This is a genomic window from Nocardia sp. NPDC101769 (assembly GCF_044766925.1).
In the GTDB taxonomy this organism is placed as follows: domain Bacteria; phylum Actinomycetota; class Actinomycetes; order Mycobacteriales; family Mycobacteriaceae; genus Nocardia.
On record NZ_JBIWMX010000023.1, the window covers coordinates 113,978 to 157,973 of the forward strand.

Here is a 43,996-nt window from a genome sequence, read left to right on the forward strand (position 1 = left end):
CAGTGGCAGCCGCGGCAAGGATACACATGATTGCCTCCGGCGCGGGCCCGAAACGCGTGGCAAATGTCGTGTTGTTCCGCAACGGCAACGTCGCTACCAGCGCCGCAGGTTCGAATTGCGGCGTCTGCTGCCGGATCACGCCGTCGGCGGTGATCATGGCGCTGACACCGGTGGTCACCGAGACCACCACTGCGCGCCCGTGTTCCACCGCCCGCACCCGTGACATGGCCAGCTGCTGATAGGTCATCTCGCTGCGGCCGAAGGTGGCGTTGTTGGACGGGACCGCGAGCAGCTGCGCGCCGGCGCGCACGGATTCCTCGAAGGCGCGGTCGAAGACCACCTCGTAGCAGGTGGCCACGCCGATGGCGACCGGGGCGCCGCCGGTGAACGGCTGCGCGTGCACCACGCCGTCGCCCTTTCCGGGGACGAAATAGCCTGCGCGGTCCGCGTATTCGGAGAAGTGCCGGAAGAAGTTGCGGTACGGGAGGTATTCGCCGAAGGGCTGGATGATCTTCTTGTCGTGCCGATCCCCCGGTCCGGCGTCGGCGTTCCAGACGATGACCGAGTTGGTGGTGGTGCGGTCGTCGTTGACGAGCACCGCGCCGACCAGGATGGGGGCCTTCACATCCTTGGACGCCTGCGAGATCTCCTGGGCCGCATCGGCGTTGCGCAGGGGATCGATATCGGAGGAGTTCTCCGGCCAGATCACCACGTCCGGCTGCGGGGCCCGGCCGGCGGCGATGTCGCGGGCAAGTTCCTCGGTGCGCTTGACGTGATTGTCGAGAACCGCGCGACGCTGGGCATTGAAGTCCAGGCCCAGGCGCGGCACGCTGCCCTGGATGGCGGCGACCGTGATCGGCCGGTTGCCGTCCTCCGGGCCGGGCAGCGCGATCCGGAGGATCACTCCGGTGAGGGGAACTATAGCCACAAGCATTGCCGCAGCAACAATCCGGTTCCATGATGTGGGACGGATAGCCCCCGATCTGGGAGAATCCGAGGTGGCCGCGACCGCCTCCCCACTATTCTCCGCACCCGCGGTGAGGCGGCGCAGCAAACTCAGCGCGAGCCATGCCAGCCCGGCGCCGGTGAGTGCCACCGCGAAGCTCACCAGCGGCGCGCCACCCACCATCGCGAAGGGCAGATACCACCCGTCGGCCTGACCGAAAGCCAGTTTCCCCCAGGGGAACCCACCGAACGGGAAGCTGGCCCGCGCCCACTCGGTCAGCGACCACACGGTTGCCACCCACAGCGGCCAGCCGGGCAGCGTCGCCACCCACCGCGTCAGCAGCCCGAACAATCCGACATACACGGCACACACGGTCGACAGGGCGATCCACGGCACCGGACCGACGTAGATCCCGGTCCACGGCAGCAGCGGCAGGAAGAACGCCAGTCCGGCCATGAACCCGAACCCGAATCCCCCACGCGCCCGGCAGGTTCCGCGTACGGCGAGGGTCAGCACGGCGATCCCGACCGGAGCCAGGTACCACAGCGTCCGGGGCGGGAAGCTCGCGTACAGCAGCAATCCCGCCACGACCGCAGACAGCAACCGCGTCAGCCGCGGCCACGTCGTCGCTACTGCGATCGCTCGCGCCGCCACCCCCGGCCGAGACTCCGGCGCGGACGCGAACCCGGCGCGTGCGACCGCCGAAATGCGCTCGCCTTCATCGCCTTCCGATGTCGCGTCGACGGCGCGATCTCCGTCACGCTCGGCCCCTGAAGTCGCCACGGGATCCTGGTCCTCGTCGGATATGCCGGTCCGAGAGACCGTGTCCGCATGGCCGGCGGCCGATGGTCCCGAGCCGGTAGTTGCTTCGGGGCCGGGACCGCCGGTCTCGGGGGCTCCGGGATCCGGCGTGGCCGGTCCGGTGGAATGCTGTGCGGCGGTGCGGTTCTCGGAGTCGGGCTCAGGCTTCATGAATGGTGACTCCGCGGTGCACGGTGCGCAGGCAGCGCGGCAGGGTGGCGTCCGGGGTGAGGGGCGGGAGGCCGGGGACGCGGGAACGGGGGTCGGTGGACCAGCGCTGCACGGTGTCCGCGGCGGCCGCGACGACGAGCTCGCGGGCGTCCCAGATGGCATAGGAGGCAGGGGCTCCCGGGACGAGGGTGCCGGCGACGCCGTCGCGGACGCCGCCGGCGCGCCAGGCGCCGCGCGTGGCCGCGGCGAAGGCGGCCCGCGGAGAGATCTGATGGCCCGGGGTGTGGTGGTTGACCGCGGCGCGGATGGCCTCCCACGGGTTCAGGGCGATGACCGGCGCGTCGGAGCCGATGGCGAGGGAGATACCCGCGGCGGCCATGGCGGCGAACGGGTTGAGGGTGGCGGCGCGCTCGGCGCCGAGGCGGGTGGCGTACATGCCGCGCGGGCCGCCCCAGGCGGCGTCGAATCCCGGTTGGACGCTGGCGATCACGCCCCAGGCGGCGAGCTTCTCGATCTGGTCGGCGGTCATCATCTCCGCGTGTTCGAGGCGGTGCCCTCGGGAGGCGACGGCCGGGCCGCCGAGCTCGCCCACGACCCGCTCGAATCCGGCGACGACCGCGTCCATGGCGGCGTCGCCGATGACGTGGAAGCCGGTCTGGATGCCGGCCTCGGTGCACGCGAACACGTGCGCGGCGATGGCCTCGGTGTCGAGGTAGGCGGTGCCGGTGGTGTCGCGGTCGGCATAGGGTTCGCGCAGCCACGCGGTGTGCGAGCCGAGCGCCCCGTCCACGAACAGATCGCCGCCGAGGGCGTGCACGCCGAGTTCCTTGACCAGCGTGCGGGCTTCGTCGGCGGTGCGCACGGCCTGCCCCCAGTAGGCGCGCACCTCGACGCCGTGCCCGAATTCGAGGAGTTCTCGCACGTCGTCGGCGCCGGAGATCTCGGGTCCCGCGCATTCGTGCACGGCCACAACACCATTGGCGGCCGCCGCGTCCAGCGCGACCTGCCGGGCGGCGTTCCGCTGTGCCCGGTTCAGCGCGCCCAGCGCGGCCCCGCGCACGCGATGGTGGGCGTCCGCGCGCAGCGGCTCACCGCGGGTGAACCCGATCGCCTCGGTAATGCCGGGTACCGCGGCCAGCAGTGCGGTGGAGGCCACCGCCGAATGTGCGTCCACGCGAGCCAGGTACACCGGGCGTCCCGGCGCGGCGGCGTCGATCTCCTCGCGTGCCGGCGGCCGTCCGTCGGCCCAGGTGGTCTCGTCCCAGCCCTCGCCGAGGATTACCCCGTCCGGGTGCGCGGCGGCGAACTCCCGCACCAGTTGCAGGCATTCGCTCAGCGAACGGGCCTGTGCCAGATCGAGTCCCGTGAGCTTCAGCCCCAGCGCGGTCACGTGCACGTGCGGGTCCACGAACCCGGGCGCCACGAACGCCCCGTCCAGCTCGATGATCTCGGCGTCCGGATGCAATGCCCGCCCCGGCTTGTCCAACCCCACCCACACCACGGTCCCGTCACTGACGGCCATGGCCGTCGCGTCAGGATTGCTCGAACTGTAGACACGACCGCCGACAAGCAACTGGGTACTCACGGGTCTCCAGTCTGCCCGACGCGCCTGCCGCGCCGACAACCGCACTGCACACCGGAGCTCCTATTCCGGTAGCACCTTGGTGTTACCTTGGTGGCATGAAGATCTCCGTCTCACTTCCCGATGATCGTGTGACCGAGCTGATCAAGCAACAGCCGAACGTATCGGATTTCCTCTATCGTGCCGCTCGCCGCATGCTCGTGGCCGAGGAACTGGCGGCACTGACGCCCGACACCGAGGCCGACGTGTTTGCGGAAGCGTCCGAAGCGGCGTCATCCGAGGCCTGGGCCGCCGATGAGTGACATCCCCGGCATCCAGGGTGAGATCTGGAAGCTGAGCGGTGTCCGCGACATCGTGCATACGGTCGTCGTACTCGACTCGGTGCCGCACGTCGTCCGGGGCGGCCTCATCGCGGTGGCGATGGTGATACCCACCCGCGAGGTCCCCAATCCCCGTGCGCTGCTGACCGTTCCGATCGCAGGCACCGATCAGGCTGTGGCCGTTTTCCGGCTCGGCACGTTCAGCGCGTCCTTGTTCCTCGAGAAGATCGGGATGCTCGATCCAGCAACGCTCGAGAATGTGCGAATGGCGCTGCGAGCTCGTTTCGACCTCTAGCCGCTGGTCGCCGGAGGGCCCCCACGACTCCTGCTCGAGAATGTCATCACCCCGGTGCGCGATCGGCTCCGAGGCCGGGACGCACCGGGGTGAGGGAGAGCGGTGTGGGTCAGCGGGGGTCGATCATCTTGTACCCGTTGCCCTGGCCGTCGTCGTAGTACTCGGTCACGACGGTGGCGTCGATGACCTCGCCGTCGGGGTCGATGACGACTTTGCGGTAGCCGTAGGGGCCGACCGCGGTGGCGACGCGGCTCAGGCGGCGGGCGGCGAAGGCGGCCACGACCGGGCGGAACAGGAAGCGGGTGACGGGCAGCAGGGCGAGCAGACCCAGGGCGGTGGTGAGCAGGCCGGGCACGAACATGAGGACCGCGCCGACCGCGACCAGGGCGCCGTCGGCGACGGCGGTGCTGGGTTCGAGTTCACCGCGGGCCGCGCGGCGGAAGCTCTGGAACACGCGCCGGCCCTGCGAGCGCACCAGCACCAGACCCACGGCCGAGCCCGCCAGCAGCAGCAGGATGGTCGGGAACACGCCGATGAAGTGGCCGACCACGACGAGGGTGGCGATCTCGGCGACGAACCAGGCGAGGAACAAGAGGGCAGGCATCGGGCGATCCTTTCGATCGATCTACCCGTGCAACGCGCGACGGCGCGGATTTTCTCCCGGATGCGTCGCCGGTCACACCCGCTAGGCGCTGCCCGGCCGCACCAGCCCGGTCTCGTAGGCCAGCACCACGGCCTGAACCCGGTCGCGCAGTCCGAGTTTGGTGAGCACCCGGCCGACATGGGTCTTCACCGTGGCCTCGGACAGGAACAGCGCACCGGCGATCTCGGCGTTGGAGCGTCCGGCGGCGATGTGTTCGAGGACCTCGCGTTCGCGGGCGGTGAGCACGTCGAGGACGCGGGGATCGCGCCCGGCGGCCGGGTCCTCGGCGATGAGGCGGTCCAGCAGCCGCTTGGTCACCTTGGGCGAGACCACCGCATCCCCCGCGGCGACACTGCGAATCGCGGAGATCAGATCCTCCGGCGGCGTGTCCTTGAGCAGGAAGCCGCTGGCCCCGGCGCGCAGCGCGCCCAGCGCGTGCTCGTCGAGATCGAAGGTGGTCATCACCAGAACCCGGCTCCCGCACCCCGATTCGATGATCCGCGCCGTCGCGGTCACCCCGTCGGTCACCGGCATCCGCACATCCATCAGCACGACATCGGGCCGCAGCTCCCCCGCCCGCGCGATGGCGGTGGCCCCGTTGTCCGCCTCCCCCACCACCTCGAGGTCGGGGTGCGCACCGAGCACCATCCGCAGTCCGGCCCGCATGAGCTCCTGGTCATCGACAACGAGAACGGTGATCGGCACCCCCACAACCTATCCGGCCGCCCGGTGCGGTGGTGTGCGCGGGCCGGGGCCGATCGCGGCACGCTCAGGTCGTCGCAGGTGGGAGGCGATCAGTCGGGGACGTCACGGTCCAGGGGGATGGTGGCGCGGACGGTCCAGCCGCCGTGGGGGTTTCGGCCCGCGGTGAGAGTGCCGCCGAGGACGGCGATGCGTTCGCGCATGCCGACCAGGCCGAGGCCGCTGCCGGGAATGCGGGCCGGGGGCGGGAGGGCGATGAGTGTGGTTGGGGCGCTGGAGGATCCGCAGCCACCGGGACTGGTCGCGGGCTCGGCGGGGGCACCCCCGGAGTCGGTGATGTCGAGCAGGACGTCGGCGGCGCGGCGGGTGACGCGGACGTCGGCGTGCGGGTCGGGGCCGGCGTGGCGGAGGGTGTTGGTGAGCGATTCCTGGACGATGCGGTGAATGCCGAGACTGACCTCGGGGGTGACGGTGTCGAGTTCGCCGCTGAGTTCGAGGGAGACGTCCAGGCCCGCGCTGCGCATCATGTCGACGACCTTGGCGATGCCGGCGGTGCCGTGCTGCGGAAGTTGTTCGGGCGCATGCTCGGTGCGCAGCAGTTCGACGGTGCGGCGCAGTTCGCGCAGGGCGTCGCGACCGGTGCCGGCGATGGTGGCGAGCGCCTGTTCGGCGGTGTCCGGGTCGTGACGCAGGGCGTAGCGGGCGCCGTCTGCCTGCACGATGATGACGCTGACCGCATGCGCGACCACGTCGTGCAGCTCGCGGGCGATGCGGGTGCGTTCGGCGGCGACCGCATCGTGTGCCCGGCGTTCGCGGTCGTAGTCGGCGACCGCGAGGCGGGCGGCGACCTCGGCGTCGTAGGCGTGGCGGGCGCCGACGAATTCGGCCAGCGCCCAGCACAGCGCGTAATAGAGGGCGGTGAAGGCGATGTCGGTGCCCGACGGTTTGCCGATGGTGGCCGCCGAGATGAGGCTGTCGAGCAGCAGGATGCCGAGGTAGAGCAGACCTTGGCGGCGGCCGACGTACGCGACCAGGGTGTAGAGCATGATGCCCAGCCCGAGCAGCGCCGGATGCACGGACGTGTCGCCGACCGCCCCGTGCACCAGTGAGGTCGCGATGGACAGCAGCACCACCGCGAGCGCCGCGGCGCGGGTGTGGGTGCGGCGGAACACGATCGGCAGCGGCAGCAGCACGCTGAAGACCAGGTAGGTCGGCTTGTGATGACTGTTGCTCAGGGCGAGCACATCGATGGTGAGCAGCAGCAGCGCCACCACGGAATCGGTGATCAGCGGCTTGCCGCGCAGCCACAAACTGAACCGGCGCACCCGTCCACCCTACGGTCGTGCCCGCGGGCGGCCTCGGGTCGGCTCGCATCCGGCACTCAACCGTTTGATCTTGCTCCGGGGTTTCTGGTTGGGTCGCCCTGTGAGCCTTGCGGATTGGGCGGTCTTGCTGACCGCGGCGACGGCGGCCGGATGGGTCGATGCGGTGGTCGGCGGCGGGGGCCTGATCGTGCTGCCCACCCTGTTCGTGGTGCTGCCCGGCCTGGCCCCGCAGACGGCCCTGGGCACCAACAAGATCGCCGCGTTCTCCGGCACCAGCGCCGCTGTCCTCACCTTCGCCCGCCGGGTTCCGATGCGCTGGAAGGTCCTGATCCCGGGCGCGGTCATCGCCGCGATCGCGGCCGCGTGCGGTTCCGCGGCGGTGGCGCTGATCGACAGGAAGTACTTCGTCCCGATCGTGATGGTCGTGCTCGTCGGCGTGGCGATCTTCGTGACGCTACGCCCCTCGGTGGGCGTCACCATGGCCACCCATCCGCCGACCCGCCGCAAGACGATCCTGGTGATCGCCCTGGCCGCGGGCCTGATCGGGCTCTACGACGGCATTCTCGGCCCCGGCACCGGGACCTTCCTGATCATCACCTTCGCCACCCTGCTCGGCACCGAGTTCGTGCGCGCCGCCGCCATGGCGAAGGTCATCAACTGCGGATCCAACCTGGGCTCGCTGATCTTCCTGGCGAGCACCGGGCACGTGCTGTGGGCGCTGGGCCTGTCCATGGCGGTGGCGAATGTGGCCGGGTCCGTGGTCGGCTCGCGCATGGCGCTGGCCAAGGGCGCGGGCTTCGTCCGCGCCGTCCTGCTGGTGGTGGTGGTCGCCATGGTGATCCGCCTGGGCTGGCAGCAGTTCGGCGGCTGACCCCGGACCCGCAACGTCAGACGCGGGCGTCCTCGGCGGGCCGGTGGCCGCCCGGCAGCGAGCGGGGGCTGCCGCCGTCGAAGGCGGAGCGCTGCAAGGACTCCGGGCCGAGCCGGTGCACGGTGGCCACCGGCCGGAAGGCGTCGGGGTCCTGGCGTAGTGGCCCGTCGGACAGCAATGCGGTCTGCTCCCCTGGCAATTCGCGCGACGCGGCGGTCTCGGGCTGGGTCAGCCACGGCGCCAGCACCTTCGAGGTGGTCTCCTGGATCTTGCGCTGCAGCGCTTCGCCGTCCTCGAGGTCGGGCCGCTGGAACAGCACGGTGAGCGCGCCCGAGACGGCTCCGACCACCGCGCCCACCAGCGCGGCCGCGCCGACGTCGTCGAGTTCGTCGGGGAAGGCGGCGCGCAGCTGGCGCGCGATCTCCTGCTGGGAGGCGAGCTGCGCGTAGGCGGCGCGACCCGATACGGCGGGCACGGTGCGCGAAACCTGCGCGCGCAGGACGGCGATGCGCGCGGCGAGGGTGTCGCCGAGGTGGTCGCCGGGATTGTCACCGGCGGCCCGCAGGGCGCGCAGCAGCACCTCGACGGGGCGTTCCCCGGCACGGCGGGTGGCGATGGCGCGCACGGCGGCCTGCACCCGTTCGTCCGGCTCGGGGAACAGCAGTTCCTCCTTGCTGGCGAAGTAGTTGAAGAACGTCCGGGTGCCGACTTCGGCGGCGGCCGCGATATCGGCGACGGTGGTCGCCTCATAACCTCGGCTCTCGAACTGTTCGACGGCGGCTTCGAGCAGGGCTCGGCGGGTGCGTTCCCGTTTGCGATCGCGGAGTGCGGATGGCGGCACGCGGGCAGACAGTACGGCATCCGGTCAGCAAAACGTGGCATGTCCAGCTGTCGTGCGCGGCGTTTCAGGCTGTGCTGGTTCACACTTCGTGCATCGTTGCAGCGTATGCAGTTTTGCGGCGACTGAATTCGGTTCGAGGTGAGTCATTTCTTGAATGCCCGGCGTGTCGGCCTCTAGCGTGGTGCGGGTGAGCATCGCTACCAAGGTCGTGGACGAGCAGTTCCGCGCGCTGCCGCTGTCCGCGCTGGCCGACGCCGCGCTCGGCGCCGCCCGCGCGGCCGGCGCCGAGTACGCCGACCTGCGCGTGCATCGACTCGTGCAGCAGTCCATCCGATTGCGCGACGGACGCGTCGAATCGGTGTCCGACAGCACCGACCTCGGGTTCGCGGTACGCGTGATCGTCGACGGCACCTGGGGTTTCGCCTCGCACGCCGACCTCACCACCGGCACCGCCGCCGAGGTGGCGCGCCGCGCGGTCACCGTGGCACAGACCCTGCGCGCACTCAATCGCGAGCGCGTCGAGCTGGCCCCGGAGCCGCGCTACGACGGCGTGGAGTACGTCTCCGCGTACGAGGTGGACCCCTTCGAGGTGGCGACGCCGGAGAAAGTGGCGCTGCTGCTGGACTATTCGGACCGCCTGAAGGCCGCCGACGGCGTGGATCACGTGACGGCATCGGTGTTGCAGGTCAAGGAGCAGACCTTCTACGCCGACAGCTTCGGCTCCCGCATCACCCAGCAGCGGGTCCGGCTGCATCCGCAGTTCGAGGCCATCACCGTCGACCCGTCGGCGGGCGTGTTCGAGACCATGCGCACCCTCGCCGCCCCGGCCGGGCGCGGCTGGGAGTACGTGACCGGCGCGGACGGAACCTGGGACTGGGCGGGCGAACTCGCGCGGATGCCGGAGTGGCTGGCCGAGAAGGTGAAGGCCCCGACCGTGCAGGCCGGTCCCACCGACCTGGTCGTCGACCCGACCAACCTGTGGCTGACCATCCACGAGTCCATCGGCCACGCCACCGAGTACGACCGCGCCATCGGCTACGAATCCGCCTACGCGGGCACCTCTTTCGCCACCCCCGACCTGCTGGGCACACTGCAGTACGGCACCCCGATCATGCATGTGACCGGCGACCGCACCCAGCAGCATGGCCTGGCCACGGTCGGCTGGGACGACGAGGGCGTCGCCGGGCAGCGCTGGGACCTGGTGCGCGACGGCGTGCTCGTCGGCTATCAGCTCGATCGCGCGTTCGCGCCCCGCCTGGGTCTCGAGCGCTCCAACGGATGCTCCTACGCCGATTCCGCGCATCACGTGCCGATCCAGCGCATGGCCAATGTGTCGCTGCAACCCGATCCGGACCGCGACACCAGCACTGCCGAGCTCATCTCCCGGGTGGAGAACGGCATCTACGTCGTCGGCGACAAGTCGTGGTCGATCGATATGCAGCGCTACAACTTCCAGTTCACCGGTCAGCGTTTCTTCCGCATCCGCAACGGCGAACTGGCCGGGCAGCTGCGCGATGTCGCCTACCAGGCCACCACCACCGACTTCTGGGGTTCGATGGAGGCGGTCGGCGGATCCTCGACCTGGGCGCTGGGCGGGGCGTTCAACTGCGGTAAGGCGCAACCCGGTCAGGTGGCGGCGGTCTCGCACGGCTGCCCCTCGGTCCTGGTGCGCGGCATCAATATTCTCAATACCCGCGCCGAAGCCGGACAGTAGGAAAGGACCGACACGGTGAGTGTGCTCCCCGCCCCCGAGGTCGTCGACCGCGCGCTGCGGGCCTCCCGCGCGGACGAGGCCATGGTGATCGTCACAGACGCCCAGGAGGCGTCGCTGCGCTGGGCCGGAAATTCCATGACCACCAACGGTTCCTCGGTCTCGCGGGACTGGGCGGTCGTCTCGGTGTTCCGTGACGGCCCGAATACCGCCCGGGTCGGCAGCGTGAGCTCCACCAGCGTGGATCCCGCCGACATCGACGCCGTGGTCCGCGCCAGCGAAGCCGCTGCCCGCACCGCCGAACCCGCGCGCGACGCCATGCCTTTGCTGCACCCTGACGCCGTCGACGCCGATACCCTCGACAAGCTGCTCGACTGGGACGGCGACCCGGCCACCACCGACATCGGCGTCTTCACCACGCTGGCAACCGATCTCGCCGCCGGCTTCGACGGCGCCGACCGTCTCTACGGTTTCGCCCACCACCAGATGCACTCCACCTGGCTGGGCACCTCCACCGGTCTGCGGCGGCGCTGGGTGCAGCCCACCGGTTCGGTGGAGATCAATGGCAAGCGGGGCGCGGGCGCGGAGCTGGCCAGCGCCTGGGTCGGCACCGGCACCACTGATTTCGCCGACGTCGACACCCCCGGCCTGCTCGCCGAGCTGGCGCGCCGCCTGGACTGGAGCAAGCGCCGCGTCGACCTGCCCGCGGGCCGCTACGAGACACTGCTGCCACCCTCGGCGGTCGCCGACCTGATGATCTACATGGCCTGGACCATGGAGGGCCGCGGCGCGCACGAGGGCCACACCGCGTTCTCGCGGGCGGGCGGCACCCGAATCGGAGAGCGGCTGACCGGGATTCCGCTCACCCTGTTCTCGGATCCGAGCGCGGCAGGGCTGGAGTACCGGCCGTTCGTGGCGACGCCGTCGTCGTCGGAGTCGCTGTCGGTGTTCGACAACGGCCTGACCGCGCCGCGCACCGACTGGATCCGCGAGGGCGTCATCGAGTCGCTGGTCTACCCGCGCGCCACGGCCGCCGAATTCGACGCGCCCGTCACGGTGCCGGGTGAGAACCTGCTCATGACCGGCGGCGGCGAAGCCACCCTTGCGGACATGATCGCGCGCACCGAACGCGGTCTGCTGCTGACCTGCCTGTGGTACATCCGCGAGGTCGATCCGGCCACACTGCTACTCACCGGCCTCACCCGCGACGGCGTCTACCTGGTCGAGAACGGCGAGGTCACCGCGGCGGTCAACAACTTCCGCTTCAACGAGAGCCCGCTGGACCTGCTGCGCCGGGTCAGCGAGGCGGGCCGCACCGAGATCACCCTGCCGCGCGAATGGAAGGACTGGTTCACCCGGACGGCCATGCCGCCCTTGCGAATCCCGGACTTCCACATGTCCTCGGTGAGCCAGGCGACCTAGGGCGAGGAATTTCTCGCGCGGTTACGACGATCCGCCGCCCCCGACTCCGACCTCTTCACAGAGACGGCGAACACCGCCGCTTCGTTCCCAGAGAAGGAGTAGCGCAATGAGCAAGGTAGTCACCGGCGCGAGCATGTCCCTCGACGGATACATCGCGGGCCCCGCCGAGACCGGCTTCGAGCACCTGTTCGCCTGGTACCGGAGCGGCGAGGTGCCGATCCCGAGCACGCACCCGGAGATCCCGTTCACCCTGACCCCCGAGGACGCCGCCTACCTGCGGGCCTGGCTCGACGGCGTGGGCGTGTACATCGTCGGCAAGCGGCTGTTCACGCTCACCGACGGCTGGGGTGGCGTGCATCCGGCCGACAAGCCGATCGTGGTGGTCACCCACACGGTTCCCGAGGATTGGATCGCTCGGCACCCCGATGCGCCGTTCACCTTCGTCACCGGCGGCGTGAAGGAGGCCGTGGATGTCGCGCGCGGCATCGCCGGCGCGAAAATGGTGGGCGTCAGCGGCGGCAATGTCGCCCGCCAGTGCCTCGAACAGGGTCTGCTGGACGAGATCTGGGTCGATATCGTGCCGGTGCTGCTCGGCGGGGGCGTCCCACTGCTGGGTGAACTCTCGAACACGCCGGTACTGCTGGAGGATCCCGAGATCGTCGCCGGCACCCGCGTCACCCACCTCCGGTACCGCCTGGCCTGAGGCGCTGACCTCCGCCTGCGCGAGGCGTGGTTGCGCTGTCGGCGAACCGGTTGTCGTGATGGTCGTTTCGCGCGCATCCTGGGGTTGAGGCAACGTAATCATGTAATCGGGATGGTGGTCGTCGTGGACGACGAAGCTGCCCTCTCGTCGATGGACGAGAACGCGAACTCAGCGGCATCGACCCCGCAGCCCGGCTTCGGAACCCCCGACGCCGCGGCACTGGACTCCTACTCGCGCACGGTGATCGCGGTCGCCAAATCGGTGACACCGCACGTCGCCAGCGTGCAGACCCGCCGCGGCGGGGGCTCGGCGGTGGTCTTCACCGACGACGGGTTCCTGCTCACCAACGCGCACGTGGTGGGTGAGGCGGCCGAGGGCACCGTGGTGTTCGCCGACGGGCTGGAATCGAGATTCGATGTGGTGGGCGTGGATCCGCTCTCGGACCTGGCGGTGCTACGCGCCCGCGGGGGCGCGCCGACCGCGGTGCCGCTCGGCGACGCCGACACCCTGGTGGTCGGCCAGCTGGTGGTCGCCGTCGGCAGCCCGCTCGGACTGGCCGGATCGGTGACGGCGGGCGTGGTGAGCGCGCTGGGCCGGTCGGTGCCGGTGGGCAATCGCCGCGCCGCCCGGGTGATCGAGGACGTGATCCAGACCGACGCCGCCCTCAATCCCGGCAATTCCGGTGGGGCGCTGTCGGATTCGGCGGGCCGAGTGGTGGGGATCAATACCGCGGTCGCCGGAATCGGCCTGGGCCTGGCCATTCCGATCAATGCCACCACCCGCCGCATCATCAGCACCCTGCTCACCGAGGGCCGGGTCCGGCGCGCCTACCTGGGCGTGGTCGGGGTGCCCGCGCCGCTGCCCACCGCTGTGGCCGCCCGCACCGGGCAGGACGCGGGGCTGCGCATCGTCGAGGTGGTGCGCGGCGGCCCGGCCGAGCGCGCCGGACTGCGGCGCGGGGATCTGATGCTCAGCATCGCGCGCACCGAAATCCGTGACGCACAGGGGATTCAACGGCAGCTGTTCGCCGACGCCATCGGCCGTTCGCTGCCGGTGACGGTGCTGCGCAACGGCGCGATGGTGGATGTCATCGCGGTGCCCGTGGAACTGACCGCCGACTGAATCGGCGGCCCGGTGTCAGAATGCCGGGCGCTGCCCGTGTCAGAATGCCGGGCGCTGCCCGGAGTCAGGAGGCCGAGCGCTGGTCCGCGTCGCCCGGCTGCCAGATTTCGGCGAGCTCGTCGAGCGGAATGCCCAGTGCGCGGCTCAGGGCCACCACGGTCCCGAACGCCGGAGTGGGCAGCCGGCCCGATTCGATCTTGCGCAGCGTCTCCGGCGAAATACCCGCGCTCGCGGCCACCTCCAGCAGCTCCCGGCGGCCACGGGCGGCACGCAGCGCGGCGCCCAGGCGGCGACCGGCTTCGAGCTGGGCGGGTGTGAGGGGCAGTCGGACCATGCCCGCCACCCTACGGTTGGTATTTAAATACCGCAACCCGCTATGGTCGGTATAAAAATACCGAAACGAGGAGGTTGTCATGGTGGAACTCAAGAGCCCGGCCGAGATCGAACGCATGCGGGTGACCGGGCAGTTCGTGGCCGGGGTGCTGAGTGAACTGCGGGAGAAGGCGCAGATCGGGGTGAATCTGCTCGAACTGGAAGCCGTGGTGCGCGACCGGATCCGTGAGCGCGGCGCGGTCTCCTGCTACTGGGACTACTCCCCCTCGTTCGGGCGCGGCCCGTTCCGCAACACCGTCTGCCTCTCGGTCAATGATGCGGTGCTGCACGGACTTCCGTTCGACTACGCCCTGCGCGACGGCGACGTGCTGAGCATGGATCTGGCGGTGAGTATCGACGGCTGGGTCGCCGACTCCGCGGTCACCATCATCGTCGGCACCCCCGATCCGGAGGACGCGCGCCTGGTCCGTGCCACCGAGCAGGCCCTCGACGCGGCCATCGCGGCGGCGCGGCCCGGCAACACCATCGGCGACCTGTCCGCGGCCATCGCACAGGTCGCCCGCGCCGGCGGCTACCCGATCAACACCGAATTCGGCGGTCACGGCCTGGGCCGCACCATGCACGAGGACCCCCACGTGCCCAACGACGGCCGCGCCGGGCGCGGCTTCCGGCTGCGCCCCGGCCTCACCCTCGCCGTCGAGCCCTGGTTCGCGCGCGGCACCGACCGCATCGTCACCGATCGAGACGGCTGGACCCTGCGCTCGGCCGACGGTTCGCGCACCGCGCACTCCGAGCACACGATCGCCATCACCGATGCGGGCGCGCAGGTCCTCACCCGAGCGGCGTGACCGGTCCGGCCTGGGCGCGGAAACCCGGACGGCACGTCGGGTTTCCGCGCCCGGCCGCGTGACGGGGATCGACGTCCGGGCTGCGCGGATGCCCGCCGGATCCCGGCGTCACGGTCTCGGGGCCGCGAGGGCGCCGCTCATCACGGATGTCCGCCTGCCGATCGACACCGATCCCTTCCATGGCCGCGGGCTGTGCGCTGTGCGCTCGACCACGTCGCTGTGATCGAGCTGACGTCTCGCCGAAACTAAGCGAGCGCTCAGTCTACATATGATCGGAGCCACGTCAGCTCCCCGTTCCCCCACCGGCCGGGCAGCCCTCGCGCCCGGCCGGTGATCGGGTGAAACACTCTCTGGGAGATACTCATTCGATGGGTAACGACGACATCGCGCCGATCACCGGGGACGGCACCCGCGACACCGCCGCCGATGGCACTCGCGACACCGCCGCCGATGGCACTCGCGACACCGCCGCCGACCGCACTCGCGACACCGCCGCGGTGGCGCATCTGGAGCTCACCCAGCGGCGCTTCCCCGAGGGCCAGCGCCGGATCTTCCTGGCCGCCATCGACGCCTTCGCCGAACGCGGCTTCCACGCCACCACCACCCGCGACATCGCCGCCCGCGCCGGGCTCAGCCCCGCCGGCCTGTATGTGCACTTCGGCTCCAAAGAGGAAGTGCTCTACCGCATCTCGCTGTCGTCCATGCGCCTGACCCACCAGGTCGCGGTGGCCGCGTCCGCCGATTCCGGCGGTGCCGCCGACCATCTCAGCGCCGTGGTGCGCGATCTCACCGTCTGGCATGCCGAGCACGCCGCCTCGGTGCGCGTGGTCCTGCATCACATGACCGATCTCACCCCCGAGCACCGGTCCGAGGTCGTCGACATCCAGGTCGCCATTCACCGCCTGGTCCGCGATCTCGTGAGCCGGGGTCTCGCCGACGGCACTTTCGACGTCTCCGACACCAATGCCGTCACGCTGGCGCTGATGTCGCTGTGCGTGGACACCGCGCGCTGGTACCAGAAGGACTACCGCCGCTCCCCCGGGGAGATCGGCGCCGACTACGCGATGCTGGCGCTGCGGATGGTCGGGGCGAATCCCGCCTAGCGCGTCCGACCGCCCCCGGGTAGGCCATCCACCACCAGATCGACTGCGCCGCTGAGATATTCGGGCGTCAGGGGCTCACCGCGCAGCAGCAGCCGGAACCAGATCGCCCCGGCGAGCAGATCCATGATCGCCGCCGGATCGCAGGTCTCGGCCAGTTCGCCCCGGGCCATCGCGCGCTGGAACACCGGCTGTTCGCGGCCGAGCCGGTCGGCGAAGAACGACGCCCCGACCGCCGCCAGGTGCGGGCGCGCGGGCGCGGCCGCCAGCACGGCGGTTGCGATGGGTGCGGTCGCCTCGGCGGTCAGCAGCCCCGCGATCGCCTGCGCGAGCGCCCGCAGATCACCCCGCAGGCTGCCGGTGTCCGGCATCGGGAAGGCCAGGACCTCGGAGTCGGTGAGCGCCGCGGCCAGCAACGCGTCCTTGGCCGGCCACCACCGGTACAGCGTCGTCTTGTTCACCCCCGACCGTTCGGCCACGGCCTCCATGGTCAGCCCGTCATAACCCTTCACCGTCAGCAGGTCCAGGGTCGCCCCGAAAATCGCCTCGGCTTGTCGCGGCCTGCCCGCCGATCGCCGTCCCGGTGTCGTCACCTCCTCAAAATACAACACAACGTTGCGTTGCGCTTCCCGTACTGCTTTCATGGAAACGCAACGCGGTGTTGCATTTCGATTCGGGAGGTAGCCATGACGAGAACCCCGGTCCTGCTGGTCCACGGCCTTCGGCTGAGCAGCGCCTGCTGGGTCGAGGTGGTCGAGCATCTCACCCCGCAGCGCCCGGTCCTGGCGATCGATCTACCCGGCCACGGCACCCGCCGCGGTGAACGCTTCACGCTGCCCGGGGCAGTCGAGGCCGTGCGAGCGGGCATCGATCGACTCGGCGGATCCGCGCTGGTCGTGGGTCATTCGCTGGGTGGCGTCGCCACCATCGCGGCCACGGCGGCCCATCCGGACCAGGTGGCGGGCGTGGTGCTCGCGGGCGCCACCCTGGTCCCGGGGCCCGCGCTGGCGGCCCCGTTCCGGCTCATGCATCGCGTCCTGTCGTCCCGGCCCGACGGCGGGCAGGCCCTCAGCGAGCAGGTCTTCGACCGCGCGGTGCCGCCCCCGGTGGCCGCGGCGATCGCCCGTGGAGGAATCGCCACCGAGGTGATCCCGGATGTGTTCGCCGCCCTGTCCGGTTTCGATTCCGTTGCCGCGCTGGCGACCTACCCCGGGCCGGTTCGCCTGATCAATGGCGGTCACGACCACTTCCGCCTGGGCGAACAGCGCTTCCTGCGTGCCTGCGCGAACGGCCGACTGCTGGTCGTGCCGCGCGCGGGCCACTATCTGCCACTCACGCATGCCGCGACGTTCGCCGACCTGGTCACAGACTTCGCGGCGGCACGCGAAGCCGCCTCGGCGCAGTAGGAACCGACCGGGTCGCGCTCTCCGGAATCGCTCGCCGCACCGGTGATTTCGGCGATCATGGCCAGAACCCGCGCCTGGTCCCGGGTCGGGGCGGTGTCCCTGTCTCGGCGCAGACCGGTTCCCAGGATCCGCACGGCGGTGGCGTCGTCGTTCTCGAAGTCACGGAAGATGCGGGCATTGTCGATCACCCGGGCCCGCCCGCGAGTCCCTTCGCACCGTCGCATACGGGGTCGGGTTCGTCGCACTGGATATGAACGACAACGTTGCCGACCGGGTCGATGCAGGGTGAATCGGGTCTGCCCGGACCGAACCGGGGTGAGGCGCGGGATTCGGCGCGCAGACAACCGGCAGTAGTGGGCACGCAGCGCGGTCTTGAATTCCGTGTGCCGCCTGTGGCGCGGCGCGTGATCCGCGTCGCCCGCCGGTTCGGGCTAGGCTGCGAACGTGGACAACCCGTTCGGGCCCGTGGGCACCGCGAACTACGTCAATCTCGTCACCTACAAGAAGGACGGCACGCCGGTCGGCACCCCGGTGTGGGCCGCACTCGACAATGGCCGCCTCTACGTCTGGACCGTCACCGACAGCTGGAAGGTCAAGCGCGTCCGCCGCAATCCCGAGGTCACGGTGCAGGCGTGCGATCTGCGGGGCAAGACCCGCGGCGAGATCGTGAAGGGCAGCGCGACCGTGCTCGACGCGGCCGGCACCGAGCGAGTGCGCGATCTCATCAAGCGCCGCTACGGCATTCAGGGCTGGCTGGGCATCACCCTGAGCAAGGTGCGTCGCGGCAGTGCAGGCACCATCGGCATCGAAATCGTTCCGGCGTAACGGTCTTCGTGCACGACACGGCCGCCGGACCGGCTCGACCGGTCCGGCGGCCGTGCGCGTTCCGCCCAGGGTTCGAGCTACGGTTGATCTCCGGTGATGATCGCGCCGAGAAGTCCGCCGACACCGCAGCCGACAATGGCGCCGACCAGGAAGAACCACACCCCGATCCCCGCGCCGACGACGCAGCCGATGAATGCCCCGGCCACGATCGACCCGGCGTCGGCCACATTCTGCAGGGCCGCGACATCCGCGTTCGGAGCGGCGATATCGCCCGCATCCGACGGCCGCACAGTCAATTCGCTCCCGGCCGCGTTCACCTCGGGAATCACGTCGAAGGTGCGGTCCGCGGTCTGGTAGACCAGCGGCAGCGACGCGATGGTCTCCCCGGTGGGCGCCACGATGTTCACCGTGCCGCCGGTGAACTCGAAGTGACCCGCGGTGAGCGTGGTGGTGACCGAGCCGCGGTCCTGGGCCAGGGCGATGGAGTAATCGACACCCCGGTCCGCACCGCTGATACCGGGGGCGGCGACGGCGGGTTCACCGTGCGCGGTCACCGTAGCGACGCACAGGGCGGCGACGGAAAGTAAAGTGGTAGCGGCGATTCTGGCAATTTTCATGACGGTTCCCTGCGATAGAAGAGCCGATTCACCGCAGGGCCGAGCAGGCGCATCCACCGGGGATCCGCCGGAACACTGCAACTCGGTTACGCATACGCGAGGGTGCGGCGAATCGGGGAAATTCCACATCGAATTATCTGACCCGAGAACGCCTTTGGAACGTCACCGGGTGACCCCGTGCCCGGTGACGAGTACGAAGTCCGCCCCGAACGCGACACCGGGTCGATTCTCATGATCTCCTCGAGGACGAGCGCAGGGAAGACCGAGGTGCCGGGGTTGTCCGCCCTTGTCCTGCGCGTCGCCCCGGCACGCCGCGACCGATCGAACGGACCGGTCGAATTCGATCACTCCAGTTCGCCTTCGGTTTCCAGATAGATCTGCCGCAGCCGATCCAGGGTGTCGCTCTCGGGCTGTTCCCAGAGCTTCCGCTCCGCCGCCTCGAGCAAACGCTCCGCAATACCGTGCAGCGCCCAGGGATTCGACTGCTCCATGAACTTTCGATTGGTCTCGTCGAAAACATAGGACTCCGCGAGCTTTTCGTACATCCAGTCGGCGACCACATTCGTGGTGGCGTCGTAGCCGAACAGGTAGTCGACGGTGGCGGCCATTTCGAACGCGCCCTTGTAGCCGTGGCGGCGCATGGCCTCGAGCCAGCGCGGATTCACCACGCGCGCCCGGAACACCCGGGTGGTCTCCTCGGACAGGGTGCGGGTGCGCACCGCGTCCGGGCGGGTGCTGTCGCCGATGTAGGCCTCGGGATTCTTGCCGGTCAGCGCGCGCACTGCCGCGACCATGCCGCCGTGGTACTGGAAATAGTCGTCGGAGTCGGCAATGTCGTGCTCGCGGGTGTCGGTGTTCTTGGCCGCCACCGCGATCCGCCGGTACGCCGTGCGCATATCGTCCGCGGCGGGCGCGCCGTCGAGGCCGCGACCGTAGGCGAAACCACCCCAGGCCGTGTACACCTGCGCCAGATCGTCGTCGGTGCGCCAGCTCTTGGAATCGATGAGCTGCAGCAGGCCCGCACCGTAGGTGCCCGGCTTGGAGCCGAAAATCCGTGTGGTGGCACGGCGTTCGTCCCCGTGCTCGGCCAGGTCGGCCTGGGCGTGGGCGCGGACATAGTTGGATTCGGCGGGCTCGTCGAGCTCGGCGACCAATCGCACCGCGTCGTCCAGCAGCGCCAGCACATGCGGGAAGGCGTCGCGGAAGAAGCCGCTGATGCGCACGGTCACGTCGATGCGCGGACGGCCCAGCTCCTCGAGCGAGACGGCCTCGAGCCGGGTGACGCGCCGGCTGGCCTCGTCCCACACCGGCCGCACGCCCAGCAGCGCGAACACCTCGGCGATATCGTCGCCGGAGGTGCGCATGGCCGAGGTGCCCCACACCGACAGGCCCACCGAGCGCGGGTACTCACCGTGATCGGCCAGGTACCGTGCCAGCAGCGAATCCGCCATCGCCTGACCGGTTTCCCAGGCCAGCCGCGACGGCACCGCCTTGGGGTCCACCGAGTAGAAGTTCCGGCCGGTCGGCAGCACGTTGATCAGGCCGCGCAGCGGCGATCCGCTCGGTCCGGCCGGAATGAAGCCGCCGTTGAGCGCGTGCAGGATTCGCGAGATCTCGACGCCGGTCTGTCGCAACCGCGGCACCACCTCGGTCGCCGCGAACCCCAGTACCTTGCGCACCTCGGCCAGGCGGGCCGGGACCTCGGTGATCCCGGCCGCGTCGGCGAGCTCACTGCCCAGCAGGGTCTCGCTGACCGCGTCGATGGAGTCGACATCCCAGTCGACCTCCTGCATGGTCAGCACCAGCTCGCGCGCCAGCTTCTCGAACGCGTCCACCCGTTCGCGGACCTCGTCCCCGGATTCGCTGAGCCCCAGCGCTTCTCGCAGACCCGGGACATTGACCTCACCGCCCCACAGCTGGCGGGCGCGCAGCATGGCCAGCACCAGGTCGACCTCCGCCTCCCCCGCCGGGGCCCGGCCGAGAATGTGCAGGCCGTCGCGGATCTGCACGTCCTTGATCTCGCACAGCCAGCCGTCGACATGCAGCAGCATGTCATCGAAGGACTCCTCGTCCGGCCGCTCGGTGAGCCCCAGATCGTGGTCCATCTTGGCCGCGCGCATGAGCGTCCAGATCTGCTGGCGGATGGCGGGCAGCTTGGCCGGGTCGAGCGCGGAGATATTGGCGTGCTCGTCGAGCAGCTGCTCCAGACGCGAGATGTCACCGTAGGTTTCGGCGCGCGCCATGGGCGGGATCAGGTGGTCGACCAGCGTGGCGTGGGCGCGGCGCTTGGCCTGGGTGCCCTCCCCCGGATCGTTCACCAGGAACGGGTAGATCAACGGCAGGTCGCCGAGAGCGGCATCGGTGCCGCAGGAGGCCGACATGCCGAGGGTCTTGCCCGGCAGCCACTCCAGATTGCCGTGCTTGCCCAGGTGCACCACGGCGTCGGCGGCGAAGCCCTCCGGCGCGGCCAGCCAGCGGTAGGCGGCCAGGTAGTGGTGGCTCGGCGGCAGATCCGGGTCGTGATAGATGGCAACCGGGTTCACCCCGAACCCGCGCGGCGGCTGCACGATGAGCACCACATTGCCGAAACGCAGTGCGGCGATGACGATCTCGCCCTTCGGATCCGCGGACCGGTCGACATAGAGCTCGCCCGGCGGCGGTCCCCACGCCTCGATCACGGCCGCGCGCAGATCCTCCGGCAGCGTCTCGAACCACCGCGTGTACAGGTCCGCGCCGATGCGAATCGGGTTGCCCTCCAGCTGTTCGGCGCTGAGCCAGTCCGGGTCCTGTCCGCCCGCGGCGATGAGCGCGTGGATCAGCGCGTCGCCATCGGCCTCTTCCAGGCCCGGGATCTCCCCCGCCGTGCCGAGATGGTAACCGGCGAGCCGCATTTCGGTGAGCAGCCGGATGGCGCTGGCGGGCGTGTCCAGGCCGACCGCATTGCCGATGCGGGCATGCTTGGTCGGATACGCCGACAGCACCAGGGCGACCTTCTTCCGGTCCGCCGGAATGTGCCGCAGCCGCGCATACCTCACCGCGATGCCCGCCACCCGCGCCGCGCGCTCGGGATCGGGCACATAGGTCGACAGCCCGTCGGCGTCGAACTCCTTGAACGAGAACGGCACCGTGATGATGCGCCCGTCGAACTCCGGCACCGCCACCTGCGTGGCCACATCCAGCGGGGACAGGCCGTCGTCGTTGGCCTCCCACTGCTCGCGGCCACTGGTCAGGCACAGGCCCTGCAGGATCGGCACATCCAGATCCGCGAGCGCGCCCACATCCCACGCCTCGTCGTCCCCGCCCGCCGACGCGGTCGCCGGTTTGGTGCCACCGGCCGCGAGCACTGTCACCACGAGCGCGTCGGCCGTGCGCAGTTCGGCCAGCAGTTCCGGTTCCGCGGTGCGCAGCGAGGCGCAGTACAGCGGCAGCGCCCGCGCGCCCTTGTCCTCGATGGCCGAGCACAGCGCGTCGATATAACCGGTGTTCCCGGCCAGATGCTGGGCGCGGTAGTAGACCACCGCCACCGTCGGGGAATCCGTCGCGACCGGGCGCGAATCCCGTTCCAGCGCACCCCAGCTCGGCATCTCCACCGGCGGCTCGAAACCGTGCCCGGTGAGCAGCACCGTGTCGGACAGGAAGTTGTGCAGCTGCAGCAGGTTTCGCGGGCCGCCCGCCGCCAGGTAGTTGTGGGCGTCGGCGGCCACGCCGCCCGGCACCGTGGAGCACTCCATGAGTTCGGCGTCCGGCGCGATCTCACCGCCGAGGGCGACCAGCGGAATCCCGCTGGCGCGCACCGTCTCCAGCCCAGGCTCCCAGGCGCGTTTGCCGCCGAGGATGCGCACGATCACCAGCTCGGCGCCGTCGAGCAGGGCGCGCAGATCCTCCGGCAGCAGGCGCGCGGGATTGGCGAGCCGGTACTCGGCGCCGCTCGCACGCGCGCTCAGCAGGTCGGTGTCGGAGGTGGACAGCAGCAGGATCACAGGTTTCAGGCCTTCCTAGGGTGACGCGCCCAGCACGGTTCGGCGCCCGCCGGGAAGGTCTGACTGTCACAGTGGCGCGACCGCACCGGAATTGCACCGGATTCTTCCGTTCGACGAGCTCGCCGATGCTATCGCGCCGGCGGCACCGGCCCGGTAGCGCGCCCCGGATCACAGTGCGGCAAAGGCTCCCCCGCACGCCTGCGAGACCAACCGGGCCACACGTACGCTGCGCGTATGCCAACCACTCCAGGATGGGTCAGGCGGAACCGCTTTGCTGCCTGGTCGGGGTACTTCTGCTCACTGGTTGCCTTCGCAACGCTGGCCATGGCCCTCACGGCCGCCGGCTCCGGTCACAGCGAGTGGGCCATGCTCGCCGGCATCATCTGCGCCGCGACCATCCTGTTCGGCCTCACGGTCATGACCACCACCGTCCACCGCGACCACGTGGACCACCACAACGTCCCCAGCCTTCTCAACGACACCTGGGAAACCACCCCCGCCTTCGCCCGCCGCCGCGGCGCCCCCAAGGCCATCGAACCCCACCGCATGCGCTGACCCACCCGGCCTCCCACCACGATTCCGGGGCACACACCCCGGAATCTTTCTGTCCCGGGGCCGCACTCCGTGCCGCGCTCATCCCCTCCTCGAAAGACCAACTGCGGCTCCGTGATCCATGCTCCTGGTTCGCCATGGACCGACTTGCGCGTAATACATGCTCAGATCGCAATATCTCCAGATGTGGATACAGGTGGGAGCTGGTCTGTCCTGTTCCCGGCCCGTAGGCGCCCGACCTCGGCATCCTCCGTAGGCTGGGGGCCGTCATGACGCGAACCGATCCCGATTCCTGCCCGGGCGTGCTCCGCCTGCACCAAGCCGCGGATGGTCCCCTCGCTCGCATCCGGGTGCCGGGTGGGCACCTCTCCCCCGGCCAGGTGCAGGCCCTGGCCGCCGCGGCGGTCGACCTGAGCGACGGCAATATCGAGCTCACCTCCCGCGGCAACGTGCAGTTCCGGCAGGTTCGGGATGCGGCTGCGCTCACCGAGCAGTTGACCGACGCGGGCCTGCTACCCAGCACGACGCACGAGCGGGTGCGGAACATCGTCGCCTCTCCGCTGTCCGGGCGGGTCGGCGGGTGGACCGACGTGCATCCACTCGTTCCGGCGCTCGATGAAGGTCTGCGCGCGCATCCGCGGCTGGCCGACCTGCCCGGCCGGGTGCTGTTCACCCTCGACGACGGTCGCGGCGATGTCACCGGACTGGGCGGGGATATCGGTGTGCATGCGCTCGACGAGAACACCTACGCACTCCTGTTGGCAGGCAAGGACTCCGGTATCCGCGTGTCCCCCGCCGACGCGGTGGATCTCATGCTCGCCGCAGCGCACGGTTTCCTGGAGCTGCGCGACGGCCAGTGGCGGTTGCACGAGATCTCGGACGGAGGCGCCCGACTGACCGATCACCTGCTGACCATCCGGCCCGGCCTCGACGCGTCCGGCGACCCCCTCGAACTGCCGGTGCGCCAGGACATTCCGATCGGCTGGCTGAATCAGGACGACGATCGCGTCGCACTCGGCGCGGGCGTCCGCCTCGGCTCGCTGCCCGCCCGCACCGCTGAATTCATCGCCGCCGTCGAGCGTCCCGTCTACCTCACCCCGTGGCGCAGCCTGGTCCTCGCCGATCTCGACGAATGGACGGCCGAGCAGGTGGTCCGCGTCCTCGCCCCGATGGGCCTGATCTTCGACGCGAACTCCCCGTGGCTGCTGGTCAGCGCCTGCGCAGGCAGGCCCGGCTGCGCGAAATCCCTCACCGACGTCCGCGCCGACGCCGCCGAGGCCGTGGACACCGGTCATGTAGTCCCCACCGGCGCACCACAATTCGCACGCGATGGTCTGGACGCCGGGGAGGTCGTCGCCGCCGGCCGCCAACACTGGTCCGGCTGCGACCGCCGCTGCGGCCGTCCCAAGGGCGCGGTCACCGACATCATCGCCACGGTCGACGGCTACCGAATAGTCCCGTTCCAGTAGGCCGAGGTCGTCGTCGCCGAGGAAGACCGTGGCGGCGGCAATTGATGCGCTATCCCCGCCCCGAAGGACGGGGTCTGCGCGCTACGTTTCATGATCAGAGCAGCGGCGAGCATCGGAGACGGGAGGCGGTCATGGCTGTGCCGAAGCTCAGCGATGAGGAGATCACGGCGATGTCGGACGATGAGCGCCGGGAGCTGATCCGGCGGCTGCGGCTGCCGCCCGAGCGGGTGCTGCCGCGGCCGGAGGTGGTGCGGGTGCATCGGCGGGTTCGGTTGGCGCTCATGGTCGGCGGCTGTCTCGCGCTGATTCCGTGGATCGTTTACCTGGGGTTCTCGCTCCCGGCGGAGTATCACGCGAGGAACTGGTCGCTGGCCTGGATCGGGTTCGACATCGCCCTGGTGCTGATGATGGCGGCCACCGCCTACCTGGGCTGGAAGCATCGGGTGGTGCTGCTGCTCCCCGCCTTCGGCACCGGGCTCCTGCTGCTCGTGGACGCCTGGTTCGACATCGTGACCGCCGAGGCCGGGGATGTGTGGGTGTCGGCGGGCACGGCGGTCATCGGTGAGATCCCGCTGGCGCTGTTGCAGATCACCGGCGCGGTGATGCTGCTGCGCTTCCTCATCCTGGCCCACCCGCTCAACGATCCGGGGGTCACTCCGTTCCGGACCCGGCTGCCGTTCTGACCCTGTGTAATTCGAGCGTGCAGCACTTCACGCTGCCGCCGGACTTGAGCAACTCCGACAGATCGATCCCGACCGGCTGGTAGCCGCGGGCCCGCAGCTGCTCGGCCAGGCCGACGGCCTTCTCGGTGAGGAAGACGTGGTAGCCGTCGCAGACGCCGTTGAGGCCCAACACATTCGCGTCCTCCTCGTCGGCGATGATGGCATCCGGGTACAGGCCGGCCAGCAGCCGGGCGCTGGGCCCGCTGAAGGCGCCCGGGTAGTAGGCGATGGTGTCGTCGAGCACCATGAGCGCGGTGTCGAGGTGATAGAACCGCGGATCCACCAGATCCAGCGAGACGACCGGCAATCCGAAGAACTCCGCCACCTCCTCGTGCGCGCCGGGGGCACTGCGGAATCCGGTCCCGGCGAGGATCCGGTCGGCGGCGATGGCGAAATCGCCTTCGCCCTCATTGGTTTCGCGGGCGGCGGCCACGGCGGCGAATCCGCGGGCCGCCATCCACGCGTGGAAGGCCGGGCCTTCCTGTGCGCGTTCGGGATTGGCGAAACGGGCCGAGAGCGCCCGGTCCCCGATGACGAGTCCGCCATTGGCGGCGAACACCATATCGGGCAGTCCGGCAATCGGTTCGATGACCTCGACCCGATGCCCGTGCGCCTCGTACGCCGCGCGCAGCCCGTCCCACTGGGCCAGGGCCAGGGCGCGGTTCACCGGGTCGGAGGTGTCCATCCACGGATTGATGGCGTAGGTGACGTCGAAGTGTTCCGGGCGGCACATGAGGTAGTGGCGGGGAACGGGCCGGCGGGCGGCGGGATCACGGGCGGGCAGCGTGGCTACGGACGTCAACGAGACTCCCTCGGAAGCGGCGCGGACGGGGCTGTCCTGAAGGTAAGTGGCGTACCGTTGTGCTCGAAATAGCGAATCGTTGCGTTGATACCGATGCCGGCGGCGATTTGTTGCGCCACACCCGTGCGTGCGCATCATTGCGAAGGGGCGAGCATGGACGACCTGGACCGGCGGATCCTGGCGTACCTGCTCAAGTACGCGCGCGCCTCGTTCCAGGACATCGGCTCCGAGATCGGCCTGTCCGCGCCCGCCGTCAAGCGCCGGGTCGACAAGATGGTGGCGGGCGGGCAGATCACCGGCTTCACCGCGGTGGTGAACCCGGCCGCGCTGGGGTGGCGCACCGAGGCGTATGTCGAAGTCTTCTACCGCGACAACATCTCCCCCGCCGAACTGCGCCGCAGCCTCGAACCCATCCCGCAGGTGGTCGGGGTGTGGACGATCGCCGGTGAGGCCGATGCCCTGGTGCATGTGATGGCCACCGATATGGCCGAGATCGAGGCGACCGTCGAGCGTATTCGTGAGAACGCGCGGGTCGGGCGCACCCGCAGCAATATCGTCATGTCCCGGCTGCTCGAACGGCCCCGCACGTGATCCGGCCCCGGCCGTGAACGGTCCACTGTGGCAGCCGAACCCCGTCGTGAGGAGGCTCGAACCCGGTCGCGAGGTGTCGGCGCGCGACCCGCTCAGCGCGGCCCCGACGGCGAAATCTAGGGTGGACGCCATGTCCGACGTGCGTGCCAGCTACCTCAAAGACGGGGCCGAGATCTATCGGCGCTCGTTCGCGACCATCCGGGCCGAGGCCGATCTGGCCCGGTTCCCCGCGGACGTGTCGCAGGTGGTGGTGCGCATGATCCACGCCTGCGGGCAGGTGGATCTGGCCGGTGACGTCGAGTTCAGTACCGATGTGGTGGCCAAGGCGCGGGCCGCGCTGCAGGGCGGCGCGCCGATCCTGTGCGACGCCAAGATGGTCGCCTCGGGCGTGACCCGCAAGCGGCTGCCGGCCGACAACGACGTACTGTGCCTGCTCGACGATCCCCGGGTACCGGAGTTGGCGGCCCGCATGGACAACACCAGATCGGCTGCGGCGCTGGAACTCTGGAGTGACCGGCTGGATGGTGCGGTGGTGGCCGTCGGCAATGCGCCGACCGCGCTGTTCCATCTGCTGGACATGCTGGACGCGGGTGGACCCCGGCCCGCCGCCGTGCTCGGCATTCCGGTCGGGTTCATCGGGGCCGCGGAATCCAAGCAGGCCCTGGCCGAATACGGCGGCGTCGAATTCCTGACCGTGCGGGGCCGGCGCGGCGGCAGCGCCATCACCGCCGCAGCCCTCAATGCGATTGCGAGCGAACAAGAATGAGCAAGCTCTGGGGTGTCGGGCTCGGACCCGGCGATCCGGAACTGGTGACGGTCAAGGCCGCGCGGATCATCGGCGAGGCCGATGTCATCGCCTTCCACAGCGCCCGCCACGGCCGCAGCATCTCCCGCGCCATCGCGGCCCCGTACATGCGTGAGGGTCAGCTCGAGGAGCACCTGGTCTACCCGGTGACCACCGAGACAACCGACCACCCGGGCGGTTACCAGGGCGCGATCGACGAATTCTACGAGCGCGCGGCCGCGGCGCTGGCGGGCCATCTCGCCGCGGGCCGCACCGTCGCGCTGCTCGCGGCCGGTGACCCGCTGTTCTACAGCTCGTTCATGCACATGCACCGCCGCCTGGCCGACCGCTTCGACACCGAGATCATCCCCGGCGTCACCTCGGTCAGCGCCGCCTCGGCCGCCCTGGGCACCCCTCTGGTGGAAGGCGAGCAGGTCCTCACCGTCCTGCCCGGCACCATGCCCACCGAGGAACTCACCCGCCGCCTGCGCGAAACCGACGCGGCCGCCATCATGAAGCTGGGCCGCACCTACCCCGGTGTCCGCCAGGCCCTTTCGGACTCCGGCCGCCTCGCCGACGCCTACTACGTCGAACGCGCCAGCTCGTCCCGCCAGCGTGTGCTGCGCGCCGCGGAGGTCGACGAAGCGAGCGTCCCCTACTTCGCGATCACGATCGTGCCGGGCCCCGAACCCGCCACGCGCATCGCACTGACGGCCGACAGCGCGCCCGCGTCCTCCGAAATAATCGGTGCCACTACGGATTCCGGTGTCGCCTCCGCGACCAACGGCCGGCCGCGGGCCACGGCCGCCATCAGCCGAGTCGCGGACGGCGTCCGCGCCGCGGCCGCCCACTCCCCCGCGGCGGCCGTCGACGGGGCCGAACCCCGCGCGGCGCAATCGGGACAGGTCGGCGAGGTCGTCGTGGTGGGTCTCGGGCCGGGCGCGGAGGTGTGGACCACGCCGGAGGTTCGGCAGGCGCTGGCCGAGGCGACCGACATCGTCGGGTACACCACGTATGTGAATCGGGTGCCGGTGCGGCCGGGGCAGCGGCGGCATGCCAGTGACAATCGGGTCGAATCCGAGCGCGCCGGAATGGCTTTGGACATGGCCAAGCAGGGCGCGAAGGTCGTGGTCGTCTCGTCGGGCGATCCAGGCGTGTTCGCGATGGCGGCGGCGGTGATCGAGGAGTCAGCGGATCCGCAGTGGCGGGAGGTGCCGGTGCGGGTGCTGCCCGGCGTGACCGCGGCCAGTGCGGTGGCCAGCCGGATGGGCGCGCCGCTGGGGCATGATTTCGCCATGATCTCGCTGTCGGATCGGCTCAAGCCGTGGGAGACGGTGGCGCAACGGATTTCGGCGGTGGCGTCGGCGGACATGGCGTTCGCCGTGTACAACCCGGCGTCGTCGCAGCGCACCTGGCAGGTGGCGGCCATGCGCGATCTCGTGCTCGAGCACCGCAAGCCGCAGACGCCGGTGGTGATCGGCCGCGATGTGGGCGGCCCGGCCGAGTCGGTGCGGGTGGTGACACTGGCGGAGCTGGATCCGGCCGAGGTGGACATGCGGACCCTGTTGATCATCGGCGCGTCGACCACCACGGTGTTCGACGCGGCCGGTGGACCCCGGGTGTTCACGTCGCGCCGCTACGGAGACTAATATTCCACTGTAGAACGTAGGCTGGAAGGAGTGCCGGTGCCTGAAGACCATGCTCGACGCCCGCTCAACTCGACGGCTGCGTCCCTACTCGGATTCCTCCACCAGGGCGAACTGTCCGGGTGGGATCTGGTGGCGCTGGCCCAGGACCGCATCGGCGACTTCTGGACCATCACCCAGAGCCAGGTCTACCGCGAACTGGCCACCATGCATCAGCACGGACTCGTGGAGAAGGGTGCGGCCGGCGCCCGCGACCGCACCCCCTACCGGATCACCGAGGACGGCCGGGCAGCCTTCGCCGAATGGATCGCCCGCGATCCCGGCGCGGAGACCATCCGGGTGCCGCTGCTGCTGACCCTCTCCTTCGGCGAGTTCGTCGATCCCGAGCGGCTCGAACGCATCGTCGCCGCCGGCCGCACCGTCCACGAGCAGCGCCTGTCCAGCTACCTGTCCGGCCACGACGAGCAGCGCATGTCACCCTACGAGCGGGCCACCCTCGATTTCGGCATCCGCTACGAGCGCGCCGTGCTGGAGTGGTTCGATCGGCTGCCGGAGCTGCTCGACCGCACCAGCCGCCTGTCCTGAGCCGGGGCCGACGGGCCCGCCGCTCCGAACAGGGATCGGCCGGCCCCGTCCCGAGCCGGGTCGGTCAGCCTGGTTCCGAGCGGGGTCGGTCGGCCCAGCGTGCCGTACCACGCCGGGCGCGCAGCCAATCCCAGGCCGCCGCAACCGTTTCCACCTGCTCCGCGCCCGCGGGCAGTGGCGGCCGACCGATCATCACGACCGGTATGCCGAGCTCGCGCGCGGCGATGAGTTTGGCCTCGGTCAGCGCTCCCCCGCTGTCCTTGGTCACCATGACGTCGATGCGCTGCCCGGTCAACAGTGCGGTCTCGTCGGCGACGCTGAAAGGCCCACGGGCGAGCAGCAATTCGTGATCGACCGGCATCGCCCCGTCGGGCGGGTCGATGGCCCGGATCAGGAACCACGCGTCCGAGTGCGCGAACGCGGCCACGCCCTGGCGGCCGATGGTGAGGAAGACTCGTTTCCCCAGGGCCGCGGCGGCTTCCGCCGCGAGCGCCAGATCCGGAACGCGCATCCACCGATCCCCGGGCTGCTCGGTCCATCCCGGCCGCCGCACGTGCAGCACCGGGATCCCGAGACTCGCGGCCGCGGTCGCGGCATTGGCGGTGATTCCCCCGGCGAATGGGTGCGTGGCATCTACCACGACCTCGATTCCATTGCCGCGCAACCACTCCCGCAGTCCACCGACGCCCCCGAAGCCCCCCACGCGCACCTCGCCGACCGGCAGCACGGGGTCGCGCACGCGCCCGGCGAGCGAGGACACGATGTCGAATCCTCGCTCGCCCGACGCGATATCGGCGAGTTCCCGGGCTTCCCGGGTGCCGCCGAGAATCAGCGTTTTCAGGGCTGCCCGCTGAAATAGGCCGAGCCCGAGTCGATCAGCGGCTGTCCGCCGGCGATCAGCAGTCCGATGATCGCGCCGGGAATCGCGCCGATCCCGAACAGGAAGGCGCCCAGGATGCCGCCGATGATGCCGCCCAGCGCGGCGTGCTGCAGCTGACCGAAGAAGTCGGCCTGCGAGTCGATGTCCTTGGCGGTCGACACCGGCGCCGAGACCGGGGTCAGCGTCAGCTGGGTGCCCGCGGTGTCGATGGCGGCGGTGAGGCCGTACTGCTTGCCCGCCAGCGTGCCGTTCAGCGGCACCTGGGTCACCACATCGCCGGCCTGGTTCTTCAGGAACACGGTCTGGCTGGCCGCATCCAGGGTGAACTGGCCGCCGGTCACCTGGGTGACGATGTCGTTCGCGTCGGTGAGCGCCACGCTGTAGTCGACGCCCTGCTGGCTGCCGTGCAGCGCCGACGGGGACTGCTCCACCGCCGGGGCGGGGTCGACGGGGACGGCGTAACCGGTGCCCGCGGCGATACCGGTCGCGGCGGCGGCAATGAATGCGGTGGCCACGAACTTTGTGTACTTCATGGAAGTCATCGATCTCCAAATAGTCCGAATCGAACCCGATAACAATCGGGTCACGGGGATTCACACTACCGGTGAGTTACGCACGTTTCACTCTGAATGCCTCGCGCGCGGAGCCGCTTTCATGCCAATGACCCATTTGAGCAGCGCACGGGCGCGTGACATTCCCCACGATATCGCCGGAACGATACCGCGCGAGCGTCAGCCGCGGGGGGTGGACAGGAGCTCGGCAGCGGCCCCCGACAGCGGCCAGCCGGTGACCGTCTTCGGGCGCGGTGCCGCGAAGGTCCGCACCCTGGAGGTCGACAGGCCGTTCACCCTCGCCATTGCCATGACCGGCGGGTATCGATCGCGCCGATGCCGTCCATCGGCAGAACGTCCGACCGGCAGGCGGGATTCACACGGACCGGCCGGCGCTCCAGTCCCGGGCGAGCCCGATGAAGGCGCGCGCGGCCGCGGTGCGATAGGCGTTCTCGCGGCAGAGCAGGACCGCGACCCGGGTCGGCAACGGCGGATCCAGCGCCACGGCCGTCAGGTGCGGATGGTCGCGGGCGATGCCGTCGGGCAGGATGGTGGCGAGCGCGGTGAGCTGAACCGCCTCGATGACGGCGTGAATCGAGTTGGCCTCCACCAGGATTCGCGGGCTCACACCCTGCTCGCGAAAATAGGCGTCGATGTGCAGCCGGGTGACGAATTCCCGATTGAGCAGGGCGAGATCGTATTCGGCGAGCTTCGCGGCCGGCAGGCGCGAACGCCGAGCCCGGCGATCCGCGCCGACCAGGCTCAGCGTCTCGGTGAACAGGGTGGCGGCCTCGATGCCCGGCAGGTGCCCGCCCGCGAACCCGATCCCGACGTCGATATCGTCGGCCAGCAGCCCGGATTCGATCACGTCCTGATTTGTTTCGCGAATGTCGAGGGTGATGCCGGGATGCCGGGCTCGCAATTCGGCGATGAGCGGCCCGATCAGATAGGCCGCGAAAGTCGGGGTGTAGGCCAGCCGCAGATGGCCGCGCGACAGATCCTCGACATCTTGCACAGCCCGATCGGCCGCATCGAGTTCGGCCAGCGCGAGCCGAGCGTGGCGGGCATACACCTCCCCCGCGTCCGTGAGCCGGACAGCACGCCCGGTCCGATCCAGCAGTGGCGCACCCACCAGCCGCTCGAGCTGCCGAATCTGTTGCGAGAGCGTGGGCTGTGAGACATGCAGATCCTCGGCAGCGCGCGTGAAGCTCCCGTGCTCGGCCACGGCGAGCAGATACCGCAGATGGCGCAGTTCCGGGGTCATCCTCCGACTATAGACCACGCCAATCGACACACTCCCGGCTGCGCGGAAGACGCTATAACCCCAGTTCAACCAGCTGATGTGCGCCCCCTTTCCGCTCTTCGAGGGACAGAAGCGTCGCCCCTCCGGCCTCGGGGGTGCGACGAGTCCTACTCACCGGGCCTGAACAGCGGAAGCGCCCGGTCCGGTGGAGGGCGGGCTTAGTTTGAGCGGCATGAGCAATGAAGCACTCGAAGCGATTCGGACACTCAAATATCGGTATCTGCGCACGCTGGATCTCAAGCTGTGGGACGAATTCGGCGACACTCTGTGCGAAGACGTCACCGCCGCGTACGGGTCGCCCTCCGGTGAGATGCCTGCGGAGTTCAAGGGCCGTGAGCAGATTGTGGAGTACATGCGCACCGCGCTCGGCGGCAATATCATCACGGTCCACGTCGTGCACCATCCGGAGATCACTGTCGATGGCGAATCCGCCACCGGCAGTTGGTGTCTGGAAGACACCGTGATCTTTCCCGAACACAGCAGCATCATTCGAGGCGCCGCCTATTACAACGACACCTATCGCCGCGAGGACGGCGTCTGGCGGATCGAACGAACCAGCTACGAACGCATCTACGAATCCACCATGTCCACGGAAGGACTGCCCGGATACGCCCTGACGGCGAATCGCTGGGCGCCCGCGTAATACGACCGCCGATCCGACCGGCTCGAGCGCGACGGTTTCGCCGATCGATCACTATCTGGAACGCGGTGTCGTTCAGTTCGAGATCGAGCAGCCCGGCTTCCGGTCATTCCTCACCACGTACCCGGATGGCCGCTGGGTCCTCATGCTCGGCGACGATCTCGAGCGCGACGAGGCCGGGCAATTGGCAGTGGTGCGCCAGGCCGTCGGACTGGACGATGTCCCGATCGAGGTGATCACCACCGGACGCTGGGAGCCGGCCGACCTGATCGCCGACTGCTTCTCGTCAGGCCGGGTATTCCTGGTCGGCGACGCGGCGCACCAATTGCCGCCCAACCGTGGCGGCTTCGGCGCCGACACCGGCATCGAGGACGCCCACAAGCGGATGGCCGACGGCCTCGCCGCGTACGCGAGCAATTCCGCCCGCGCCGATCTCGATGAGGACCAACCGTCGTAACTCAGCGGTGCGGACCTGCACCACGACGGGTTGTTCACCGAGCTCGGCCGATCGTGAGCACGATCTTGCTTCCGACGCCACCCGGCCGTGCATTCGCCGGCCCTCGGCCGCCGTCATCGGGCTGCTCGGCGTCGCCCTCGCGGTCTCGGTACGGCCGGAACATCATGCAGCACAAGCGAAGCCAGAAGAATAGAAGGTATCGAGAACGGCACTATACGACGGTAAGCGAGTCGTCATCACCGGCGGTACCAGCGGAGTTGGGCTGGCCACGGCGCGACTACTGAGCGACCGCGGCGCTCGCGGCCTGGTTACCGGCCGCTCCGAGCCCGCACTCGGCGAGGCGCGGGAATCCCTCGGCAGCAACGCCGTTGCGATACAGAGCGATGCGGCGTCGCTCGCTGACATCGATACCCTCGCCGAACGCGTGCAGTCGGAATTCGGAACAGTCGATCTGCTGTTCCTCAAACGCCGGGCTGAGTCGTGCTCCCGGAACGGCCCGTCCGCTCAATGCGGAAGTGCGGTCGCGACGGTGCGGCGGATGGCGTCGAGGTCGACATCGGTGGTGAGGGATGATTCCGCCATGGATTGCAGCGGTTCGGCCACCGCGAGCAGCGTCTGCAGCAGCCGGGGAAATGCCGTGCAGGCCAGCAGATCCTGGGCGATCGCGGAGCTTGCCGCAGCGTCGGTCTCCTATTGTTGCGCCAGGTAGGTGCCGAGCCGGTCGCGGGTGCCGACGAAGATGACGTCGAAATAGGCGCGCGATCACCTTCGACTGACCCGCCGTGATCCTCCCCACTTCGGTTACACGGTCTTCGCCCGCGAGGTGACTTGGTTTGGTTCAGGCTTGCTGGCCGGTGGCGGCGAGGACGATCTCGCGGATGGTGACCGTGGGCGGCTGCTGGTAGGCGTAGGCGATGGCCTCGGCCACGGCGTGTGGATCCAGTGCGCCGCCCGCGGACTTCTTCCACGCCTCGTAGTCGGTCTTGATCTGCTCGTCGCTGGTATGGGAGAGCAGTTCGGTCTCCACCGCACCGGGAGCGATGGTCACCACGCGCACCCCCGAAGGGGCGACCTCCTCGCGCAGGTTCTCCGACATGGCGTGGACGGCGAACTTCGTGCCCACGTACGCGGTGTGGTTGGGGAAGGTCTTGCGTCCGGCGATGGAGCTGACATTGATGATCGTGCCCCCGCCCCGGGCGATCATCCCGGGCAGCACCGCGCGGATGCCGTAGAGGACGCCCTTGATATTGAGGTCGATCATCCGTTCCCACTCGTCGACAGGCTGGTCGGCGAGGCGGCCCAGCAGCATGACTCCGGCATTGTTGACAATCGCATCGGCCGGACCGAACCGCTGCTCCGCCTCTCGCACCGCCGCCCTGACGGCGCCGCGGTCGGTGACGTCAACCTTGCGGCACAGGGTGTTCGGCAGGGAGAGTTCCTCCAGCTTTTCGAGCCGCCGGGCGAGCAGCAGTAGCGGGTGTCCCTGGGAGGAGAGCAGGCGGGCGGTGGCGGCGCCGATGCCGGAGCTGGCTCCGGTGATGACGATCAGGGGCTTGGTCATGGGAATCTCCGAGGTGGTGGATCGTGTCGCATTCCAGGGGACCACGGTGAGAGGCCCCGCTCGTACCACCAGGGGAGGCCAGGTCTACCGAGGGTCCAGCAGACCCCCTCTCACGGAGTTCACGCCCCCGTACACCGCCCTAGTCTGAAGGAATGAGCACGTCACCGGAGCGCGGACCCAACCTGGAGCTGCGGGACTTCCTGCGTTCTCGCAGGGCTCGGATCAGTCCCGACGACGTGGGCCTGAGTCCGCACGCCGGTCGGCGACGGGTGCCCGGCCTGCGCCGCGAGGAGGTCGCACAGCTGGCCGGGGTCAGCGTCGACTACTACGTCCGTCTGGAGCGTGGCCGCACCCCGAACGCCTCGGCGTCGGTGCTGGAAGCCGTGGCCCGGGCACTGCGGCTCGACCCCGCCGAGCGGGCCCACCTGTTCGACCTGGCCAAACCTCGACCGGGGTTCGGCCGTCGGCGTCCCGCACCGCCCCAGCGGGTGCGACCCGGACTACTGCGGGTTCTGGACGCGCTGACCGACACCCCGGCGATGATCCTCGGACACCGGCTCGACGTTCTGGGCGCCAACCCGCTCGCCAAAGCCCTGTACACCGACTTCGACGCCCTGCCGAGCCGCGATCGCAACCTCGCCCGGTTCATCTTTCTCGACCCCACCGCCCACGATCTGCTCGCCGACTGGGAGACCGCCGCCCGTGGCACGGTCGCGGCCTTGCGGCTGTACGCGGGCCGCCATCCGCACGACCCGCGCCTGAATGAACTGGTCGGTGAGCTCTCGGTGCGGGACGAGGACTTCCGCCAGTGGTGGGCCGACCACGACGTCCTGCAGTACACCCACGGCCTCAAGCTCTACCGCCATCCCCTCGTCGGTGAGCTCACCCTGGCCTACGAGTCGCTCGCTCTCCCTGACGACCCCGACCAGGCCCTTTACCTCTACACCGCAGAACCTGACAGCCCCTCCGAACACGCTCTCCGACTGCTCGGCGGCTGGTCTGCCTCCACACGGCCACTGTCTAGATCTGAATAGTTCGGTCCCACGCCGCCAGCATTCCCGACTGGCGGCCGTTCGGGACCTGCAGGTCCGAACGGCCGCCAGAGGAGAAGCTAGATCGTGACGACGATCTTCTTCCCGGCGTGGAGCCCCTTCTCGAGGTGGCGGTGTGCCTCGACGACGTCGTCGAAGGCGAACACCTTGTCGATGGCGGGCCACAGTGTGCCGAGGCGTACACCGGCGTTCAAGAAGGCCGCCATACGCTTCACCACCACGGCGTCGAGGGTGTGCTCGAAGCTCCGGTAGCCGAAGATCGTGAGCGGCGTGCTTGTCGGGAAGGGTGTGGGCCGAGGGTCTAGGAAGCCCGCGGCGACCAGTGTTCCGCCGGGGCGGGCCGCCTTCAGCAAATCCTGCTGGCCGGGGCCCATGACTACGTCGAGGACGATGTCGGCGCCGGTCCCGCCGGTCTGGTGGCGGACAGCTTCGACCACGTCCATGTGATCGGTGGCGATGACGGCGGCGGCGCCGGCGGCGATCAACTCGTCCTTCTTCGCGGTGTGCCGGGTGATGGCGATGGGCACGGCGCCGATCTGATTGGCGATCTGCATCGCCGCCCGGCCGACACCGCCGGACGCGGCAGTGACGAGGACGTGGTCGCCGGGACGCATCCCGGCCTTCTCGACGAGCGCGCCGTAGGCGGTGGAGTACGCGACCCATATGGCCGCCGCTTCCGTGATTCCGAGCCCGGCGGGCCGGGCGACGACCCGGCTCGCGGGGATCGTGGTGTATTCGGCGTAGCTGCCCTTGACACTCGCGTCCGGAATGGCCGTGAGGATGACCGGATCGCCGATCTCCAGCCCCGTGACCTCGGATCCCACCGCGTCGATGCGGCCGGTTCCCTCGACGCCGAGGCGAGCGTGCGGCAGGGGGACGATCGCGGGCGAGGTGCCCGAACGCATCATCTGGTCGAGCGGGTTGACGGCGAACGCTTCGATCCTGACCCGCACTTCGTCGACCGCGGGCTCGACGACCGGCTCCTCGACGACGTGCATGACATCCGGCCCGCCGAACTCGTCGAACACGACGACTCGTGGCATGGTGATTCCTCCGCATCTGATGTTGGATTCGATACTCGCGGAAGACGTTACGGAGCTGTCGGTTACCTCCTGGTACCTTCGACTTTCATGCAGAACACGGCTGGACCGGTCTTCCTCGCCGACTGCCCCACACGACTGGCGGTCGAAATCATCTCCGACAAATGGGCCGTGCTCGTGCTCTTCGGACTCAGCCATCAGCCTCGCCGGCACGGTGATCTGGTCGACCTCATCGGCGGCATCTCGCGCAAGGTCCTCACCCAGACACTGCGCCGACTCCAGCAGTACGGTCTGGTCGAACGCCATGCCGAAGCGCCACGGCGGGTCGAGTACAGCCTCACCGACCTCGGCCAGACCCTCGTCGAGCCCATCGAGGTCCTGACGAACTGGGCGAGGGACTACGGCGGGGCCATCGCCGACTTCCAGGAGGCGGCGCAAGCCGCTACTTCTACTCATGGTCGCCCGGTGAGTTGATCTCGACGGGGCGAACTCGCCAACGCGGCGGTGACCTTCGACGAAAACCACTGCATACCAAGGGCTTCTGTTGTTGTTCTACCGTGCCGCACTGCCGTTGTCACGCCAGACCCTCACCTGGGTCGCCGGCGTGATCCGCCGCCACCGAACCGGGATCGGGTCGGTATGGCGCAAGCTCGACCCCGACCGTCAAGCCCTGCTTGTCCTGGCCTACCTGCGCAAGGCCGAAATCTACGCCGACCTCGCCGCGGGCTTCGCGATCTCGACGACGACCGCAGTGGACGATGTTGCCGGGCAGGGCATTTCATGCCTTTCGGTGAAAGCCTGGGCGACGGTGTCGTAGATCAAGGTGTGAGCATTGAACCGGACACCCTCGCCACCGCACTGCATGTCAAAACCAAGGATTCGCGGCCGGTCTGCTCGAGGACTGCGCCGCGGTCCGCAACGGACTCACCCTCACCTCGAGCAGCGGCGCTGTCGAGGCCACCGTCACGAAACTGAAGGCACTCGAAAGAGCCATATACGGCCGCGCCAATTTCGACCTTTCTGCTCGGCGAGCGAGCCGACCAGCACCTGCTCGCGTACGTTGGTCAGTGGTGTCCGGAACCGCTGGAGGAGCCGGTGATCAGCGGCTTGAGCGGGATGGGTGGTGTGCGCAGGTTGGCGTCGGGGACGTCGGTGCCGTTCGGGTTCAGCAGGCCGTCCTTGTCGGCGTAGGCGCTGTGGCCGGGTTCGGCCTGCACGGTCGTGACGTACTTCCACACGCCGTCGGCGAGTGCCGCGCCGCCGAGGCCGAGGGTGCCCAGCAGCATGCCGCCGCCCGCGAAGGCCATGACGGCTGCTGGGGTGGTTGCCAGGCAGCCGGGGCCGACCACCAGGCACGAGCCCAGTCCGATGGCGCCGCCGACCAGCGCGCCGATGACGAACCCGCCAACGGTGCCGACGAGCGTGCCCGTGGTCATCTTGCTCGCGAATTCGTCGAGCGCCTTCTGGTTCTCGAGCGGCGAGGCGATCGGACGCAGCCCGGTGTCGGGGGTGAGCACCAGGGTGCGCCCGTCGTCGGAGATCTGCGGCGCGATCGGGTGGCGGGTTCCGTCGAGGTCGAAAGCCATTGGCAGCGTGAGTAGTTGACGGCCGTCGGAGCCGCGAGCGAGTACCGACCCGGCATCGGGTGCCAGGGTGAAGGTGGCGTCGTCGAGGACGGTGACGACCGAGTCGCCCACCACCGCGGCGCGGTAGCGGGGGGCGGAATCAGGGTCGGCGTGGGCAGGCGCGACGGCGAGCGTCATGGCTCCGGCGGCCGTGACCGCAGCGAAAGCGGTTGTGCGAAGGTTCATGTCGATATCTCCCTGCTCAGTTGGCGGCCGGCGCCGGGTCGCCGGTCTTGCCCTGCGCGTACTGTCCGTACTTGCTCTGGCCCGGGGCGGCGCGCAGGGTGCTGAAGTAGTCGAAGGCCGCCGCCGCGGCGGACGGCCCGCCGCCGGCGACCAGTCCGACGAGCCCGCCCGCCGCGGCCACCATGCTCACGATCGGCAGCACCGTGACCACGCAGCCCAGACTCAACACCAGGCAGGACGCTCCGGCCAGGGCGATACCGACGCCTATGCCCGCGACCGCGCCGACGGCGGTGCCCACCAGGCTGCCGATCGAGGTGCCGAGGCTGACGGCATTGATGAGGTCGTTCATGGCGAGCTGGTTCTCCACCGGCGAAGCGACGGGTTTGAGAGCCGAGCGATCCAGGCCCGTGACATCGGGTACGAGCCGCAGGGTACGGCCATCGTCGGTGATCTGCTGCCGCAGCGGCAGATGCTGACCGTCGAGGGTGAACGACAGCGGCAGTGCGTCGAGGACCTGCCCTGCCGCGTCACGGATGTCGACCGACCGCTGGTCACCGGTGAGCGTGAAGACGCCGTTGTCGAGGGTGGTGACCACGGCCCCGTCGACCAGATTCGCGTGATAGCCGACGGCCGGGACTGCACCCGCCGGGGCGGCCGCGGCGGTGGCAGCGCTGGAGACGACACTCGCAGCCAGGACGGCCGCGGTCAGGGTCGTGTGTCGAATATTCATGCGTATTACCTCATCTCGTGTCGCCCACGGGCGCGACGCGGCAAGCGGGCAGTATCAGCCCCGCGAGTGCGGGTGATCGGCTCCGAAGCGGGACCGCAGTTCCGGCGATATAGCGGGGTTGTGACCCGTGTCGCACCGATCCGGCTTCGTGATCCGAAACACTAACCCACGAAATAATCTATAGGCCAGTGTTTTCTTGAAATTCTCCTGACAAGAATTCCGGGAATGCATGGCACGCAAGACAATGCGCAACGACGAATGCCCGCCGGCGCTGAATGCGTTCGGCGGGTGGATCTTTCGCTTCCTGTCGAAGTTATCGCGGGGTGGACCGTACCTCCGTTGGTTCGGTGATATCCGCTATCGCGAAATCACACATGTCCGAGGCCGTGTGCAAAAGCATGAGCGGGATCGATGAAATGCCGTAGCCGGGCTCGATATCGGATCGAACGACTTCGCCGTAATGCGATATGTGACATTCACGGCCTGACCAGGATCCGGATCGGATTGCCGACTTTGTCTCGTTGATCGGCACAATGCCTTCGGTGATGTTCTCGAGCGGCACGATATCGCTGATCGAGCAGCACCACATCAGCGCGGATCTTGCCCTGGGACTTGTCGACCCACTCCTCGGTCTTGCCCATGAACGGGTCGATCGACCGCGGCCTGCGCAGTTTCACCAGCGGATCGCGGCCCGCGTCGCTGACCACGACATACCGGGCCACCGTCTTCTCATCTACCCCTGCCAGCAAATGCGGCCGAATGCGCGCAGCGTGTCAGATCGAACGCTTCCAGAATCTCCGCGATCTTCCTGTCGGACTTGGTCAACGGGATCCCTTCGACGCAGTTGGCGAGCGATCACACACCGCCCAGCCAACTCGCCCGAAGAGATCCCGTTTCGCATTTATCAGGCGTGTCCCGGAGATCCAGATGTCCGCCCATCCGGAGAAGTCATGTCCGCCAGCCCGGACTCACATGTCCGCCCACCGGGATTATCCGGCGTCCGCTGGCAGCGCCGCACGGCCGGGTCGGCCGCCGGCACACATCGGCGAGCCGCCGAGGAGGAACAGGATGCGCGGACGCTCACTCGACCTTTGTGACCGGCGGCGGAGTCCAGTCGCCCGACAGTACCTGGGGCTTGGGCCAGTACAGGCGCAGGTTCATCGAGAAGGGACCGCTCGCCGGTGCCGGCAGCCAGTTCGATTCCTTGTCCGCGCCCGGCGAGTCGCGCTGGATGTAGAGGTCGAGCGAGCCGTCAGGGTTGAAGTGGAGCTTGTCGCGGTCGCCGATGGCGTACCGGTTGATCGGGTTCGCGGCGAAGAACTGACCCTCGTTGTACATCGTCAGCGACCAGAACCCGCGGACCGGAGGAATCTGGTTATTGGCGAAGTGCAGCATGTAGCGGCCGTCGCTGGTGAACGGTTTCCCGTTCCCGTCGGCGAACGCGAACGGATAGATCGCGTCCTCGATCGTGTTGGCGCCCAAGGCTGCAAACGCAACGGTTGCCCGTGCCCGGTAGTCGGCTCCGTAGGTGCCGATGCCGGTCATCAAGGTGCGCCACCCGTTCTGCTGAACACCGCTTTTGGTCACGCTCGACTTGATAGCCGCGAGCGCCGCGGTGGGAGCCGCCTCGAGCGCTTGTCGCACCTCGGGTGACGCCGCCGCGAGCGAGAACGATTGGCCTGCCTCGATACCGATGCGCGCCATGCGCTGCAGTATCGGAGAGTCGTTGTCGTGCGGTGGGTTCACCTTCATCAGTTCGGCGAACAGGCCGAAGAAGTCCTGCGGGCTCATCTTCTCGATCTGCTGCACCGGGGGCGTCTGCACATCCCACGCGGGATCGATGGAGGTCTTCGGTGCGGTGTACTGCTTGCCGAACTGGCTCAGCGGCGTCGCGACGAGTCCGTCCTGGAACTTGTGTACCTCGGGGTAGTCGGGTGTGCCGTTGGTCTGGGTCCGGCCGATGATCCAACCGGTCGGGGTCGGGGTGTGGATCAGCAGGGCGCCCGCCGGGAGCTCACCATTCCATCCCTTCGCCGCGAGTACGATCGTCTGCTCCTGATTGCCGGTGGTGCGGCTGCCCGGTGAAGCGAAGACGTCGGACCACATGTCCAGCATCTCGAACAGGTGATAGCGCTCACCCGAGGCTGGAACACGAATGGCGAGCGGCTCTTTCGATACATCGAACCAGAGGCTCGAGTACAAGGTGTCGGCGTTGGGCCGGACCACCCTGGTGAAATTCGCATCGGGGAAGGCTCGCAAATGCTCGAACTGATTCATCGACGCCTTGGCCGTGTGCCGCGTGAGCTCGGTGAGAACAAGTGGATAGGCGTAGGTGTAGGCGTCGGCCGCGATTTCCCGGGCGTCGTCCGCGGAGACCAGCGCCGGTGCCGTGGCGGCGGTGCCCGAACCGGAGTTCGTCGTATTCGCCGGTGACGACGTGCACGCTGCCGCGCCGACCAGCAGGGCAATCGCGCAGAATCCTGCGATGCTGTTTCGGTAACGCCTGCCGCCGATGGACGTGGTGATGCTGGTCCGCTTCGGATGAGACGCCGGGTCTTCCCGGTACCCGACCGCGCGGATCGGTGAGGAATCGGTCATTAGCGCTTCCTTGTGTGTGGTGTGGTGGATTCGGACTGCATCAGCACCCGCTGGGAGGGGTTGGACTCGGTGAAGCACCGAGAAGAGAAGCGTTCTCCTAACTCGACCTCTCTGAACCCGCTTGGACCTGACCCGTGAGCGAGTAGCCGGATGAGGGTCTGGTCACGTGCCGGGGTCGGCCACCGGAACGACTCACTCGAGGCACAGGTGCGTCGGGCTCGAATCGGGTGGTGGCCACCGCTTCTATTTGGCGATGTTGGCCAGGGCGACCGAGGCCCATCGCGCGAGCGGTGGCGCGATCCGCGACAGGATGTATATCAGGTGGGCTTCGGGGGCGATCGGTGCGACGGCTTTGCCGCGGTCGATGGCGGCGAGGATGTTGCGGGCTGCACGTTCGGGGGTGTAGCCGCGTTTATTTTGGCGCGGCGTGCTTGTTCGTTGCCGCCGCGGTAGGTGCTGTCGCAGGTGATGGCGGTGTTGACGATGCCGGGGCAGATGGTGGTGACGGCGATGCCCGTAGAGCTTCGGTCATGCCGAAGACGGCGAATTTGGTGGTGCTGTAGCGCCGAGCCGAGGGTTGGCGTCATGGCTGAATCTTGTTGCTACCGTCATGAATTCGATGGGTGTACCCCGTGCGGGCGCCCATGTCGGCATGGGTCATGATGGTGTCGGCCCTGAATACCCGCTTGATCCGGTCGGCGACGGCGGGCGGGGTACCGGTGACGAGGCGGGCGATCGGGCCGAGCTCACGGGGGACGAACACTTCCTGGCGTCCGTTGTGCAGCGCGCCGACGATGGCGTCGGCGACCGCGTCCGGGCCGACGATGCGGGTGCCGCGGGGTTTCGCGAAGCCGCTGATCATGTCGGTGCGGATCAGTCCGGGCATCACGATGGTCGTGCGGATACCAGTGCCGCGGGTTTCGGCACGGATCGCGCGGGTGAACCCGACGACGGCGTGCTTGGTTGCCGAGTAGGTGGCCCCGCCGGCGGTGGCGATCTGCCCCGCCGATGAGGCCAGGTTCACGATGTGGCCGCGCCCGCGGGGCAGGAACCGGCGCAGCGCCAGCCGGGTGCCGGTAAGGACGCCGCCGATGTTGATGTCGAGCAGTCGTTGGGTGTCGTCAGGGTCCTCGTCGACGAACATGCCGATCGGCGCGATGCCGGCGTTGTTGACCAGCGCGTCCAGCGGGCCGAGGCGGTTCTCGGCCTCGGTGAGGAAGGCCTCGAAACTGTCCGCGTCGCGGACATCGAGCCGCAGGCCGACCGCGCGGTCGCCAAGTTCGGAGGAGACGGTCGCGCATGCGTCACCGTCGACATCGCCGATGACCACAGACATGCCAGCCCGCAGGCAGGCCTGCGCGGTGGCGCGACCGATACCGCGAGCACCTCCGGTGATCGCGATGCGTTCGATGGCCATGAGTGTTTGTCCTTGTCTCTGTTAGTGGTTGTTCGTGTTTGATGGGCGCCGGTCAGGGTGGCCGCTCGGCGGGCTGCTCGGTGAGAAGCCCGCCGATCCGGATCACTCGGCTGTGGTCAGGCTTGTGGTGCCATGAATCCGGCGCCACCACCGCCGATGTAGTTCACCGGGCCGAGGTTTCGGGCTTGCGCCACCTCGCGGACGAGGTGTCGGATCATCGTGGTGTCGAGGATCGAGTGGA

General features: G+C 69.1%; 45 protein-coding genes and 2 pseudogenes (1 of these 47 only partly in view). 24 read left to right on the plus strand and 23 right to left on the minus strand.

Annotated elements, in window-relative coordinates; all coding sequences use genetic code 11:
- Together lnt and ACIRRA_RS30410 are read right to left on the minus strand one after the other, a co-directional pair.
- A protein-coding gene (lnt, locus tag ACIRRA_RS30405; protein ID WP_402775263.1) for an apolipoprotein N-acyltransferase crosses the window boundary here: on the minus strand, positions 1-1,600 show its 5' portion. 38 nt of this gene lie to the left of the window's left edge; the window shows 1,600 of its 1,638 coding nt (coding positions 1-1,600); it begins with the start codon at positions 1,598-1,600; its stop codon lies beyond the left edge, outside the window.
- A 307-nt stretch (positions 1,601-1,907) separates the two neighbouring features.
- The gene (locus ACIRRA_RS30410; protein ID WP_402775145.1) at positions 1,908-3,503 is read right to left on the minus strand and encodes an amidohydrolase; all 1,596 of its coding nucleotides are present in this window, start codon (positions 3,501-3,503) and stop codon (positions 1,908-1,910) included.
- A 95-nt stretch (positions 3,504-3,598) separates the two neighbouring features.
- Here ACIRRA_RS30410 and ACIRRA_RS30415 point away from each other — a divergent pair, with 95 nt between their 5' ends.
- Together ACIRRA_RS30415 and ACIRRA_RS30420 are read left to right on the plus strand one after the other, a co-directional pair.
- The gene (locus tag ACIRRA_RS30415) at positions 3,599-3,802 is read left to right on the plus strand and encodes a hypothetical protein (protein ID WP_356996751.1); all 204 of its coding nucleotides are present in this window, start codon (positions 3,599-3,601) and stop codon (positions 3,800-3,802) included.
- Entirely contained in the window at positions 3,795-4,115 is a 321-nt protein-coding gene (locus tag ACIRRA_RS30420) for a hypothetical protein (RefSeq protein ID WP_402775149.1), read from the plus strand. The genes ACIRRA_RS30415 and ACIRRA_RS30420 overlap by 8 nt, the downstream gene beginning before the upstream one ends.
- Before the next feature lie 109 nt (positions 4,116-4,224).
- On the opposite strand, the gene ACIRRA_RS30425 is transcribed toward ACIRRA_RS30420, so the two are convergent.
- The 3 genes from ACIRRA_RS30425 to ACIRRA_RS30435 form a co-directional block, all read right to left on the minus strand.
- Entirely contained in the window at positions 4,225-4,719 is a 495-nt protein-coding gene (locus ACIRRA_RS30425; RefSeq protein WP_402775152.1) for an FxsA family protein, read from the minus strand.
- Positions 4,720-4,800: 81 nt separating this feature from the next.
- Positions 4,801-5,463 carry a response regulator transcription factor gene (locus ACIRRA_RS30430; protein ID WP_354832289.1) on the minus strand — a complete coding sequence of 221 codons (663 nt, stop codon included), beginning with the start codon at positions 5,461-5,463 and terminating at the stop codon, positions 4,801-4,803.
- 89 nt (positions 5,464-5,552) lie between these two features.
- Positions 5,553-6,785: a sensor histidine kinase gene (locus ACIRRA_RS30435; protein ID WP_402775155.1), complete on the minus strand. Its 1,233-nt coding sequence runs from the start codon at positions 6,783-6,785 to the stop codon at positions 5,553-5,555.
- 100 nt (positions 6,786-6,885) lie between these two features.
- On the opposite strand from ACIRRA_RS30435, the gene ACIRRA_RS30440 reads away from it, so the two are divergent.
- Positions 6,886-7,656 (plus strand): TSUP family transporter, encoded by a 771-nt coding sequence (locus tag ACIRRA_RS30440; protein ID WP_402775158.1) that lies wholly within the window; start codon positions 6,886-6,888, stop codon positions 7,654-7,656.
- 16 nt (positions 7,657-7,672) lie between these two features.
- On the opposite strand, the gene ACIRRA_RS30445 is transcribed toward ACIRRA_RS30440, so the two are convergent.
- A complete protein-coding gene (locus ACIRRA_RS30445; protein WP_402775161.1) occupies positions 7,673-8,497 on the minus strand; it encodes a TetR/AcrR family transcriptional regulator in 825 nt (274 codons plus the stop codon).
- Between the two features lie 154 nt (positions 8,498-8,651).
- Here ACIRRA_RS30445 and ACIRRA_RS30450 point away from each other — a divergent pair, with 154 nt between their 5' ends.
- From ACIRRA_RS30450 to ACIRRA_RS30465, 4 genes are all read left to right on the plus strand, one after another.
- On the plus strand, positions 8,652-10,211 hold the full coding sequence (locus tag ACIRRA_RS30450; protein ID WP_402775164.1) for a TldD/PmbA family protein: 1,560 nt from the start codon (positions 8,652-8,654) through the stop codon (positions 10,209-10,211).
- Positions 10,212-10,232: 21 nt separating this feature from the next.
- Positions 10,233-11,630: a metallopeptidase TldD-related protein gene (locus ACIRRA_RS30455; protein ID WP_402775265.1), complete on the plus strand. Its 1,398-nt coding sequence runs from the start codon at positions 10,233-10,235 to the stop codon at positions 11,628-11,630.
- 106 nt (positions 11,631-11,736) lie between these two features.
- Complete coding sequence (locus ACIRRA_RS30460) at positions 11,737-12,333, plus strand: dihydrofolate reductase family protein (RefSeq protein ID WP_402775167.1); 597 nt, start codon at positions 11,737-11,739, stop codon at positions 12,331-12,333.
- A gap of 150 nt (positions 12,334-12,483) precedes the next feature.
- On the plus strand, positions 12,484-13,455 hold the full coding sequence (locus ACIRRA_RS30465) for a S1C family serine protease (protein ID WP_402775268.1): 972 nt from the start codon (positions 12,484-12,486) through the stop codon (positions 13,453-13,455).
- A 64-nt stretch (positions 13,456-13,519) separates the two neighbouring features.
- Here ACIRRA_RS30465 and ACIRRA_RS30470 read toward each other — a convergent pair whose 3' ends face one another.
- Positions 13,520-13,789: a helix-turn-helix domain-containing protein gene (locus ACIRRA_RS30470; RefSeq protein ID WP_402775170.1), complete on the minus strand. Its 270-nt coding sequence runs from the start codon at positions 13,787-13,789 to the stop codon at positions 13,520-13,522.
- A gap of 79 nt (positions 13,790-13,868) precedes the next feature.
- On the opposite strand from ACIRRA_RS30470, the gene map reads away from it, so the two are divergent.
- Both map and ACIRRA_RS30480 read left to right on the plus strand, forming a co-directional pair.
- Entirely contained in the window at positions 13,869-14,636 is a 768-nt protein-coding gene (map, locus tag ACIRRA_RS30475) for a type I methionyl aminopeptidase (RefSeq protein WP_402775173.1), read from the plus strand.
- A 368-nt stretch (positions 14,637-15,004) separates the two neighbouring features.
- A complete protein-coding gene (locus ACIRRA_RS30480) occupies positions 15,005-15,739 on the plus strand; it encodes a TetR/AcrR family transcriptional regulator (RefSeq protein ID WP_402775175.1) in 735 nt (244 codons plus the stop codon).
- On the opposite strand, the gene ACIRRA_RS30485 is transcribed toward ACIRRA_RS30480, so the two are convergent.
- Positions 15,736-16,329, minus strand: a complete 594-nt coding sequence (locus ACIRRA_RS30485; RefSeq protein WP_402775178.1) for a TetR/AcrR family transcriptional regulator — start codon at positions 16,327-16,329, stop codon at positions 15,736-15,738. The two genes, ACIRRA_RS30480 and ACIRRA_RS30485, sit on opposite strands and share 4 nt — an antisense overlap.
- A 93-nt stretch (positions 16,330-16,422) precedes the next feature.
- On the opposite strand from ACIRRA_RS30485, the gene ACIRRA_RS30490 reads away from it, so the two are divergent.
- Together ACIRRA_RS30490 and ACIRRA_RS30495 are read left to right on the plus strand one after the other, a co-directional pair.
- The gene (locus tag ACIRRA_RS30490) at positions 16,423-17,142 is read left to right on the plus strand and encodes an alpha/beta fold hydrolase (RefSeq protein WP_402775181.1); all 720 of its coding nucleotides are present in this window, start codon (positions 16,423-16,425) and stop codon (positions 17,140-17,142) included.
- Between the two features lie 444 nt (positions 17,143-17,586).
- Positions 17,587-17,967: a PPOX class F420-dependent oxidoreductase gene (locus ACIRRA_RS30495; protein ID WP_354832266.1), complete on the plus strand. Its 381-nt coding sequence runs from the start codon at positions 17,587-17,589 to the stop codon at positions 17,965-17,967.
- Positions 17,968-18,044: 77 nt separating this feature from the next.
- On the opposite strand, the gene ACIRRA_RS30500 is transcribed toward ACIRRA_RS30495, so the two are convergent.
- Together ACIRRA_RS30500 and cobN are read right to left on the minus strand one after the other, a co-directional pair.
- Positions 18,045-18,584 carry a hypothetical protein gene (locus ACIRRA_RS30500; RefSeq protein WP_402775185.1) on the minus strand — a complete coding sequence of 180 codons (540 nt, stop codon included), beginning with the start codon at positions 18,582-18,584 and terminating at the stop codon, positions 18,045-18,047.
- 344 nt (positions 18,585-18,928) lie between these two features.
- Positions 18,929-22,564 carry a cobaltochelatase subunit CobN gene (gene cobN, locus ACIRRA_RS30505; protein WP_402775187.1) on the minus strand — a complete coding sequence of 1,212 codons (3,636 nt, stop codon included), beginning with the start codon at positions 22,562-22,564 and terminating at the stop codon, positions 18,929-18,931.
- A gap of 234 nt (positions 22,565-22,798) precedes the next feature.
- Between cobN and ACIRRA_RS30510 the strand changes: the two genes are divergently transcribed.
- The 3 genes from ACIRRA_RS30510 (at position 22,799) to ACIRRA_RS30520 (ending at position 25,268) form a co-directional block, all read left to right on the plus strand.
- A complete protein-coding gene (locus tag ACIRRA_RS30510; protein WP_402775190.1) occupies positions 22,799-23,119 on the plus strand; it encodes a hypothetical protein in 321 nt (106 codons plus the stop codon).
- Between the two features lie 266 nt (positions 23,120-23,385).
- Positions 23,386-24,585, plus strand: coding sequence for a precorrin-3B synthase (gene cobG / locus ACIRRA_RS30515; RefSeq protein WP_402775193.1), 1,200 nt, complete (start codon positions 23,386-23,388; stop codon positions 24,583-24,585).
- A gap of 131 nt (positions 24,586-24,716) precedes the next feature.
- Positions 24,717-25,268: a hypothetical protein gene (locus tag ACIRRA_RS30520; protein WP_402775196.1), complete on the plus strand. Its 552-nt coding sequence runs from the start codon at positions 24,717-24,719 to the stop codon at positions 25,266-25,268.
- On the opposite strand, the gene ddaH is transcribed toward ACIRRA_RS30520, so the two are convergent.
- The gene (ddaH, locus tag ACIRRA_RS30525; RefSeq protein WP_402775199.1) at positions 25,237-26,109 is read right to left on the minus strand and encodes a dimethylargininase; all 873 of its coding nucleotides are present in this window, start codon (positions 26,107-26,109) and stop codon (positions 25,237-25,239) included. The two genes, ACIRRA_RS30520 and ddaH, sit on opposite strands and share 32 nt — an antisense overlap.
- Before the next feature lie 153 nt (positions 26,110-26,262).
- On the opposite strand from ddaH, the gene ACIRRA_RS30530 reads away from it, so the two are divergent.
- From ACIRRA_RS30530 to ACIRRA_RS30545, 4 genes are all read left to right on the plus strand, one after another.
- Complete coding sequence (locus tag ACIRRA_RS30530; protein ID WP_402775202.1) at positions 26,263-26,700, plus strand: Lrp/AsnC family transcriptional regulator; 438 nt, start codon at positions 26,263-26,265, stop codon at positions 26,698-26,700.
- Between the two features lie 130 nt (positions 26,701-26,830).
- Entirely contained in the window at positions 26,831-27,466 is a 636-nt protein-coding gene (locus ACIRRA_RS30535; RefSeq protein ID WP_402775204.1) for a precorrin-8X methylmutase, read from the plus strand.
- A complete protein-coding gene (gene cobJ, locus ACIRRA_RS30540) occupies positions 27,463-29,133 on the plus strand; it encodes a precorrin-3B C(17)-methyltransferase (RefSeq protein ID WP_402775206.1) in 1,671 nt (556 codons plus the stop codon). Before ACIRRA_RS30535 ends, cobJ begins: the two co-directional genes overlap by 4 nt.
- Before the next feature lie 36 nt (positions 29,134-29,169).
- Positions 29,170-29,715, plus strand: coding sequence for a PadR family transcriptional regulator (locus tag ACIRRA_RS30545; protein ID WP_402775209.1), 546 nt, complete (start codon positions 29,170-29,172; stop codon positions 29,713-29,715).
- A gap of 64 nt (positions 29,716-29,779) precedes the next feature.
- Here the strand turns inward: ACIRRA_RS30545 and ACIRRA_RS30550 are convergent, their stop codons facing one another.
- From ACIRRA_RS30550 to cynR, 4 genes are all read right to left on the minus strand, one after another.
- On the minus strand, positions 29,780-30,556 hold the full coding sequence (locus tag ACIRRA_RS30550; protein ID WP_402775270.1) for a cobalt-precorrin-6A reductase: 777 nt from the start codon (positions 30,554-30,556) through the stop codon (positions 29,780-29,782).
- The gene (locus tag ACIRRA_RS30555) at positions 30,553-31,128 is read right to left on the minus strand and encodes a hypothetical protein (RefSeq protein WP_402775212.1); all 576 of its coding nucleotides are present in this window, start codon (positions 31,126-31,128) and stop codon (positions 30,553-30,555) included. Before ACIRRA_RS30555 ends, ACIRRA_RS30550 begins: the two co-directional genes overlap by 4 nt.
- 198 nt (positions 31,129-31,326) lie before the next feature.
- Complete coding sequence (locus ACIRRA_RS30560; RefSeq protein WP_402775215.1) at positions 31,327-31,458, minus strand: hypothetical protein; 132 nt, start codon at positions 31,456-31,458, stop codon at positions 31,327-31,329.
- Positions 31,459-31,522: 64 nt separating this feature from the next.
- Positions 31,523-32,410, minus strand: coding sequence for a transcriptional regulator CynR (cynR, locus tag ACIRRA_RS30565; RefSeq protein ID WP_402775218.1), 888 nt, complete (start codon positions 32,408-32,410; stop codon positions 31,523-31,525).
- 211 nt (positions 32,411-32,621) lie between these two features.
- Here cynR and ACIRRA_RS30570 point away from each other — a divergent pair, with 211 nt between their 5' ends.
- From ACIRRA_RS30570 to ACIRRA_RS30580, 3 genes and pseudogenes are all read left to right on the plus strand, one after another.
- A complete protein-coding gene (locus tag ACIRRA_RS30570; RefSeq protein ID WP_402775221.1) occupies positions 32,622-33,092 on the plus strand; it encodes a nuclear transport factor 2 family protein in 471 nt (156 codons plus the stop codon).
- A gap of 142 nt (positions 33,093-33,234) precedes the next feature.
- Positions 33,235-33,546, plus strand: a complete 312-nt coding sequence (locus ACIRRA_RS30575) for an FAD-dependent monooxygenase (protein ID WP_402775223.1) — start codon at positions 33,235-33,237, stop codon at positions 33,544-33,546.
- A 235-nt stretch (positions 33,547-33,781) separates the two neighbouring features.
- Positions 33,782-33,994: pseudogene (locus tag ACIRRA_RS30580) on the plus strand (SDR family NAD(P)-dependent oxidoreductase); the annotation flags it as partial.
- 390 nt (positions 33,995-34,384) lie between these two features.
- Here the strand turns inward: ACIRRA_RS30580 and ACIRRA_RS30585 are convergent.
- On the minus strand, positions 34,385-35,107 hold the full coding sequence (locus ACIRRA_RS30585) for an SDR family oxidoreductase (RefSeq protein ID WP_402775226.1): 723 nt from the start codon (positions 35,105-35,107) through the stop codon (positions 34,385-34,387).
- 152 nt (positions 35,108-35,259) lie between these two features.
- On the opposite strand from ACIRRA_RS30585, the gene ACIRRA_RS30590 reads away from it, so the two are divergent.
- Positions 35,260-36,141 carry a helix-turn-helix transcriptional regulator gene (locus tag ACIRRA_RS30590; protein ID WP_402775228.1) on the plus strand — a complete coding sequence of 294 codons (882 nt, stop codon included), beginning with the start codon at positions 35,260-35,262 and terminating at the stop codon, positions 36,139-36,141.
- Between the two features lie 77 nt (positions 36,142-36,218).
- On the opposite strand, the gene ACIRRA_RS30595 is transcribed toward ACIRRA_RS30590, so the two are convergent.
- A complete protein-coding gene (locus tag ACIRRA_RS30595) occupies positions 36,219-37,202 on the minus strand; it encodes a zinc-dependent alcohol dehydrogenase family protein (RefSeq protein WP_402775231.1) in 984 nt (327 codons plus the stop codon).
- An 87-nt stretch (positions 37,203-37,289) separates the two neighbouring features.
- On the opposite strand from ACIRRA_RS30595, the gene ACIRRA_RS30600 reads away from it, so the two are divergent.
- Together ACIRRA_RS30600 and ACIRRA_RS30605 are read left to right on the plus strand one after the other, a co-directional pair.
- Positions 37,290-37,673 carry a winged helix-turn-helix transcriptional regulator gene (locus ACIRRA_RS30600; protein ID WP_379405360.1) on the plus strand — a complete coding sequence of 128 codons (384 nt, stop codon included), beginning with the start codon at positions 37,290-37,292 and terminating at the stop codon, positions 37,671-37,673.
- A 70-nt stretch (positions 37,674-37,743) separates the two neighbouring features.
- A pseudogene (locus ACIRRA_RS30605) lies at positions 37,744-37,947 on the plus strand (transposase family protein); the annotation flags it as partial.
- A gap of 316 nt (positions 37,948-38,263) precedes the next feature.
- Here ACIRRA_RS30605 and ACIRRA_RS30610 read toward each other — a convergent pair.
- The 6 genes from ACIRRA_RS30610 to ACIRRA_RS30635 form a co-directional block, all read right to left on the minus strand.
- Complete coding sequence (locus tag ACIRRA_RS30610) at positions 38,264-39,010, minus strand: hypothetical protein (RefSeq protein ID WP_402775234.1); 747 nt, start codon at positions 39,008-39,010, stop codon at positions 38,264-38,266.
- A gap of 16 nt (positions 39,011-39,026) precedes the next feature.
- Positions 39,027-39,740 carry an ammonium transporter gene (locus tag ACIRRA_RS30615; RefSeq protein WP_402775236.1) on the minus strand — a complete coding sequence of 238 codons (714 nt, stop codon included), beginning with the start codon at positions 39,738-39,740 and terminating at the stop codon, positions 39,027-39,029.
- 476 nt (positions 39,741-40,216) lie between these two features.
- On the minus strand, positions 40,217-40,462 hold the full coding sequence (locus tag ACIRRA_RS30620) for a hypothetical protein (protein ID WP_402775239.1): 246 nt from the start codon (positions 40,460-40,462) through the stop codon (positions 40,217-40,219).
- A 358-nt stretch (positions 40,463-40,820) separates the two neighbouring features.
- Positions 40,821-42,338 (minus strand): DUF1254 domain-containing protein, encoded by a 1,518-nt coding sequence (locus tag ACIRRA_RS30625; protein ID WP_402775240.1) that lies wholly within the window; start codon positions 42,336-42,338, stop codon positions 40,821-40,823.
- A 317-nt stretch (positions 42,339-42,655) separates the two neighbouring features.
- Complete coding sequence (locus tag ACIRRA_RS30630) at positions 42,656-42,925, minus strand: hypothetical protein (protein WP_402775243.1); 270 nt, start codon at positions 42,923-42,925, stop codon at positions 42,656-42,658.
- Positions 42,922-43,755, minus strand: coding sequence for an SDR family oxidoreductase (locus ACIRRA_RS30635; protein ID WP_402775246.1), 834 nt, complete (start codon positions 43,753-43,755; stop codon positions 42,922-42,924). Before ACIRRA_RS30635 ends, ACIRRA_RS30630 begins: the two co-directional genes overlap by 4 nt.
- Positions 43,756-43,996 lie beyond the last annotated feature (241 nt).

Coding starts and splice junctions, on each gene's coding strand:
- ACIRRA_RS30615 (WP_402775236.1), bottom strand. CDS start 39,740: ATGAATATTCGACACACGACCCTGACCGCGGCCGTCCTGGCTGCGAGT.
- ACIRRA_RS30635 (WP_402775246.1), bottom strand. CDS start 43,755: ATGGCCATCGAACGCATCGCGATCACCGGAGGTGCTCGCGGTATCGGT.
- ACIRRA_RS30570 (WP_402775221.1), top strand. CDS start 32,622: ATGAGCAATGAAGCACTCGAAGCGATTCGGACACTCAAATATCGGTAT.
- ACIRRA_RS30595 (WP_402775231.1), bottom strand. CDS start 37,202: ATGCCACGAGTCGTCGTGTTCGACGAGTTCGGCGGGCCGGATGTCATG.
- ACIRRA_RS30425 (WP_402775152.1), bottom strand. CDS start 4,719: ATGCCTGCCCTCTTGTTCCTCGCCTGGTTCGTCGCCGAGATCGCCACC.
- cynR (WP_402775218.1), bottom strand. CDS start 32,410: ATGACCCCGGAACTGCGCCATCTGCGGTATCTGCTCGCCGTGGCCGAG.
- ACIRRA_RS30450 (WP_402775164.1), top strand. CDS start 8,652: ATGCCCGGCGTGTCGGCCTCTAGCGTGGTGCGGGTGAGCATCGCTACC.
- ACIRRA_RS30560 (WP_402775215.1), bottom strand. CDS start 31,458: ATGGCAATGGCGAGGGTGAACGGCCTGTCGACCTCCAGGGTGCGGACC.
- ACIRRA_RS30555 (WP_402775212.1), bottom strand. CDS start 31,128: ATGAAGTACACAAAGTTCGTGGCCACCGCATTCATTGCCGCCGCCGCG.
- ACIRRA_RS30590 (WP_402775228.1), top strand. CDS start 35,260: ATGAGCACGTCACCGGAGCGCGGACCCAACCTGGAGCTGCGGGACTTC.
- ACIRRA_RS30480 (WP_402775175.1), top strand. CDS start 15,005: ATGGGTAACGACGACATCGCGCCGATCACCGGGGACGGCACCCGCGAC.
- map (WP_402775173.1), top strand. CDS start 13,869: ATGGTGGAACTCAAGAGCCCGGCCGAGATCGAACGCATGCGGGTGACC.
- ACIRRA_RS30465 (WP_402775268.1), top strand. CDS start 12,484: ATGGACGAGAACGCGAACTCAGCGGCATCGACCCCGCAGCCCGGCTTC.
- cobG (WP_402775193.1), top strand. CDS start 23,386: ATGACGCGAACCGATCCCGATTCCTGCCCGGGCGTGCTCCGCCTGCAC.
- ACIRRA_RS30585 (WP_402775226.1), bottom strand. CDS start 35,107: ATGACCAAGCCCCTGATCGTCATCACCGGAGCCAGCTCCGGCATCGGC.
- ACIRRA_RS30625 (WP_402775240.1), bottom strand. CDS start 42,338: ATGACCGATTCCTCACCGATCCGCGCGGTCGGGTACCGGGAAGACCCG.
- ACIRRA_RS30460 (WP_402775167.1), top strand. CDS start 11,737: ATGAGCAAGGTAGTCACCGGCGCGAGCATGTCCCTCGACGGATACATC.
- ACIRRA_RS30415 (WP_356996751.1), top strand. CDS start 3,599: ATGAAGATCTCCGTCTCACTTCCCGATGATCGTGTGACCGAGCTGATC.
- ACIRRA_RS30420 (WP_402775149.1), top strand. CDS start 3,795: ATGAGTGACATCCCCGGCATCCAGGGTGAGATCTGGAAGCTGAGCGGT.
- ACIRRA_RS30490 (WP_402775181.1), top strand. CDS start 16,423: ATGACGAGAACCCCGGTCCTGCTGGTCCACGGCCTTCGGCTGAGCAGC.
- ACIRRA_RS30470 (WP_402775170.1), bottom strand. CDS start 13,789: ATGGTCCGACTGCCCCTCACACCCGCCCAGCTCGAAGCCGGTCGCCGC.
- ACIRRA_RS30500 (WP_402775185.1), bottom strand. CDS start 18,584: ATGAAAATTGCCAGAATCGCCGCTACCACTTTACTTTCCGTCGCCGCC.
- ACIRRA_RS30630 (WP_402775243.1), bottom strand. CDS start 42,925: ATGACGCCAACCCTCGGCTCGGCGCTACAGCACCACCAAATTCGCCGT.
- ACIRRA_RS30510 (WP_402775190.1), top strand. CDS start 22,799: ATGCCAACCACTCCAGGATGGGTCAGGCGGAACCGCTTTGCTGCCTGG.
- ACIRRA_RS30575 (WP_402775223.1), top strand. CDS start 33,235: ATGCTCGGCGACGATCTCGAGCGCGACGAGGCCGGGCAATTGGCAGTG.
- ACIRRA_RS30600 (WP_379405360.1), top strand. CDS start 37,290: ATGCAGAACACGGCTGGACCGGTCTTCCTCGCCGACTGCCCCACACGA.
- ACIRRA_RS30530 (WP_402775202.1), top strand. CDS start 26,263: ATGGACGACCTGGACCGGCGGATCCTGGCGTACCTGCTCAAGTACGCG.
- ACIRRA_RS30535 (WP_402775204.1), top strand. CDS start 26,831: ATGTCCGACGTGCGTGCCAGCTACCTCAAAGACGGGGCCGAGATCTAT.
- ACIRRA_RS30610 (WP_402775234.1), bottom strand. CDS start 39,010: ATGAACCTTCGCACAACCGCTTTCGCTGCGGTCACGGCCGCCGGAGCC.
- ACIRRA_RS30520 (WP_402775196.1), top strand. CDS start 24,717: ATGGCTGTGCCGAAGCTCAGCGATGAGGAGATCACGGCGATGTCGGAC.
- cobJ (WP_402775206.1), top strand. CDS start 27,463: ATGAGCAAGCTCTGGGGTGTCGGGCTCGGACCCGGCGATCCGGAACTG.